The sequence below is a fragment of the Mesorhizobium sp. M2E.F.Ca.ET.219.01.1.1 genome (genome assembly GCF_004016445.2).
In the GTDB taxonomy this organism is placed as follows: Bacteria; Pseudomonadota; Alphaproteobacteria; order Rhizobiales; family Rhizobiaceae; genus Mesorhizobium.
This window is the reverse complement of sequence record NZ_SADT02000003.1, coordinates 139,231-195,124: the sequence shown is the minus strand read 5'-3', so window position 1 is coordinate 195,124 and position 55,894 is coordinate 139,231. Positions and strand designations below refer to the sequence as shown.

General features: G+C 63.6%; 57 protein-coding genes (1 of these 57 cut by a window edge). 32 read left to right on the top strand and 25 right to left on the bottom strand.

Translation table 11 applies throughout. The features are described 5' to 3' along the window. The 4 genes from EN862_RS36230 to EN862_RS18165 all read right to left on the bottom strand — a co-directional run. A protein-coding gene (locus EN862_RS36230; protein WP_189401826.1) for a hypothetical protein crosses the window boundary here: on the bottom strand, positions 1-74 show its start. The gene continues 97 nt to the left of window position 1, outside the view; only the first 74 of its 171 coding nucleotides appear in the window; the start codon lies at positions 72-74; its stop codon lies off the left edge, out of view. A 138-nt stretch (positions 75-212) separates the two neighbouring features. Next, the gene (locus EN862_RS18175; protein ID WP_127865682.1) at positions 213-1,244 is read right to left on the bottom strand and encodes a sensor histidine kinase; all 1,032 of its coding nucleotides are present in this window, start codon (positions 1,242-1,244) and stop codon (positions 213-215) included. 154 nt (positions 1,245-1,398) lie between these two features. After that, positions 1,399-1,563 carry a DUF1328 domain-containing protein gene (locus tag EN862_RS18170; RefSeq protein ID WP_018429836.1) on the bottom strand — a complete coding sequence of 55 codons (165 nt, stop codon included), beginning with the start codon at positions 1,561-1,563 and terminating at the stop codon, positions 1,399-1,401. 169 nt (positions 1,564-1,732) lie between these two features. After that, on the bottom strand, positions 1,733-2,527 hold the full coding sequence (locus EN862_RS18165) for a response regulator (RefSeq protein WP_095816782.1): 795 nt from the start codon (positions 2,525-2,527) through the stop codon (positions 1,733-1,735). Between the two features lie 217 nt (positions 2,528-2,744). On the opposite strand from EN862_RS18165, the gene EN862_RS18160 reads away from it, so the two are divergent. Together EN862_RS18160 and EN862_RS18155 are read left to right on the top strand one after the other, a co-directional pair. Then, positions 2,745-2,948 (top strand): NepR family anti-sigma factor, encoded by a 204-nt coding sequence (locus EN862_RS18160; RefSeq protein ID WP_112129764.1) that lies wholly within the window; start codon positions 2,745-2,747, stop codon positions 2,946-2,948. 3 nt (positions 2,949-2,951) lie between these two features. Then, positions 2,952-3,503 carry an RNA polymerase sigma factor gene (locus tag EN862_RS18155; RefSeq protein ID WP_042641628.1) on the top strand — a complete coding sequence of 184 codons (552 nt, stop codon included), beginning with the start codon at positions 2,952-2,954 and terminating at the stop codon, positions 3,501-3,503. 34 nt (positions 3,504-3,537) lie between these two features. Here the strand turns inward: EN862_RS18155 and EN862_RS18150 are convergent, their stop codons facing one another. Beyond that, positions 3,538-3,918 (bottom strand): response regulator, encoded by a 381-nt coding sequence (locus tag EN862_RS18150; protein ID WP_127865683.1) that lies wholly within the window; start codon positions 3,916-3,918, stop codon positions 3,538-3,540. 147 nt (positions 3,919-4,065) lie between these two features. Here EN862_RS18150 and EN862_RS18145 point away from each other — a divergent pair, with 147 nt between their 5' ends. From EN862_RS18145 to EN862_RS18130, 4 genes are all read left to right on the top strand, one after another. Then, positions 4,066-4,827: a Crp/Fnr family transcriptional regulator gene (locus EN862_RS18145; RefSeq protein ID WP_112129573.1), complete on the top strand. Its 762-nt coding sequence runs from the start codon at positions 4,066-4,068 to the stop codon at positions 4,825-4,827. A 131-nt stretch (positions 4,828-4,958) separates the two neighbouring features. Next, on the top strand, positions 4,959-5,285 hold the full coding sequence (locus EN862_RS18140) for a DUF883 family protein (protein WP_127865684.1): 327 nt from the start codon (positions 4,959-4,961) through the stop codon (positions 5,283-5,285). A 6-nt stretch (positions 5,286-5,291) separates the two neighbouring features. Continuing rightward, positions 5,292-5,756, top strand: a complete 465-nt coding sequence (locus EN862_RS18135) for a phage holin family protein (RefSeq protein WP_127865685.1) — start codon at positions 5,292-5,294, stop codon at positions 5,754-5,756. 189 nt (positions 5,757-5,945) lie between these two features. After that, positions 5,946-6,167, top strand: coding sequence for a hypothetical protein (locus EN862_RS18130; RefSeq protein ID WP_127865686.1), 222 nt, complete (start codon positions 5,946-5,948; stop codon positions 6,165-6,167). A 13-nt stretch (positions 6,168-6,180) separates the two neighbouring features. On the opposite strand, the gene EN862_RS18125 is transcribed toward EN862_RS18130, so the two are convergent. Then, complete coding sequence (locus EN862_RS18125; RefSeq protein WP_127865687.1) at positions 6,181-7,101, bottom strand: diacylglycerol kinase family protein; 921 nt, start codon at positions 7,099-7,101, stop codon at positions 6,181-6,183. Positions 7,102-7,346: 245 nt separating this feature from the next. Between EN862_RS18125 and EN862_RS18120 the strand changes: the two genes are divergently transcribed. Beyond that, positions 7,347-8,711, top strand: a complete 1,365-nt coding sequence (locus EN862_RS18120; protein WP_127865688.1) for a PRC-barrel domain-containing protein — start codon at positions 7,347-7,349, stop codon at positions 8,709-8,711. A 68-nt stretch (positions 8,712-8,779) separates the two neighbouring features. On the opposite strand, the gene EN862_RS18115 is transcribed toward EN862_RS18120, so the two are convergent. Then, the gene (locus tag EN862_RS18115) at positions 8,780-10,342 is read right to left on the bottom strand and encodes an alkaline phosphatase family protein (protein WP_245519638.1); all 1,563 of its coding nucleotides are present in this window, start codon (positions 10,340-10,342) and stop codon (positions 8,780-8,782) included. A gap of 211 nt (positions 10,343-10,553) precedes the next feature. Here EN862_RS18115 and EN862_RS18110 point away from each other — a divergent pair, with 211 nt between their 5' ends. From EN862_RS18110 to EN862_RS18095, 4 genes are all read left to right on the top strand, one after another. Continuing rightward, positions 10,554-11,486 carry a VOC family protein gene (locus tag EN862_RS18110; protein WP_127865689.1) on the top strand — a complete coding sequence of 311 codons (933 nt, stop codon included), beginning with the start codon at positions 10,554-10,556 and terminating at the stop codon, positions 11,484-11,486. Positions 11,487-11,489: 3 nt separating this feature from the next. Next, on the top strand, positions 11,490-12,128 hold the full coding sequence (locus EN862_RS18105) for an alpha/beta hydrolase (protein WP_127865690.1): 639 nt from the start codon (positions 11,490-11,492) through the stop codon (positions 12,126-12,128). Further along, positions 12,121-12,420: a GNAT family N-acetyltransferase gene (locus tag EN862_RS18100; RefSeq protein ID WP_027166574.1), complete on the top strand. Its 300-nt coding sequence runs from the start codon at positions 12,121-12,123 to the stop codon at positions 12,418-12,420. The genes EN862_RS18105 and EN862_RS18100 overlap by 8 nt, the downstream gene beginning before the upstream one ends. A 251-nt stretch (positions 12,421-12,671) precedes the next feature. Then, positions 12,672-13,730: a dipeptidase gene (locus tag EN862_RS18095; RefSeq protein WP_127865691.1), complete on the top strand. Its 1,059-nt coding sequence runs from the start codon at positions 12,672-12,674 to the stop codon at positions 13,728-13,730. A 6-nt stretch (positions 13,731-13,736) separates the two neighbouring features. Here EN862_RS18095 and EN862_RS18090 read toward each other — a convergent pair whose 3' ends face one another. From EN862_RS18090 to EN862_RS18075, 4 genes are read right to left on the bottom strand one after another with little or no spacing between them, the layout of a single operon-like run. After that, the gene (locus EN862_RS18090) at positions 13,737-14,000 is read right to left on the bottom strand and encodes a hypothetical protein (RefSeq protein ID WP_127865692.1); all 264 of its coding nucleotides are present in this window, start codon (positions 13,998-14,000) and stop codon (positions 13,737-13,739) included. Continuing rightward, entirely contained in the window at positions 13,997-15,235 is a 1,239-nt protein-coding gene (locus EN862_RS18085) for an aminomethyltransferase family protein (RefSeq protein WP_127865693.1), read from the bottom strand. The genes EN862_RS18090 and EN862_RS18085 overlap by 4 nt, the downstream gene beginning before the upstream one ends. Positions 15,236-15,281: 46 nt before the next feature. Next, positions 15,282-16,856: an NAD(P)/FAD-dependent oxidoreductase gene (locus EN862_RS18080; RefSeq protein WP_127865694.1), complete on the bottom strand. Its 1,575-nt coding sequence runs from the start codon at positions 16,854-16,856 to the stop codon at positions 15,282-15,284. Next, positions 16,843-18,462, bottom strand: coding sequence for an NAD(P)/FAD-dependent oxidoreductase (locus tag EN862_RS18075; RefSeq protein ID WP_127865695.1), 1,620 nt, complete (start codon positions 18,460-18,462; stop codon positions 16,843-16,845). The genes EN862_RS18080 and EN862_RS18075 overlap by 14 nt, the downstream gene beginning before the upstream one ends. A 202-nt stretch (positions 18,463-18,664) precedes the next feature. Here EN862_RS18075 and EN862_RS18070 point away from each other — a divergent pair, with 202 nt between their 5' ends. From EN862_RS18070 to EN862_RS18050, 5 genes are all read left to right on the top strand, one after another. Further along, positions 18,665-19,459, top strand: coding sequence for a methyltransferase domain-containing protein (locus EN862_RS18070; RefSeq protein WP_127865696.1), 795 nt, complete (start codon positions 18,665-18,667; stop codon positions 19,457-19,459). 6 nt (positions 19,460-19,465) lie between these two features. After that, complete coding sequence (betI, locus tag EN862_RS18065) at positions 19,466-20,149, top strand: transcriptional regulator BetI (protein WP_127865697.1); 684 nt, start codon at positions 19,466-19,468, stop codon at positions 20,147-20,149. Between the two features lie 82 nt (positions 20,150-20,231). Further along, positions 20,232-21,314 (top strand): ABC transporter substrate-binding protein, encoded by a 1,083-nt coding sequence (locus EN862_RS18060; protein WP_127865698.1) that lies wholly within the window; start codon positions 20,232-20,234, stop codon positions 21,312-21,314. A gap of 114 nt (positions 21,315-21,428) precedes the next feature. Next, positions 21,429-22,505, top strand: a complete 1,077-nt coding sequence (locus EN862_RS18055; RefSeq protein WP_127865699.1) for an extracellular solute-binding protein — start codon at positions 21,429-21,431, stop codon at positions 22,503-22,505. Beyond that, the gene (locus EN862_RS18050) at positions 22,502-23,800 is read left to right on the top strand and encodes a flavin monoamine oxidase family protein (RefSeq protein ID WP_127865700.1); all 1,299 of its coding nucleotides are present in this window, start codon (positions 22,502-22,504) and stop codon (positions 23,798-23,800) included. The genes EN862_RS18055 and EN862_RS18050 overlap by 4 nt, the downstream gene beginning before the upstream one ends. On the opposite strand, the gene EN862_RS18045 is transcribed toward EN862_RS18050, so the two are convergent. The 3 genes from EN862_RS18045 to EN862_RS18035 are packed head-to-tail and all read right to left on the bottom strand — an operon-like array spanning position 23,764 to position 26,610. Beyond that, positions 23,764-24,837, bottom strand: coding sequence for an ABC transporter ATP-binding protein (locus tag EN862_RS18045; protein WP_127865847.1), 1,074 nt, complete (start codon positions 24,835-24,837; stop codon positions 23,764-23,766). The genes EN862_RS18050 and EN862_RS18045 overlap by 37 nt on opposite strands. Before the next feature lie 37 nt (positions 24,838-24,874). Further along, on the bottom strand, positions 24,875-25,696 hold the full coding sequence (locus tag EN862_RS18040; RefSeq protein WP_127865701.1) for an ABC transporter permease: 822 nt from the start codon (positions 25,694-25,696) through the stop codon (positions 24,875-24,877). Further along, positions 25,693-26,610: an ABC transporter permease gene (locus tag EN862_RS18035; protein ID WP_127865702.1), complete on the bottom strand. Its 918-nt coding sequence runs from the start codon at positions 26,608-26,610 to the stop codon at positions 25,693-25,695. Before EN862_RS18035 ends, EN862_RS18040 begins: the two co-directional genes overlap by 4 nt. A gap of 291 nt (positions 26,611-26,901) precedes the next feature. On the opposite strand from EN862_RS18035, the gene EN862_RS18030 reads away from it, so the two are divergent. Continuing rightward, complete coding sequence (locus EN862_RS18030; protein ID WP_127865703.1) at positions 26,902-28,320, top strand: aminotransferase; 1,419 nt, start codon at positions 26,902-26,904, stop codon at positions 28,318-28,320. Positions 28,321-28,577: 257 nt separating this feature from the next. On the opposite strand, the gene EN862_RS18025 is transcribed toward EN862_RS18030, so the two are convergent. Then, positions 28,578-29,780 carry an aromatic ring-hydroxylating dioxygenase subunit alpha gene (locus EN862_RS18025; RefSeq protein ID WP_127865704.1) on the bottom strand — a complete coding sequence of 401 codons (1,203 nt, stop codon included), beginning with the start codon at positions 29,778-29,780 and terminating at the stop codon, positions 28,578-28,580. 88 nt (positions 29,781-29,868) lie between these two features. Between EN862_RS18025 and EN862_RS18020 the strand changes: the two genes are divergently transcribed. Both EN862_RS18020 and EN862_RS18015 read left to right on the top strand, forming a co-directional pair. Then, positions 29,869-30,219, top strand: a complete 351-nt coding sequence (locus EN862_RS18020; protein WP_127865705.1) for a hypothetical protein — start codon at positions 29,869-29,871, stop codon at positions 30,217-30,219. 31 nt (positions 30,220-30,250) lie between these two features. Next, positions 30,251-30,661: a hypothetical protein gene (locus tag EN862_RS18015; RefSeq protein ID WP_127865706.1), complete on the top strand. Its 411-nt coding sequence runs from the start codon at positions 30,251-30,253 to the stop codon at positions 30,659-30,661. Positions 30,662-30,938: 277 nt separating this feature from the next. Here the strand turns inward: EN862_RS18015 and EN862_RS18010 are convergent, their stop codons facing one another. Both EN862_RS18010 and EN862_RS18005 read right to left on the bottom strand, forming a co-directional pair. Further along, positions 30,939-33,041: an ATP-binding protein gene (locus tag EN862_RS18010; protein WP_189401820.1), complete on the bottom strand. Its 2,103-nt coding sequence runs from the start codon at positions 33,039-33,041 to the stop codon at positions 30,939-30,941. Between the two features lie 295 nt (positions 33,042-33,336). Next, positions 33,337-34,065, bottom strand: coding sequence for a response regulator transcription factor (locus tag EN862_RS18005; RefSeq protein ID WP_245519637.1), 729 nt, complete (start codon positions 34,063-34,065; stop codon positions 33,337-33,339). A 93-nt stretch (positions 34,066-34,158) separates the two neighbouring features. Between EN862_RS18005 and EN862_RS18000 the strand changes: the two genes are divergently transcribed. After that, positions 34,159-34,860, top strand: coding sequence for a response regulator transcription factor (locus EN862_RS18000; protein WP_127865707.1), 702 nt, complete (start codon positions 34,159-34,161; stop codon positions 34,858-34,860). Positions 34,861-34,932: 72 nt separating this feature from the next. Here EN862_RS18000 and EN862_RS17995 read toward each other — a convergent pair whose 3' ends face one another. Both EN862_RS17995 and EN862_RS17990 read right to left on the bottom strand, forming a co-directional pair. Further along, on the bottom strand, positions 34,933-35,097 hold the full coding sequence (locus tag EN862_RS17995; RefSeq protein WP_127865708.1) for a hypothetical protein: 165 nt from the start codon (positions 35,095-35,097) through the stop codon (positions 34,933-34,935). Positions 35,098-35,131: 34 nt separating this feature from the next. Then, positions 35,132-35,467, bottom strand: coding sequence for a hypothetical protein (locus EN862_RS17990; protein ID WP_127865709.1), 336 nt, complete (start codon positions 35,465-35,467; stop codon positions 35,132-35,134). Between the two features lie 350 nt (positions 35,468-35,817). On the opposite strand from EN862_RS17990, the gene EN862_RS17985 reads away from it, so the two are divergent. Continuing rightward, positions 35,818-36,273: a L,D-transpeptidase gene (locus EN862_RS17985; protein WP_127865710.1), complete on the top strand. Its 456-nt coding sequence runs from the start codon at positions 35,818-35,820 to the stop codon at positions 36,271-36,273. Between the two features lie 111 nt (positions 36,274-36,384). Here EN862_RS17985 and EN862_RS17980 read toward each other — a convergent pair whose 3' ends face one another. Both EN862_RS17980 and EN862_RS17975 read right to left on the bottom strand, forming a co-directional pair. Further along, positions 36,385-39,468 carry an efflux RND transporter permease subunit gene (locus EN862_RS17980; protein WP_127865711.1) on the bottom strand — a complete coding sequence of 1,028 codons (3,084 nt, stop codon included), beginning with the start codon at positions 39,466-39,468 and terminating at the stop codon, positions 36,385-36,387. Beyond that, positions 39,465-40,790: an efflux RND transporter periplasmic adaptor subunit gene (locus EN862_RS17975; protein ID WP_127865850.1), complete on the bottom strand. Its 1,326-nt coding sequence runs from the start codon at positions 40,788-40,790 to the stop codon at positions 39,465-39,467. The genes EN862_RS17980 and EN862_RS17975 overlap by 4 nt, the downstream gene beginning before the upstream one ends. 96 nt (positions 40,791-40,886) lie before the next feature. Between EN862_RS17975 and EN862_RS17970 the strand changes: the two genes are divergently transcribed. Together EN862_RS17970 and EN862_RS17965 are read left to right on the top strand one after the other, a co-directional pair. Continuing rightward, entirely contained in the window at positions 40,887-41,420 is a 534-nt protein-coding gene (locus EN862_RS17970) for a TetR/AcrR family transcriptional regulator (RefSeq protein WP_127865712.1), read from the top strand. 131 nt (positions 41,421-41,551) lie between these two features. Next, positions 41,552-43,162, top strand: a complete 1,611-nt coding sequence (locus EN862_RS17965; RefSeq protein WP_127865713.1) for an inorganic phosphate transporter — start codon at positions 41,552-41,554, stop codon at positions 43,160-43,162. Positions 43,163-43,174: 12 nt separating this feature from the next. On the opposite strand, the gene EN862_RS17960 is transcribed toward EN862_RS17965, so the two are convergent. The 3 genes from EN862_RS17960 to EN862_RS17950 all read right to left on the bottom strand — a co-directional run bounded on the left by EN862_RS17960 (position 43,175) and on the right by EN862_RS17950 (position 46,187). Beyond that, positions 43,175-44,056, bottom strand: a complete 882-nt coding sequence (locus tag EN862_RS17960; RefSeq protein ID WP_127865714.1) for an MFS transporter — start codon at positions 44,054-44,056, stop codon at positions 43,175-43,177. Between the two features lie 189 nt (positions 44,057-44,245). Further along, a complete protein-coding gene (locus EN862_RS17955; RefSeq protein ID WP_127865715.1) occupies positions 44,246-45,406 on the bottom strand; it encodes a patatin-like phospholipase family protein in 1,161 nt (386 codons plus the stop codon). Further along, a complete protein-coding gene (locus EN862_RS17950; protein ID WP_127865716.1) occupies positions 45,399-46,187 on the bottom strand; it encodes an acetoacetate decarboxylase in 789 nt (262 codons plus the stop codon). Before EN862_RS17950 ends, EN862_RS17955 begins: the two co-directional genes overlap by 8 nt. 225 nt (positions 46,188-46,412) lie before the next feature. Here EN862_RS17950 and EN862_RS17945 point away from each other — a divergent pair, with 225 nt between their 5' ends. From EN862_RS17945 to EN862_RS17910, 8 genes are all read left to right on the top strand, one after another. Then, positions 46,413-47,201 (top strand): 3-hydroxybutyrate dehydrogenase, encoded by a 789-nt coding sequence (locus EN862_RS17945; protein WP_127865717.1) that lies wholly within the window; start codon positions 46,413-46,415, stop codon positions 47,199-47,201. A 177-nt stretch (positions 47,202-47,378) separates the two neighbouring features. Beyond that, complete coding sequence (locus EN862_RS17940) at positions 47,379-48,197, top strand: sulfurtransferase/chromate resistance protein (protein WP_127865718.1); 819 nt, start codon at positions 47,379-47,381, stop codon at positions 48,195-48,197. Then, positions 48,194-49,582, top strand: a complete 1,389-nt coding sequence (gene chrA, locus EN862_RS17935; protein ID WP_127865719.1) for a chromate efflux transporter — start codon at positions 48,194-48,196, stop codon at positions 49,580-49,582. Before EN862_RS17940 ends, chrA begins: the two co-directional genes overlap by 4 nt. A gap of 504 nt (positions 49,583-50,086) precedes the next feature. Next, positions 50,087-50,626 (top strand): sigma-70 family RNA polymerase sigma factor, encoded by a 540-nt coding sequence (locus EN862_RS17930; RefSeq protein ID WP_245519647.1) that lies wholly within the window; start codon positions 50,087-50,089, stop codon positions 50,624-50,626. Beyond that, positions 50,613-51,548, top strand: coding sequence for an anti-sigma factor (locus EN862_RS17925; protein WP_127865721.1), 936 nt, complete (start codon positions 50,613-50,615; stop codon positions 51,546-51,548). Before EN862_RS17930 ends, EN862_RS17925 begins: the two co-directional genes overlap by 14 nt. A gap of 197 nt (positions 51,549-51,745) precedes the next feature. After that, the gene (locus tag EN862_RS17920; RefSeq protein WP_127865722.1) at positions 51,746-52,639 is read left to right on the top strand and encodes an adenylate/guanylate cyclase domain-containing protein; all 894 of its coding nucleotides are present in this window, start codon (positions 51,746-51,748) and stop codon (positions 52,637-52,639) included. Positions 52,640-52,932: 293 nt separating this feature from the next. Then, a complete protein-coding gene (locus tag EN862_RS36860) occupies positions 52,933-53,133 on the top strand; it encodes a hypothetical protein (protein WP_245519636.1) in 201 nt (66 codons plus the stop codon). Between the two features lie 437 nt (positions 53,134-53,570). Beyond that, positions 53,571-54,512, top strand: a complete 942-nt coding sequence (locus EN862_RS17910) for an AraC family transcriptional regulator (RefSeq protein WP_127865723.1) — start codon at positions 53,571-53,573, stop codon at positions 54,510-54,512. Positions 54,513-54,572: 60 nt separating this feature from the next. Here EN862_RS17910 and EN862_RS17905 read toward each other — a convergent pair whose 3' ends face one another. Further along, positions 54,573-55,124 (bottom strand): DUF4142 domain-containing protein, encoded by a 552-nt coding sequence (locus tag EN862_RS17905; protein WP_127865724.1) that lies wholly within the window; start codon positions 55,122-55,124, stop codon positions 54,573-54,575. Positions 55,125-55,708: 584 nt separating this feature from the next. Between EN862_RS17905 and EN862_RS36585 the strand changes: the two genes are divergently transcribed. Beyond that, the coding region (locus EN862_RS36585) for a hypothetical protein (protein WP_210235672.1) at positions 55,709-55,894 on the top strand (186 nt) is incomplete at its 3' end.

Genomic DNA, 55,894 nt, shown 5'->3' with positions numbered 1-55,894 from the left:
GGCTCGGCATCCTGGAAGCCGCTCATCGAAACACGGGCGGCCTGCTCCAGTCTGTTCGTATCGGCAACCATCATTTCAGTCTCCCAGATCGCGCGCCGGCAGGCACGGACGGGTTTCCGGCGCATCGCCAGCCGGCAACACAGGACCGGACTTTATGGTGAACAGGGGGTTAAAGGCCTTCGCCTGCAAAGCTTGGCGCCATAGGGGCGCAATCAATCCGTCTCGAAATTTCCATGCGGGACAGTGAGGCGGTATTCCATGCGGTCCTTGCCGATCTCGAGCGTCGCGGAGCCGTTCAGCGACATCGGCACGACGCGCTCCAGCGCCACGCTGCCAAAGCGCTTTTCGTTGCGCGGCGCGTCGCCGACCGACTCCGTCCAGGTGAGCAAAAGGCTGGGCGAAGTTCCGCCGTCGGGTTCTAGCCTTGCACTCACTTCGACATGGCCGTCCGGTTGCGACAGCGCGCCATAGCTCACCGAGTTCACAGCCAATTCGTGCATCGCCAGGCCGATGTGCAGGGCGGCGTTGGGATTGAGATATGGATTGTCGCCCGCGAACCGCAGGCTTCGCGCCAGATCGGCGCTGTAGCGGCCGACCTGGCCGGATACGAGTTCATGCAATGCCGCTCCCCGCCAGTTGGAGGATGTGACCAGGTCCTGCGAGGAAGCGAGCGATTGCAGCCGGCCGCGAAACCGCGCCAGGAACTCGCCGAGCGTCTCCGTGTAGCGTCCTGTCTGTGTGGCGATGCTCTGGATGATGGCCAGCAGGTTTTTCGATCGATGGCTGACTTCGCGCAGCAATGTCTTCAGCGTCTGCTCGCGGCGTTTCTGCTCCGTCGTCTCGACCATGGTGGTGACGACGCCGAGGACTTCGCTGGTGTCGCTGCGGTCGGCGTCGATCCAAAGCTGGAACCAGCGGACGCCTTGGCTTCCTGGAATGCTGAGCTCGAGCTGGTCCGCGTTGCCGGATTCGATCACCTTGAGCTTGACGGCCCTTATGCGTTCGGCCTGCGCCGGCGAAAGCAAATCCTTGCCGTCGGCGGTTTCGGAAGCCCAGGGCGCGCTCATGTTGCGCGCCCAGACCGTTTTCATCTGCCGATCCTGATAAAGAACCGAGATTCCGGCATTGTGCAGGGCATGAAGCAAGGCTCGCCCCACCTGCATCCCGCTTTCGGCGGGATGCATCGCGATTACCTCACCGTCACGCTTTTCAGTTCTGTCCTTCGTGGGATCCTCGGGAGGCATTGGAACATCCCCGCACTCGGTCCTTGAACGGCTCAATCCGCAACTGGTTCCGACGACCATGCTCTCCAAAACGGTCCGCCGGACGGCGCTCTTTCGAGACGCCGCCCGGCGGTGGCTGGAAACCGTTTGAGGGGTGCGGCTTCCAGTGTCGCGGTCAGGCTCTCCTGAAGAGGCCTGCGATGAGCGAAATCACCAGGAAGGCGAGGAAGATGAAGAACAGGATTTGCGCGATGCCAGCCGATGTGCCGGCGATGCCGCCGAACCCAAGCGCGCCGGCGATGATCGCAACCACGAGAAATACGAGCGCCCAGTACAGCATGATGCGTCTCCTTGTTATGTCGGGAAAAGAACGTGGGTCGGTGCCGTTTGTTCCACCATTTGCTGAAAAAGACGATCCCCTTTGAAGGGACTTTTCAGATCGCAGACGGATGAGCGTCATGCGAGGCGCGAAGGCCTCGCATGACGCTCAAAACGGTCCAAAACGCGGATCAGGCGGCGGCTTTGGCCTGCCGGTCGAAGAACAGGGCCTGGCTGATCAGAGCCTTGACCATGTCGGGATTGAAAGGCTTGGTGACCAGGAAGGCCGGCTCGGGGCGTTCGCCGGTCAGCAGGCGTTCCGGGAAGGCGGTGATGAAGATCACCGGTACCGGCGTCGACGACAAGATCTCGTTGACGGCTTCGATGCCAGAGCTGCCGTCGGCGAGCTGGATGTCGGCCAGCACCATTTTCGGCCGCGTCTTGCCGAACATGGCCACTGCCTCGGCATGTGTACGTGCCGTGCCGACGACCCGGTGGCCGAGGCTTTCGACCATCTCTTCGATGTCCATGGCAATCAGCGGCTCATCCTCGATGATCAGCACATCGGTCGCGACCTGTCGCGAAATCTCGTTGCTTGCCTGCGCAAGCAACTCCGAGAACTCGTCCTCGTCGACGTCGAGAACTTCCGCCGCCTCGTCCTCGCTGAAGCCTTCCACGGCGACAAGAAGGAAAGCCTGCCTCGGCAGGGGCGCGATCGCGTTCAGATTGGCCGCAGCCCGCTGCTCCCAGGCCGTCTGGGCCTGCTCCTGCGGCACGCGGATGGCAACGGAGGTGAAGAGCCTGGCGAAGACCTTATATAGCGCAATACGGTCGCTGGAGGCTTCGGGGAAGATATTGGTGTCGGCGATGATGGCTTCCAGCATCGCGGCGACCAGCGCGTCACCGCTCTCTTGCGATCCCGACACCGCGCGCGAGAAGCGCCGCAGGAACGGAAGATGCGGAGCGATGGTTGCGGACAAACTCATTATTTACGTCTCCCTCAGATGACGTTGCGCGTTCAAGGCCATGCCGTTGCAAGCCCCTGAAAACCAACGCCGGCTTCCGGAAAAAGTTCCGCCGGCCGTGGAACAAAATTAGCAGACCGGCGTTTCGGGGTCTCGGGATGGGCAACCAGACGAAGGTTCCGCTTGCGTTGTGGTTTGAAGTCGAAGAGCGGTTCGGGTGCTGGAAATTAGGGCGACTATGAAAGAAATGTCAAAAAAACAGATGGCTGATGCCAAAAGCAGGCATCGGAACGGGGATGGCAACCCGCTTGGGGCGAACTCCGAAATTGCCCGCAAGCTCAAGCAATATTATGACGAGTTGGTCTCGGACCAGGTGCCGGACCGCTTCGCTCAGTTGCTGAGCCAACTGGAACAGACCGAACCTGCCCAGAAAAAGGACTGAGGCATGGTGGCGGTATCCCAGAGCTTCAAGACCGAGCTGCTCGGTGCGATCCCGAGCCTGCGTGCTTTTGCGGTGTCGCTGACGCAGAACGCCGACCGGGCCGACGACCTCGTCCAGGAAACGCTGGTCAAGGCGTGGGACAAGCATGAGAGTTTCCAGCCGGGCACCAATCTCAAGGCCTGGCTGTTCACCATCCTGCGCAACGAATTCTATTCGCAGATGCGCAAGCGCGGCCGCGAGGTGCAGGACAGCGACGGCATCATGACCGCCAGGCTTGCCGTTCATCCGGCCCAGCATGGCCAGCTGGACCTCAAGGATTTCCGCGGCGCGCTCGAGCAACTGCCCGAGGACCAGCGCGAAGCCATCATCCTGATCGGTGCTTCCGGCTTTTCCTACGAGGAAGCCGCCGAAATCTGCGGCTGCGCGGTCGGCACGATCAAGAGCCGTGTCAGCCGGGCGCGCACAAGGCTGCAGGAGATCCTCAAGATTTCCGGCGAGGACGAATTCGGACCTGACGCGATCTCGGCGCAAGTGACAGGCTCGAACGCGGCGTGAGCCGATCGCCAACAATTCCGATAGCATAATGGCCTCAGGCCGAGGCGACCCGGCCGCAGGCCATCGCCACGGCTTCGATCAGATCGTCGCCCGAGTAAGGCTTGGTCACCAGCCTTATGTCTGGGAATGAACCCTTGATTTCATCCGAATCCGAATAGCCGGAGGCGAATACGAACGGCACGCCCTCGCTGCGCAGCCGCGCGGCGAAATCCAGGGTCGAGACGCCGCCAAGCATCAGATCGACGACGGCCGCGTCGAAGCGCTCCGGCAGCGCCTGCCCGTCGATCTCCGCGAGCTCGCGGGCAATCGTCACATCCGCGGCGCCGTGGTCGCGGCAAAGCTGCTCGACATCCATCGCGATCAGGAACTCGTCTTCCAGGATAAGGATACGCAGTCCGTCAAGCAATGCTGGCACCTATGTCTCCTCGGCAGGGCCGCACTCATGCGCGGAATTGGCTGTCATGTCATTTAAAAAAGACATGGGGTCCGCCTCGCGGAACCCCTGCCTGTCTCAAGCGTTTCCCTGCGCCCGCAAGGGCAGGGATTTCGAAGAGGGGTCGAAATGTCCAGCCAAAGCGCACGTCCGGTCGCCAGCCGTCAATATCCTTGCGAAAAGTGCCCGTTGCGGCCCTTGCCTGCATTCCGTGAGTTCGACAAGCAGGAACTGTCATTCATCAGCACCTTCAAGCGCGGTGAACTTGCCGTCGACAAGGGGGCGACGGTCCTGGTCGAAGGCAGCCACAGCGCCCATCTCTACACAGTGCTGTCGGGCTGGGCGTTTCGCTACAAGCTGTTGCCCGACGGGCGGCGGCAGATCCTCAATTTTTCCATGCCCGGCGACCTCATCGGCCTGCAGGGCAGCCTGATGGGCGAGATGCAGCATTCCGTCGAAGCCCTGTCGCCGATGCTGCTTTGCGTCTTCGAACGCGAGCAGTTGCAGGAACTCTATCGCAACCACCCCGGCCTTGCCTATGACATAACCTGGATCGCTTCGCGCGAGGAGCGCATGCTGGACGAGAACCTGCTCAGCATCGGCCGTCGCACCGCGCTCGAGCGCGCCGCCTATCTTATCGCCTTCATCGCCAGCCGGGCTCGCGGCGCCGGCCTCAACGGTAAGACGCCGGTGCAGATCCCGATCACGCAACAGCACATCGCTGACACGCTTGGCCTCTCGCTTGTTCACACCAACAAGACGATCCGCAAGCTGATGGACCGCAAATTGGTCCTGTGGCGGGATGGTGGCTGCGAAGTGATCGACTATGATGGGCTGAAGAAGCTGGCCCGATGGGAAGGGTTGGGCGAGGAACGCAGGCCGCTGATCTAGGGCGTGTCGATATTCAGGTCAGGCCGGCCTGACCTGAATATCGACACGCCCTAGGGTGCTGTGAGCGACCAAGCCCGGAACCATGGTGCTGAACGGGCGTTGAAACCAGCGCAAACGCAAGGAGTTAGAGAATGGCAACCGCCGCAGGCAAATCCGCAACGGACCAAGCAACCACCGCCGATCTCGAGGCCGATATCGAGCAGTTGAAGGCGGATATCCAGAAACTGACGGAGCAACTCGCCAAGACCGGCCAACACGGTTACGGCGCCGCCCGGCGCGCCGCCGCGGATGGTGTTGAACAGTTGCGCGCGCAAGGCGAAGCCGCGTTCGAGAGCGTGCGGGGAAGTGCCGAGGACATAGAGGCGCAACTGATAGCCAAGGTGCGTGAGAAGCCGGTGACGTCGCTGGCGATCGCCGCTGGCGTCGGCTATCTCTTCGCCCTCCTTTCCCGCCGCTAACCGCAGATGGGGACGCTTGTCTCGCTGATCTCGGCCCTCGCCTCGGGCGAGGCCATGGCTGCCGTGCAAAGGGCGCGGATAACGGTCATCCTTTATGGGCTTGCCGCCATTCTTGCCCTCTGCGGCGTCGGCTTCCTTATCGGCGCCGCCTATATCTGGCTGGCGGCGCGCTACGGGCCGTTGGCGACCAGCCTGGGCTTCGGCATCGGGTTCCTGGTGGTTGCCGGGCTGATCATCGTCATCCACAAGCTGACGGCCCGCATGCGCGGCAAACGGCGCGCGCGACGGCGACAGGCCGACATGACGGCGGTGGGTGTTACCGCGGCGCTTGCCCTGCTTCCGGCCCTGGCCAAGAGCAGGGGCGGACTGGCAGTCCTTGCCGCGCCCGCCCTCGCGGTCGTCGCTTACGCCATCTATCGGGAGAACACCAAGCCTCCGCCGCCAAGGCAAGGTCCGGACGACCTGCATTAGGCCGTCGAGGTCTTTCAGCGCTGCGGCCTGCTTAAGCATGGCCCTCACGGCTGACTTGCTGGCGAGCTTCAAACGCCTGCATCGGGCCGTCCAATGATCCTCACCCGCTCGGAACCTTCACGGCAAGGGCCCGTTACCCGATCGTGCCGCGCCCGAGATGCCCGCCGCCACGCAACATGGAGGCCAATCATGACCAAGATCGTTCCTGAAGACAAAGCCCGGCAGGGACACTGGGGCTGGCACGCCTTAAGGATTCTCATAGCCGGCCTGTTGCTGGCCTTCATTGCGTGGGGCGCGGTGGAGATTTACGGGGAATTGATAAAGTCGCCGACTTCCGGCGAGCAGCATGTCCCGCAGCCGCCCGGCACCGAGCAGGGCACTGCTCCAGGCCAGCCGACCGCGAAACCCTGAAGCAGCGCTGTCTTCAAGCTGCCTTTGCGTTGACGCCGCTTGACGGAACCAGCACTTTCAACGCGCCGGGGTGGATTTCGATCGTGGTTTCGCGCTCGAGCCTGATCAGTTCGCCGTCGAGGACGGCGCTGAATTTCCTGGCGGGCGAGAGGACCTTCAGGACAACCATGCGGGCCTGATGAACTTCCACATGCGCGCTCTGCCGCAGCCGGCCGCGCAGCATGTCGAGCAGCAGCTTTGCCAAATGGTGACGTCGGCGCGCGATGCTGACATAGATGCCGAGCACGCCGCCGGCCGGATTGTCCGCATAGGGCAGGTGGCCTTCCCCGAACAGATTGTTGGAGATGCCGATGCCCGTCGTGCGCGTCACGATCTCGGCCTTGCCAATGCTCAGGCTGACTTTCAGCGCCGGTGGATTCTTGATCGCCGCCCAGGCGGCGCGCACGGAGGCCTGCATCTTTCCAAGGCGCGAGCCGAAATCCATTTTCTCGCGCAGCTGGACCATTTTGGCATGCATGCCGACCGAGAACTGATGCACGAAAGGCTGGCCATTGGCGCTCGCCATGTCGACGGCGATCACCTCGCCATCGGCAAAGGACTGCAGCGCTGCCTCCAATGTCTGCGGAATGCCCAGGCCCCGCGCGAAGAGGTTCATTGTCCCTGCAGGTAAGATGGCCAGCGCCTTCTTCTTGTTCATGAGAAGGGACGCCGCGGTCGAGATCGTGCCGTCGCCGCCACCGGCAAGGACTACGTCGATGTTGCGCCTGGCGATGGCCTTCGCCAGCGCGGTAGCGACATCCCGGCCGGCAACGATGTCGATCTCGACCGAATGTCCCGCCGCTTCAAGCGTCTGACGTAACTGTCCGGAAAAAGCTTCCATGTCGACGGTGCGGAGCGTGCCGCCGTCCCGATTAAGCACCGCAGCAAACCGCATACCAACTCCGTATTCCCTTCAGGCGGCTTGAGCCGCCTGGCCCCTCAGCCGCAGGCTGGAACGAGGATGCGGCCGCAAAGGTTCCACGGAGCTTTAGCAACCCAGAGGCTGGTGGACGGGGTCGTGGTTGGAACAACACCTCGGTCACGACGTTGTGAACCTGTAGACACTGCCGCTCCCGGCCCGCCGTTCAGCGGCTGGCCGCGTGACCGCCATGCACAAATCAGGCACGAGGAGAGACCATCATGATCCGCACTCTTTTTGCAACCACCGCGATCGCTACACTGCTCGCAACCGGCGCTTATGCGCAGACGGCGCCCGCGCCGGCGCAACAGACCCCAGCGACCCAAAACACGGCTCCGGTGCCGCGCGCCGACGGCGCGCTGATGTCCAACATCATCGGCGAGTCCGTCTATAATGGCACTGGTGACGATGCCCAGAACATCGGCAAGGTCGATGACGTCGTCTTCGATTCCGGCGGCAAGGCCAAATCCGCCATCATCGGGGTTGGCGGTTTTCTCGGCGTCGGCAAAAAGGACGTCGCCTTCGACTACGCGAAGCTGGAATGGGCCGAAAAGAACGGCGACCGCTGGCTGGTCGCTAAGTCGACCAAGGATGAGCTGAACGCCCTGCCGGCCTTCGACCGCAAGCCTTATGACCCGGCCCCGGCGCAGTCGGCCAATACAACGCAGCCTGCCAACAACACGACGACAGCCCAGGCTCCGGCGGCCGCACCGGCCGAGCCGGTGAAGAAGGCCGAGGGCAACCTTGCCTCCAACATCATGGGCGAGTCGGTCTATAATGGCACCGCGGACGATGCCCAGAAGATCGGCGACGTGAAGGACATCGTGCTTGCCAAGGACGGCAAGGCGGACTCGCTGGTGATCGGTGTCGGCGGCTTCCTCGGCATCGGCACGAAGAACGTCACCTATGACTTCGACAAGGCCAAGTGGGCCGAGAAGAACGGTGATCGCTGGCTGGTGGCCGAGACGACGAAGGAGCAGCTTCAGGCCCAGCCGGACTTCGACCGCAAGGCCTATGATCCGGCACCGGCCACGACGGCGGCCGCGAACAACGCTCCTGCAGCGACCACGCCTGCGGTGGTGTCTTCGGACACGACCTCCGACAAGGGGGCCAAGCCAGCAGAGCCTGCCAAGTCGACCGCGGAGACCAAGCCTGCGACGCCGCCGGCCCAGAGCACGGCTGAAAACAAGCCGGCCGATACCGGCGCTGCTGCTACAGACGCGACCAAGACCGCTTCGATCGACAAGTCGACGCTGACGGAAATGCCCATGGGCAATATCAGGGTCGACGATCTTAAGGGGACGACGGTCTATGGCGCCAACGACGCCAAGATCGGTACCATCGGCGATGTCGTGCTGACGCCCGACAAAAAGCCGGACGCGGTGATCGTCAACGTCGGCGGTTTCCTCGGCATCGGCGCCAAGGAAGTGGCGGTCGGCATGGACAAGCTCAAATTCATGACCGACAAGAACGGCAACAAATACCTCTACACCAACTTCACCAAGGAACAGCTGCAGGCGCAGACGGCCTATGACAAGAGCAGTTATGCCGCCAATCGCGACCAGCAGCGGATGATGTTGAAGTAAGGGAATAGGGCAGTAGGGCAGTAGGGCAGTAGGGCAGTAGGTAGCGGTTCCCATACTGCCCTATTGCCTTACTGCCCTACTGCCTTGGCAACGTATCCAGCCACGCCATCGTCCGTCAGCTCCGCCAGCGCCAGCGACTGATCGAGGTGAGCGGCGCGCCAGGCGAGCATCTTCTCCGCGAACGCCAGCCGTACCGGCAGATAGGCTTGGTCGTTCGCCACGTTGTTCAGTTCTCCCAGGTCTTTCGACAGGTCGAACAGAAGCGGCGGCAGGCCGCCACCGAAATGGACATATTTGAAGTCGGCCGAGCGGATGACGGCGAGGTTGCAGTCGCGCGATTCCATACCGAAATGGCGTTCGGCTTCGCCTTCCGCGACAGTGCGGAAGTCGAACTCCCAATGCGCGGCGTTGCGCCAGTTTCCGGGCCGGTCGCCGTCAAGCCACGGCGTAAGCGAGCAGCCGTCGAGATGGCGCTGCGGCGCGGCGCCGATCAGGTCGAGCAAGGTGGGAAATACGTCGACGGCTTCGGTGAAATGATCCACGGATGAACCGGCCGCGGCGCTCCGGCGCGGGTCGCGGACGATCAACGGAATGTGGTAGCTGCCATCGAAGAAGCCGCCTTTGCCGAGCATGAAATGGTCGCCCATCATCTCGGCGTGGTCGGAGGTCAGCACGATGACGGTGTCGTCCCAGGCGCCCACCGACTTGATCGCCTGCCAGAGGCGGCCGAGCTGCGCGTCGATCTCCGAAATCATGCCGTAATAGATCGCGCGGATGCGGCGAAAATTCTCCTCGCTCCAGTCCGGCACGTTACCCTCCATGCCCGGAATGAATTTCGTTCTTTTCTGGAGGGCGAGATCGTAGGCGAGGTAGGGGTGGCTCGCGGCTTCAGCTTGGGGGTTTGCCGCGCGCTTGAAGGCAGGACCTTGGGCCGGATCATACATGGTGTTGTAGGGCTCCGGCACGATGAAAGGCGGGTGCGGGCTGATGAAGGAGATATGCGCGAACCATGGCGCGCGCTTCTCCTGCTCGCCAAGCCAGCGGATGAATTCGCCGGCCAGGAAGGCGCTCGGCGTCTGGTCCTTCGAATAGACCGGCGGCGCGTTGGTGACGTCGCGTTCCGGCTGCCCTTCGGCCGGACGGTGGATGCCGGGGCTTCCGGCGCTTGTGTCTATGCCTTGCGCGCGCAGCCATGACAGCCACTGCTTCTGATGCTCGGGCAGGGCCTGCCGCACGGTGAAGCCGGGCAGCACGCCTTCATAACTGCGCAGGCGCGGATCCCCCGCCGCAAGCTGGCGGGGGTCGAGGGAGACATCGGTGTAGCCGAACAGGGTTGGATCGTAGCCCGCGGCGCGCGCCGAAAGCGCGATGTTGCCATGGCGCGCGTCGAGCGGCGTGCCGTTGCGGCAGACGCGATTGTTCATCTGGTAGAGGCCGGTATAGAGACAGGCGCGGGCTGGAGAGCAAGGCGCTGCCCCGCCATAATGTCGGCGGAAGAGCACGCCCTCGGCGGCGAGCGCATCCGCATTCGGCGTCCTCACCACCGGATGGCCGGCCGCCGACAGGCAATCGCCACGCCATTGGTCGCAGGTGATGAGGAGAACATTCGGGCGTCGAGGCTGGTGGTCCAAGATCGTCTCCTTGTGGAAGCGCTCAGATGGAACGGAAATCATCGGCGGCGCAAGCCAGCGACAGTGATAGATTGGTGAACATATTTCGAACAGTCGTTCACTTTTATGACACAGTCCATTCTGTGTTTGACCGCTTTGCCGCTGGCCCGCCTATCCTCATATTGGCGTGGACAGCGGCGAGGGCCGCGCAAGAACAAAGGAAGGAGCGATCATGCTCAACCAGATCCAGGGCCTGCATCACGTCACCTCGATGGCGAGCGATGCACGCCGCAACAATGAGTTCTTCACGAAAAAGCTCGGCCTGCGCCGGGTGAAGAAGACCGTCAATTTCGACGCGCCGGATGTCTACCACCTCTACTATGCCGACGAGGTCGGCACGCCGGGTTCGGTGATGACCTATTTCCCGTTCCCCGATATCGGCAAGGGCCGGCACGGCGTGGGCGAGGTCGGCACGACGGTGTTCTCGGTGCCCGAAGGCACGCTCGCCTATTGGGAAAAGCGCTTCGCCGATGAGGGCGTCGGCAATGTCGCCCGCACCGAAAGCTTCGGCGAAAAGCGGCTCACCTTTACCGGTCCGGACGGCGACAGTTTTGCCCTCGTCGAGGACAAGGCCGACAGCAGAGCGCCCTGGGTCAAGGGCGGCGTTCCCTCCGACGAGGCGATCCGCGGCTTTCACTCGGTCTCGCTCCGGCTGAAGGATGGCGGCGCCACCGAGGAGCTCTTGAAGTTCATGGGCTATGAGGAGGTCGACAAGTCCGGCAACGTCCGCCGGCTGGCGATCAAGAACGGCAATGGCGCCGATGTCGTCGACATCGAATCGCTGCCGGGCGCAGGCTTTGCCAATCTCGGCGCCGGCTCGGTGCACCACGTCGCCTTCGCGGTCGAGGATCGCGCCAAGCAGCTCGAGGTGCGCAAGGCGCTGGTCGACACCGGCTACGGCGTGACACCGGTCATCGATCGCGACTATTTCTGGGCGATCTATTTCCGCACGCCGGGCGGCGTGCTGTTCGAGGTGGCCACCAATGAGCCGGGCTTCGACCGCGACGAGGACACCGCGCATCTTGGCGAGGCGCTGAAGCTGCCGTCGCAGCATCAGCATCTGAGGCCCTATCTCGAAGAACACCTGCAGAAGTTGGAAGACTGAGCCATGAGCAAGGACGCTTACATCCACAAAATGCTGCCCGGTTCGCCGGGCAGCCCGCTGCTCTTCGTCTTCCACGGCACCGGCGCGGACGAGAACCAGCTTCTCGGCTTCGGCCGCGAGCTTGTGCCTTCGGCGACGATCATCTCGCCGCGCGGCGACGTATCGGAGCATGGCGCTGCCCGTTTCTTCCGCCGCACCGGCGAGGGCGTCTACGACATGGACGACCTGGCGCGCGCGACAGCGAAGATGGCGGGCTTCGTCAAGGCGCATGTCGAGGCGGCAAAGCCTTCGGCGGTGTTCGGCCTCGGCTACTCCAATGGCGCCAACATCCTGGCTTCGGTGGTGTTCGCCGAGCCCGGCCTGTTCGACGCCGCGGCGCTGATGCATCCGCTGATCCCGTTCGAGCCTCGTGTCCAGGGCAGCCTTGCCGGTCGCCATATCCTGATCACGGCCGGCAGGCGCGATCCGATCTGCCCGCCCAATTTGACGTCGCGGCTGGAGGCCTATTTGCGCGCCGACGGCGCCGATGTCACAGTGGAATGGCACGACGGCGGGCATGAGGTTCGGCCGAATGAAATCGAAGCGGCGCGGCGGCTCTTTGCGCCGGCGCCGGCTGTCGAAGGAGACAAGCGAAATGGCTGACCAATTGCCCGAGATCGAACTGGAAGACCGCGGTTCCAAGGGGCGCTATGTGCTGCGCGGCCCCGGCGGCGCCGAGGCCGAGATGACCTTCACCAAGATCGGCGAGCACCAGCTCATCATCGATCACACCGAGGTGCCTGACGTGTTTCGCGGCCAGGGCGCCGGGCTTCGGCTCGTCACCCGCGCCGTCGAGGACGCGCGCGCCGCCGGCAAGAAGATCATCCCGCTCTGCCCCTTCGCCAACGCCCAGTTCCGCCGCCATCCGGAATGGGCGGATGTGCTGAAACAGTGAGCGCGGCCTCTCCCTTCTCCCCATGCGGGAACTGAGGAATTGAAGAACTGAAGAACTGGGGAATTTTAGAAAAGCTCAGCGTCCGACGTGACGTCGCTTCTTCAATTCCTCAGTTCCCCAGTTCCTCAGTTCCCACAGGGGGAGAAGGAAAAGAGCCAGCCTTCGCATTTGCACCGCCCGGTCATCTTGCCTAAGTTGACGGTTCGCTCGGACGAACGTCCCGCCCGTCACTGATTTGAATGGCTCCCCTGATGACCGATACCGACCTGATCCCCGTTTTCGACGGACATAACGACACGCTGCTTCGGCTCTACCAGTCGAAGGAAGCCGATGTCGAAAAACTGTTCATCGAAGGGACGCCGGGCGGCCATATCGACCTGCCGCGCGCCAGGAAGGGCGGCTTTGCCGGCGGCATGTTCGCGATCTTTCCGCCGCCGGTCGAGAAGTCGAAACGCAGCGCCGTGCCGCCGGCGCCGAGCGACAACGAGCCGTTGCCGCCCGAGCTGCCGCAGGCGGAAGCGATCACCTCCACCATCGGCATGGCTTCGATCCTGTTCCGGTTGGAGCGCGCCGGCGCGCTGACCGTCTGCCGCAGCGCCGGCGATGTTCGCGCCGCCATGGCGAAAGGCTCGGTCGCGGCCGTGTTCCACATCGAAGGCGTCGAGGCGATCGATCCGGGGCTTGCCATGCTCGACGTGCTGCACGCCGCCGGCCTGCGCTCGCTGGGCATCGTCTGGAGCCGGCCGAATGCTTTCGGCAACGGCGTGCCGTTCCGCTTTCCTTCATCGCCCGACACCGGACCCGGCCTCACCGATGCCGGCAAGGCGCTGGTCAAGGCGTGCAACAAGCTCAGGATCATGATCGACCTGTCACATCTCAACGAGAAGGGGTTTCGCGACGTGGCGGGCTTGAGCGACGCGCCGCTGGTTGCCACCCATTCCAACGTGCATGCGATCTGCGGCCATTCGCGCAACCTGACCGACTGGCAGCTCGGCGCGATCCGCGCATCGGGCGGCATGGTGGGCCTGAACTTCGCCACCGGCTTCCTGCGCGAGGACGGAAGGATGAATGCCGACACCAGCATCGACATCATGGTGCGCCATATCGACTCGCTCTTGCAGGCGCTGGGTGAGGACGGCGTCGGCCTCGGCTCCGATTTCGACGGCGCCATGATCCCGGCCCCCATCGGCGACGTCGCCGGCCTGCCCAAGCTCATCGACGCGCTCGCCGCGCGCGGTTTCGGCCGCGCGCTGATCGAGAAGATCGCTTATCGGAACTGGTTGAGCGTGCTGGAAAGGACGATCGGGTAAGCGCGCCTACTGCGCGTAGCCCATCCGCTTCAGCCATTCCTTGCCGACGCCGCGGTCGCGGATGATCGGCAAGGGATCTTCATGATCGAGCCGGGCGCAGATGCGGTAGACTTCCAGCGTCTCGGCGTTCATCTCGCCGCGCTTGAAGAAGAACATGGCCGCCGCGTAGCGGGTGCGGCCGGACCACATCTCGCCGAGCGGCGTGTTGACCAGCTGCCATTGTTCGGCGGCTTCCGCCTCCAGCTCTTCCGCTTCGCTTGCCACGGTCAAAAGTCCGCCGGCAGGTTGGCGGTGCGGCGGTCGAGCTTGATGAAGGGCCGCGGCACCGCCTTCGCCTTCTTCATCAGCTTCTGGTACTGCAGCTCGCGCATGGCGTAAATCTCGACCCAGAGGTCGTCGACGATCGTATCGCCATAAGGCCGCTGCAGCGAGGCGAGCGCGATGTTGCGCTTGGCCATAGGCGACCACATCGCCGCGCTGACCAGCCCGACCTCCTGGCTTTTGCGATAATAGACGATGGCGTGCTCGGCCGGGATGTTGCCTTCGATCTCCAGCCCGACCAGCACGTGGCGCAGCTTCTTCCTGGCGCGTGCTTCGAGGATGGCGCGGCGGCCGTTGAAGTGTCCCTTGTCCGGATCGATCATGAAGCCGAGGCCGATCTCGTCCGGCATGCGCAGGTGGTCGGTGCGAATGGCATGCTCGGACGTGGTGAAGTCGGCATTGGCGACGATCAGCCCGGCTTCCAGCCGTGCGCGGTTCAGCGCGGTATAGCCGATGGCGCGGATGCCGCGCAGCTCGCCCGCCGTCATCAGCCGGTCCCAGAGGCTCAGCGCCTTGTCGGCCGGCACGAACAGCTCGTAGCCGAGATCGCCGGTGAAACCGGTGCGCGAGATGGTGACGGTCGCGCCGTCATGTGCGAACTCGGCAAGGTCGAAAACCTTCAGCCGCTCGACGCCGGCAAAGCCCGCGTCGCGCAGGATGGCGAAGGAAGTCGGGCCTTGCAGCGCCAGGCCGGCGACGGCCTCGGTCTCTTCCTCGACAGTCACATCGTACCGAAAAGCGCTGTCGAGCAGCCAGGGCAGATGCCGCTCCTGCGAGCACAGACGGAAGCGTGTCGGCGACAGCCGGAATAGCGTGCCGTCATCAAGCACGAAACCCTCGTCGTCGCACCAGGCGGTGTAGTGGACGCGGCCCGGTTTCAGTTTGGTCACGTCGCGCAGCGTGACGCGGTCGAGATAGGCCTCGGCGTCCGGGCCCTCGATCCGGTATTTGGTCATCGGCGAGATGTCGAAGAGCGCCGCCTGGCTGCGGATGGCGAAATATTCCAGCTCCTCGTCCCACAGCGAATGCGGCGCGCGGTAGCCGGCCCAGCTGTACCAGTCCTGCTTCAGCCCCAGCGCGTCGATGCGCGGCTGGAAGGGAGTGCCCAACCGCAGCGTGCGGAAGTGGGATTGGGCTGCTGTGCGGGCGTCGGTTGACGGCTTGATCGTGGGATGATGGTTCATGACGGCGTTCCTTCGCCGTGGAGCGCTACTTCGACGAATTTCATCCTCATGCCCTCATCGCGATGATGCGGCGCGCGGCGTTGAGGCCGGGCGCGCCGGAGATGCCGCCGCCGGGATGCGAGCCGGCGCCGGCAAGGAACAGTCCTTCGAGCGGTGTGTCATAGCCCGACCAGCCGGAGACCGGCCGCGACATCAGCATCTGGTCGGCCTGCAACTCGCCATGGTGCCAGTGGCCGCCGGGCATGCGGTAGCGCGCCTCGATATCGGCGGGCGTCAGGAGCTCGGCGTGGCGCACCGTCGCGCCGATGCCGGGCGCATAGGCTTCGAGCTCACCCATGATCGCCTTGAGGAATTTCGGCTTGCCGGCGGTCCAGCCCTCTTTCAACGCATAGGGCGCGTATTGCACCACCGCTGAGAGCACGCAGGCGCCGGGCGGAGCGAGCGATGGATCGACGAGGCTGGGCAGCGTGATCTCCATCACCGGCTCCGGAGAAAACTCACCATATTTCGATGGGTTGAAGGCGCGCTCGACATGGTCGGGCGAGGGGGCGATGACGAGGCGGCCCTTGTGGCCGGCGGCATCGACGCCGGTAAATTGCGGCGGCCGGTCGAGCGCCAGATGGAGCTTGGCTGCGTCGCCCTTCATGCGGATGTTCTTCACCTTGCGCACGAAGCCGGTGTCGACCTCGCGCGGGCCGACCAGATCGAGGATCGTCGTCGCCGGGTTGACGGCGGAAACGACGGTCTTTGCGCGCAGCGTCTCGCCGGTCTGCGTGACCACGCCGACGGCGCGGCCCTTTTCAACGATCACCCTGGCGACCGGCGATGCGTGGCGGATGGAAACGCCGGCCTTTTCCGCCGCGGCGCGGATGGCGGCGACGACGGCGCCCATGCCGCCTTTCGGCTGGACTTGCGCGCCGGCAAGGCCGCCGATCTCGCCGGCAAGCCGGTAATAGAGGCCAAGCAGCGAGGTCGGCGAGCGCGGGCCGAGATGCGAGCCAAGTGTGGCGTCGAAAGCAAGCAGGCCCTTCAGCCGGTCGTCCGAAAGCTGTTCGTCGAGCAGATCGTAGACGTTCATCAGAAGCACGCGCAGGAAGTCGCGCATGTCTTCTTTGCCGAGCCGCTTCAGCGCCAGCGCGGTCTGGCCAAGTCCGGTCATTTCGGCAAGCGACATGTTGCCGAGGTCAGGCGGCCGGCGCGACAGGAACGGCTTCAGCACGCCGGCATAGCGCAGCAGCTGCGCGCGCAGTTCCTTCCAGGCGGATTGTTCCGCAGGGCTCGCGCCGGTCAACACCTCACCATAGGCGTCGTGCAGCGTAAGCGGGCCGTCCTTCGACAGTGCCACCGACGGCACGAAGTCGCCGCGTTCGATCGTCAGCCCGTGGCGTTCCAGCTCCAGCGTCTTCACCACATCGGGATGCAGGCGGTTGAGCAGATGCGCGACGGCCGATACGCGGAAGCCCGGCGCGAATTCCTCGGTGCGCGCGGCGCCGCCGACCTCGTTGCCGGCTTCGAGCAGCAGCACCTTGCGGCCGGACTTGGCCAGTGTGGCGGCGGCGACGAGGCCGTTGTGGCCGCCGCCGATGACGATGGCGTCCCAGTTCAAATCAGATGACGTCATGGGCCGGGCTCATATGCAAGGTTGGCTTGGCAAGATCGCGCAGGATCTCGGCGGCGGCGTTGCGTCCCGGCGCGCCCATGACGCCGCCGCCCGGGTGCGTGGAGGAGCCGCACATATAGAGGCCGCCGACCGGCGAACGGTATTGCGCGTAGCCCGGCACTGGGCGGTTGAAGAGCAGCTGGTCGAAGGTGAGCTCGCCCTGGAAGATGTTGCCTTCGGTGAGGCCGACCTCGGCCTCGATCTCGCGCGGCGTGCGCACTTCCATGTGGACGATGCGGTCGCGGAAGCCGGGCGAATATTGCGCGATCTGGGAAATCACGCTTTCGGCGAAGCCGTCGCGGTCGGCGTCGGTCCAGTCGCGCCCGTCTAACTTGGGCGGCGCGTATTGCACGAAACAACTCATGAAATGCTTGCCGGGCGGCGCCGTGGTCGGGTCGAGCGTGGTCGGGATCATCATGTCGAGGAAGGGATCGGCCGACCAGCGCCCGGCCTTCCAGTCGTCATAGGCGCGCTCCATGCGCTCGATGGAATCGGTGAAATGCATATCGGCGCGGTAGACCGGCGAGTCTTTCGGCAGAGCCGGAAACTCGGGTAGGGAGTCCAGCGCGATGTTGACCTTGCCTGACGAGCCGCGGATTTTGAAATTCCGCACACGGCGCAGGAAGATGTCGGGCAGTTCCTTCTCTTCGACCAGCTTCAGGAAGGTGCGTTTGACGTCGGCGTTGGAGATGACGAGCTTGCCGTAAATCTCCTCGCCGCCGGCCAGCACCACGCCCTTGGCATTGCCGTTCCTGATCAGCACATGATCGACCTCGGCGCCGGTGCGGATGGTGCCGCCTGAAGCCTTGAAGGAGGCGGCCAGCGCCTTGGTGACGGCGCCCATGCCGCCGCGCGCATAGCCCCAGGCGCCGACCGAGCCGTCGACCTCGCCCATATAGTGGTGCAGCAGCACATAGGCGGTGCCGGGCGACATCGGCCCGAGCGCCGTGCCGATGATGCCGGAGAGCGCGAAGTTCGCCTTGATGACGTCGGTCTCGAAATACTCATCGAGGAAGTCGGAGATCGACATCGTCCAGAAGCGCAGGGTGAGCGCCATCTCCTCGGCCGAGAGACCTGCGAACTTTTTCCCCAGATAGAGCAGTTCACCCAGGTCGCGCGGCCTAAAACTGGTCGGGTCGGGGGCGGTGCGCATCAAAAGCGGCTGGATGAAGCGGCACTGCCTGGTGACGTCGCGCGAATAGCGGTCATAGGCCTCGGCGTCTCGCTTCGAGAAGCGGGCGAACTCGCGGCGATGCGCGTCATGGTCGCGGTAGTTGGCGAGATAGTCGCCGTCGCGCGTGAACACGGCGCCGCCTTCATAGGAGATGACCTGCAGGCCGAAGCGCGGCAGCTCCAGGTCGCGCATGATCTCGGGCCGGAACAGCGAGCAGACATAGGAGCAGTTGGAATAGAGGAAGCCCGGTGTCAGCTCGCGGCTGGTGGCGGCGCCGCCGATCCAGTCGTTCTTCTCGAGAACCAGCACGTCGAGCCCAGCGCGCTGCAGGTAGCAGGCGTTGACCAAGCCGTTGTGGCCGCCGCCGATGACGATCGCGTCCCATGCCTTCATGCGCGCTCACCCTCCATCTGGTCGCCCTTCTTTTTCTGGGCTGGTTGTTCCCCGATGCGCCGAATTTGGCACGGCTAACGGCTTTTTGTCCAGCTATATTGAATGAATGTTCAACAAATGATGTTGCGTTTTCCCGTTAATGCGCTAGGCTTTGCCCGTATCTCTGGACTGATCCACATCGGCATTTTGGGTTGAGGATCCGATGATCGAGACGGCTGACGCCGAGCCGGAATATGACGACACCGCCATCCGCTTCTTGGAGGCGTTGTGGGGCGAGGGCTACCTGTCGCCGGGCGGTCCTGAAGAGGTCGACCGCGTGGTCGAAGGCCTATCGCTCAGGGGCAAGACGATCCTCGATATCGGCTGCGGCGCCGGCGGCATCACTCTGCATCTGGTGGCAGCGCACGGCGCGGCTCGAGCCACCGGCTTCGACGTCGAAAAGCCGGTGATCGAGGCGGCGAGGCGAGGGGCGATCAGGCAGGGCCTCGACGACCGCGTCGGCTTCGTCCAGGCGCCGCCGGGGCCGCTGCCCTTCGCCGATGCTTCCTTCGACGTCGTCTTCTCCAAGGACGCGCTTTTGCATGTGCCGGACAAGGACGCGCTGTTCGCCGAGATTTTTCGGGTGATGAAGCCGGGCGGAGTCTTTGCCGCGTCGAACTGGATGATCTCGCATGACGGAGAACCGTCGCCTGAGATGAAGGCCTATGTCGCGGCCGAGGGGCTCTCCTTCGCCATGGCCTCGCCGGCGCGCTACGCCGAGGCGATGCGGCGCGCCGGCTTCACCGACATCACGGTGCGCGACCGCAATCCATGGTACCGCGAGGTCGCCCGCGAAGAGCTTTTGCGGCTCAAGGGGCCGCTCTACGCGCAGGCCGCGGCAGCGGTCGGCGCGGCCTATGTCGACAAGAACATCAGGACCTGGGAGGCGATGCAGAAGGTGCTTGACAGTGGCGAGCACCGCCCCACTCATCTGCGCGGTTGGAAGCCGGTTGGATAGCCGGCCATGCTGGAGACCGTCACACCCATGAACACCGAGGCGAGCGATGCTCTCTCCGAAACGTCGCAAAAAGGCGATGCCGAAAAGCGCGGCCGCAAGGCCTCGAAAGAGGTCCGGCGGTTGCAACTGATCGAGGCCACGATCGATTCACTGGCCAAGCGTGGCTATGCCGAAACGACGATGGCTGACGTGGCCGACGGCGCGGGCCTGTCGCGCGGCATCGTCAACTTCCATTTCGAGAGCAAGGAAAAGCTGCTCATCGCCACGCTGCAGCACATGTATGACGAGTATTCGGCGCATTGGCGCACCGCCTTGCAGAAGGCCGGCGACGATCCGGCCAGGCAGCTGCAGTATCTGGTCTGGGCCGATTTCGACCGCTCGATCTGCAACAAGCGCAAGCTCGCCGCCTGGCTCGCCTTCTGGGGCGAGGCAAAGTCGCGGCCGACCTACCAGGCGCTGAGCAGCTCGCGCGACAATTACTATCAGCAGGTCTTCATCGATCTCTGCGCGACGCTCAAACAGAGCGGCGGTTACGCCTATGACCCCCAGGCCATCGCGCTCGCGCTCAGCGCCATGCTCGAGGGTCTGTGGCTGCGGCTGATGATGGGGACGGAGGACACCACCCGAGAGACCGCGCTGCAGGCGGCGAATGCGTTTTTGGCCGCCGCCTTCCCGAAACACTATGGCTAGCGAGAACTGGGGCTAGCAAATGCCGGGTTAGCAACAGCCGGCCAAACAAGACCGGCAAAACCAAAAAGAGGATGGGAACAGCATGAAGAAACTCAGCCGACGCCTGACTTTGACCCTGGCGCTTGGCGGCGCGCTCGCGGCTTCGGCAGCGGCGTTCGCCGTTGCCGCCGACAAGGACCTGATCGTGTTCGACTGGTCCGGCGACGAGGATCCGAGCTTCCACGGCAAATATGTCGAGAAGAACGGCGACTCGCCGACCTTCGCCTTCTTCGGCGACGAGGACGAGGCGTTCGAAAAGATCCGCTCCGGCTTCAAGTCCGATCTAGGCCATCCCTGCTCGCAAAGCGTGGTGAAGTGGCGCGAGGCCGGGCTCTTACAGCCGCTCGACACTTCGAAGATCGCCGGCTGGAAAGACCTCAATCCCGGCATCATGGCGATGAAGGATCTCGCCACCACGCCCGACGGCAAGGCCTGGTTCATGCCCTGGGACTGGGGCGACACCCAGCTCACCTACAATTCCGACAAGATCGCCGAAAAGGACGTGCAGTCGCTGAAGGTGTTCGCCGATCCCAAATACAAAGGCAGGGTCTCGATCGGCGACAATGTCGACGATGCCTATGCGCTGGCCAGCCTCGCCATCGGGTTGAAGGACTGGACCAAGATGACGGACGAGCAGTTCAAACAGGCGTCCGACTTCCTGCGCCAGGTGCACAAGAATGTGCGCTCCTACTGGACCGACACCACCGACATCGTGCAATTGCTCTCCGGCGGCGAGGTCGACCTCGCCTGGGCCTGGAACGACGCCACCGTGCAGTCGGTCGCCGCGGGCGTGCCCATCAAGTCCAAGAAGGACACCGACGAAGGCATCTCGACGTGGGTGTGCGGCTACGTGCTGTTCAAGGACGCGCCCGGCAATGTCGACAAGGCCTATGACTACCTCAACGCCGTCAACGATCCGGAAGTCGCCAAGACGCTGGTCAAGGACTGGGGTTACGGCCAGGCCAATGCCAAGGGCATGGCCGGCGTCGACCCGGCGATCCTGAAGGAAAAGGGCTACGACAACGTCGAAAAGTGGGTCGACAAGACGCTGTTCCAGCAGCCGCTGCCTTCGGAGCTCAAGCTCAAGATGATCGCCGAATTCGAGAAGATCAAAGCCGGCTATTGAACGAATTCAGCGACCCGCTCGCTTGCCGAGCAGAGCAAAGTGAGCGGGCTCGCCAAAGCTTCTGAATTCTCTTAACTTCCTCGCGTCGTCCGCGATGGGGGAGTTTCTCGCGCCATGAAAACCATGCTTCGCCGCCTTGCCCTGGCTGCCCTCGTCACCGTCGGCGCGGGCACCGCCTATGCGCTTGCGGAAGGCGGCGGCGACCTCGTCGTCTTCGACTGGTCCGGTTACGAGGATCCGCTGCTGCATCCGGCCTACACCGCCAAACACGGCGCCGAGCCGACCTTCTCCTTCTTCGGCGACGAGGACGAGGCCTTCGAGAAGATACGCGCCGGCTTCAAGGCCGATATCGCGCATCCCTGCTCGCAAAGCGTGGTGAAGTGGCGCGAGGCCGGGTTGCTGCAGCCGCTCGACACCTCGAAGATCGCCGGCTGGAAGGATCTCAATCCCGGCATCATGGCGATGAAGGATCTCGCCACCACCGCCGACGGCAAGGCTTGGTTCATGCCTTTCGACTGGGGCAATACCTCGCTGCTCTACCGCACCGACAAGGTGACGGCGGATGAGGCGCAGTCGCTGAAGATCTTCGCCGACCCGAAGTTCAAGGGCCGCGTCACCATCGGCGACAATGTCGATGACGCCTATGCGCTGGCGAGCCTGGTGATCGGTCTGAAGGACTGGACCAAGATGACGGACGAGCAGTTCAGCCAAGCCTCGGCCTTCCTGCGCGACGTGCACAAGAATGTCCGCTTCTACTGGACGGACGATACCGACCTCAACCAGGCCTTCACGGGCAATGAGGTCGATCTGGTCTGGGGCTGGAACGAGACCTATGTGACGCTGAAAGGCCAGGGGATGCCGATCGCCATGAACCGCGACACCAAGGAAGGCATCTCGACCTGGGTGTGCGGCTACGTGCTGCTCAAGGATGCGCCGGGCAAGCTCGACCAGGCCTATGATTTCCTGAGCGCCGTCAACGCGCCGGGTGTTTCGGAGTATATGGTGAAGACCTTTGGCTACGGTCACGGCAACAGCGCGGGCATGGCGGCGATGGACCAGAAACTGCTCACCGAGCGCGGCTTCGACAATCTCGACAAGTTCCTCGACAAGACGCTGTTCCAGCAGCCGGTGGCGCCGGACCTCAAGCAGCGCATGGTCGCCGAGTTCGAGAAGATCAAGGCCGGCTATTGAGCAGCATCATTGAAAGAACCGACGTCGTCATCGTCGGCGCCGGCTTCACCGGCCTCTCCGCCGCGCTCGAATTGAAGCGCGCCGGTATCGATTTCCTAGTGCTCGAAGCGCGTGACCGCGTCGGCGGCAGGGTGGAGGCCGTCCGCAACGGGCTCGGCGAGCTGATCGACAGCGGCGGGCAGTTCCTATGCCAGGACATGCCCGAGCTGATGGCGCTGGCCAAGGCGCGGGGCAAGAGCTTCGTCGAGACCTATATCGAAGGCGAGTTCATCACTCATCCGTCGATGACAGCGGCGCGGGCGGAGCGGACCTATCATGTCTCGATGGCGATCCGCGAGCGCATGAACCGGATCGATCCCGACGATCCGACGATTGCCGGGCTGACCGTCGCCGATTGGCTGGAACGCCAGCATGATGAAGCCGATGCCAAAGCTGCTTTCCGCTCGCTGGTCGAGGGCCTGTGGTGCCTGGCGGCGGATAAGGTGCCGCTCTGGTACCTGATCGACAATGATCGCCGCATCACCAACGAGGTGTTCGAGCTGCAGTATTTTCTGGGCGACACGATGCAATCGCTGGCCGAGGATCTGGCCGCCGAGCTCGGCGACCGGCTGCGCCTGAACCAGGCGGCGACGCGTGTCGAGCGCGCCCCGCAAGGCATTCGCATCAGCACCGGCGCGGCCACGATCGAAGCGCGCGAGGTTCTGATCGCGCTGCCGCCGGCGACGGCCGCGAAGCTCGACTTCGCGCCTGCCCTGCCTGCCGAGCTTACAAGCGCGCTCGGCGTCTGGGAAAGCGGCGCGGTGATCAAGATCCTGGTGCGCTACGCAAAGCCCTTCTGGCGCGAGCGGGGCCTGTGCGGCATGGTGATGTGGCGTGACCAGCCCGGGCTTTTTGCCTGCGACGCCAGCAGGGATGCCGATCACGCCGCGCTTATCGTCTTTGTCGGCGGGCCGCTCGCGCTGCGCTGGCATTCGCTCGGCGAGGCGGCATTGCAGGCGGAAGTCAACGCGAGGCTTGTCCAGGCGCTCGGCCCGCAGGCCGCCGACATCGTCGATTTCAGCGCGCGTGACTGGACGCATGACCGCTGGAGCGGCGGCGCCTATAGCGATCTCGTCGTCGATGTGACTGCGCGCGATGCTGAGCGCACCATTCTTGCCGGCGCGCCGCCGGTCCATTTCGCCGCTTCGGAGCTCTCGCCGTCTTTCCCCGGCTATGTCGAGGGCGCGATCGTCGCGGGACGCATCGCTGCGGCCAAGATTCAATCCGCCATCGCCACCAAGGCCTCGGGGTCGTAGGCGAGGCGGATCGGGGCTCCGACCGGAATATCGTCGGCGCCGAAATCATTGGTCTCGGTCACCGAGAGCGGTTTTTCGAGCCCCGGTATCTCGACGATCAGATGGGTGATCTCGCCGAAATAATGCCGTTCGACGACCTTGCCGGCGACCTCGAATTTTGCCGACGCATTGTCCCACAGAACGCGCAGGCGTTCGGGCCGGATGCCGAGCGTCGCCGCGCCGCCATTGCGCATGAAAGCCTTGGGCTTGTCGGTCCTGACGCGGCCGAAGCCCAGCGTGTCGAGCACCAGCGAAGCGCCGTTCTCCTCGACGATCTCGGCCTTGACGAAGTTCATGCCGCCGAGGAAGTCGGCGACCTGCCGGTTGACCGGGCGCTGGTAGATCTCCTTCGGCGACGCGACCTGCGCGATGCGGCCGCCGAACATCACGGCGATGCGGTCGGACATCGCCAAGGCCTCGTACTGGTCATGCGTGACCAGCACGAAGGTGATGCCGACGGCCTGCTGGAGCCGGCGCAGTTCGACCTGCATCTGCTCGCGCAACTTCTTGTCGAGCGCCGAGAGCGGCTCGTCCAGGAGCAGAACCTTGGGACGCATGACCAGGGCGCGGGCCAAAGCCACGCGCTGGCGCTGGCCGCCGGAAAGCTCGGTGGCCCGGCGCTTGCCGAGGCCGGTGAGCGACACCTGCGCCAGCGCCTCCTCGACGCGGCGCTTCTCCTCGCCGGCATCGAGCTTAAGCCGCTTCAGCCCATAGGCGACGTTCTGCTCGACATTGAGATGCGGGAAGATCGCATAGCTCTGGAAGACCATGTTGGTAGGCCGTCGGTTGGCGGGAATGCCGTCCATCGGCTGGCCGTCGACGGCGATCGAACCGCTGGTCGGCGTGTCGAAACCGGCGATCATGCGCAACAGCGTGGTCTTGCCGCAGCCTGAGGGCCCGAGCAGCGAAAAGAACTCACCTTCGCGGATCGCCAGCGAGGCGTTGTCCAGCGCCTTGAACGATCCGTAGCTGCGGGTGACGTCGCGGATGTCGATCATGGTGCGGTCGGATTGCATGCGCTCGGATTGGACCCGCTCAAGCATGGAGGCCTCCCTCGTTCTGGGTGCGTCTCGCCGCGCGGCGGCGCAGGATTTCGGCAATTGTCATCAGCACGAAGGACGCCAACAGCAACAAGGTGCCGAGCGCCAGCACGCCAGGAAGCTTGGCCGCGAAACGCAGCTGGCCCCAGATGTAGATCGGCAGCGTCGCCTCGGTGCCGGTAAGGAAAAAGGCGATGATGAATTCATCGAGCGAGATGGTGAAGCAGACGAGTAGGCTGGAGATGATCGCCGGCGCCACCATGGGCAGCGTCACCCGCCGGAAAGTGCCAAAGGCGCTCTCGCCGAGATCGGCGGAAGCCTCCTCCAGGCTGCGGTCGAAGCCCTCGAAGCCGGAGGTCAGCACGGTCATCGAATAGGGGATGCAGACCAGCACATGGCCGAGCACGACGGTGAACAGCGACAGGCTGAGGCCCAGCTGCAGCATGACCAGCAGCATGGAGATCGCGACGATCACTTCGGGTAGCACGAGCGGCGCCATGATCAGGCCGTTGATGGCGCGGCGACCCGGGTAACGGTAGCGGGTGATCGAGCGTGCCGCCAGGATGCCGAGCACCGTCGACAGGATCGAAGCCGATATGCCGACCAAAAGGCTGTTCCAGGTGGCGTCGATCAGCGCCGGCGTTTTCGGCAGGTCCTCGTACCAGTGCAGCGTGATGCCGGAGAGTGGGAATTTCGGCGTCGCTGCCGTGTTGATCGAGAAGATCGGCAGGAAGATCACCGGCAGATAAAGGAACAGGATGTAGAGCGTGGCGTAGCTCGACAGCCATCCAGGCAGGAAACGTCTCATCGCCGTCATCGTGCCAGCCTCTGCAGGGCGCGGATGACCAGCACGGTGGCGCCGGCCATCAGCGAGACGATGATCATGGTGGTGACGGAGAGCGCAGCCCCCAGCGGCCAGTTCGACGCCTTGCCGAACTGCGCCTGAATGGCGTTGGCGATCATGACGCCGTCCTTGCCGCCGACCAGCTTCGGCGTGACATAGTCGCCGACGGTCGGGATCATGACGATCAGCGCGGCCGAGATGACGCCGGGCACCGACAGCGGCAGGGTCACGCGCAGGAAGGAGCGCAGCGGCCCGTCGCCGAGATCGGTCGCCGCCTCGACCAGGGTGCGGTCGACCTTCTCCAGCGAAACGAAGATCGGCAGGATGGCGAAGGTCGCCCAGGCATGGGTGAGCGTGATGATGACGGCGGTGGAATTGTAGAGCAGCGCGTCCGACGGCTCGCTGATGATGCCAAGGCCCATCAGACCGGAATTCAAGACGCCATTATAGCCGAGGATCACCTTCCACGACATCACGCGCAGCAGGTAGCTCGTCCAGAACGGGATGGTGATGAGGAACAGCCACAGGCTCTTGTGGCGACCGCCATGGAAGGAAATGAAATAGGCGATCGGGTAGGCGAGCAGCACGGTGAGCAGGCTGACCGTCAGCGAGATGTAAAGCGAGCGCCAGAGCAGGTCGCGGTAGATCGGCTCGGTCAGCGCGATCCGGTAGTTCTCCAGCGTGAAGGTGTGGTCAATGGTGAGGTAGTTCTGCGTCCAGAAAGAATGGGCGATGACGACCAGGATCGGCAGGACGAGAAGAATAAGGGCGTAGACGAAGGTGGGACTGATCAGGGCAAAGCCCTGGACGGCTTCCGATTGCAGAAGGGGATTTCGTCTGGCCCCCGCCATGCGCAACGGGGGCGACCCTTCCGCGGCAACCGTCATTGCAGCGCCCCAGGCGTGATTTCGGTAGCTGGCTCGGACTGTCCCGCCATGCGGCCTTCCCATTCGTAGCGCCGGCCGCCTGTTCCCGATTTATGCTTGGAGCGCGATGGCTCCCTGGCTTGCCGACATTCTTTCATCATGAGCGCATCCGCCCATTGAAATCAAGCGCTATTTCTGAAATATTGATTGAACGAACATTCAAAATGAAGTGCTGAAAAGCCGAATTTCCCTGGTTTTCCACACTGTTTGATGTGCGACAGAATTTCTGCAACCCGATGGTGTGAGGCGAAGATGGCGGCTCAAAGCAAGATCAAGGCAAGCGAACTTATCGGGCCTGAAGACGACGATGCGGTCGAGCTCGCCAAGCGCCATCTCGTCCAGCCCTGGCCCTATGCCGGCTCGGTCGGCGCCGAGGCGCGCACGCTGATCGGCGAGGGCGACGGCATCTATATCACCGATGCCTCGGGCAAGCGGCTGATCGACGGCCCGGCCGGCATGTGGTGCATCAATGTCGGCCATCGCCGCGAGGAGCTGGCCAAGGTCATGTACGACCAGGCGATGGCGCTCTCCTACAACACGCCCTGGTACACGATGAATGCGCCGTCGGCGGAGCTTGCCCGCCGCATCGCCCATGCCGCGCCCGGCGACCTCAGCCACACCTTCTTCACCACCGGCGGATCATCGGCGGTGGAGACGGCGCTGCGCTTCATGCAGTTCTACAACAATGTGCGCGGACGGCCGGAGAAGAAGCTGATCCTCAGCCGCGGCGGCGCCTATCACGGCTCGACCTATCTATCGGCCTCGCTCAACGGCCGTCCGCGCGATCACGACTGGATGGACGGCGCCGGCGATCTGGTGATCAAGCTTTCCTCGCCCGATCCGTTCCGGCGGCCGAAGGGCATGGATGTCGCAGCCTTCACCGATTTCCTGGTCGACCAGTTCCGCGACACGATCGCGCGCGTCGGCGCGGAGCGTATCGGTGCCTTCGTCGGCGAGCCGGTGCAGGCCTCGGGCGGCGTCATCGTGCCGCCGGACGGGTATCTGAAGCGCATCCGCGAGATCTGCCGCGACAACGACATCCACTATGTTTCGGACGAGGTGGTGACCGGCTTCGGACGGCTCGGCCATGTCTTCGCCTCCGGCGACGTGTTCGGGATCGATCCGGACATGATCACCTTCGCCAAAGGCGTCACCTCAGGCTATTTTCCGCTCGGCGGCGTCATCATCTCCGAGCGGCTGCTGGAAGAGCTGCGCCGCTCCAACCATCCGGACGCGATGTTCGGCCATGGCCTCACCTACACCAGCCACCCGATCGGCTGCGCGGTGGCGCTGAAGAATCTCGACCTGCTGGAAGAGGGCGTGCTTCAACACACCCGCGAGATCGCACCCTATTTCCAGGCGCGACTGAAGACGCTGGAAGAGCTGCCGCTGGTCGGCGAGGTGCGCGGCGTCGGCCTGATGGCTTGCGTCGAATGCGTCGCCGATCGCGAAAGCAAGGACCCGCTGCAGCTCGACAAGAGTGTCGGCAAACGCATCGACGCGCATTGTCATGAGCTCGGTCTTCTGGTGCGGCCGCTGATCAACATGTGCGTGATGTCGCCGCCGCTGATCATCACCAAAGAGCAGATCGACGACATGGTGGCGATCCTGCGCGAAGGGATTTCGCGGACGATGGATGATTTGCGGAAGGAGGGGGTGTGGCGGGGGTGATTAGCCTCTTTCCTTCTCCCCGTTTCACGGGGAGAAGGTGCCGGCAGGCGGATGAGGGGCGGCGCCGACATTGGCGATTGGGTGCGCACAAGGGACTTCGTCCGTCCGAGATGATGATCTCACCGGCCGGCCGGCGCCAAAATTCCAGTCGGAGGTAGGTTTCTGAGGTTGAGGGCAAGCCAATCGCGCGACGCTGGCGCTGCCCCTCAACCGCCCTTCGGGCACCGTCTCCCCGTGGAACGGGGAGAAGCAAGAGGCTACCCCCTCGACCTTAGCGCATCGTTCAGGCCCCACATGTCCTTTTCCTCGGGCGCCGTCTCCAGGTTCAGCACCGGCACCTGCCTGCGCAAATGGTCATGGTGGGTGCGCACGCCATACTCCAGATCCGACAAGTAGAAGCCTTCGAAAGCCTCCGACAGCATGGATTCGTTCGACCACACCGAAAGCTGCACGTCCTCGTTCATCGTGTCGCGGTCGATGCGGTAGGCGAGGTAGCGCGCCGCTGCCTGCTCGCGCGTCTCGTCCTTGTAGCGGTAGATGGCGCCGCGCAGCAGCGTTTCGCCGGTGGACAGCGGAAACTCCTGATAGAACTGCACCGATTCCGGCATGATCGACAGCGCGTTGTTGGGGAAGATGCCATAGTAGATCCAGGCCTTGCGCAGATGCTCCGGCAGATGCGTGGCCTCAGGCGCAAGCTTGATGTATTCGCGCACGCTCCAGCGCCGGCCGGCATGCGGATTGTAGGTGGCGAAGGACCGCGACACGCCATTGATGAAGGGTTCGTCGAAATAGGTCGCGCCGTAGAGGTCCTGCAGCGCCGGATGCGCCATGGCGACGTGGTAGCCTTCATTGTCGACGTCGCGCACCGACTTCCAGTTGACTGGCGATTTCTGCGTCCAGATGCCCCAGGACGGCACCATGTCGGCGATGTTGTAATGCGCCATCTCGGCTTCGATGGGCTTCAAGAGCTCTGCCACCGAAGGCTGCGGGCCGCCCTTGCGAAAGCGGATGAAGATGAAGCCCATCCAGATTTCGAGGTCGAGCGGCATCAGACCGAACTCGGTCTTGTCGAGCTCGGGGAAGGAGCGCGGACGGGCGGCGCCGCGCAGCGTGCCGTCGAGATTGTAGACCCAGCCGTGGAACGGGCAGACCAACGCGTTCTTGCAGCTGCCCTGGCTGTCGGCGACGACGCGGCTGCCGCGATGGCGGCACATGTTGTTGAAGGCGCGCACGACGCCGTCCTTGCCGCGCACGATCAGCGCGCGCTCGCCGATGACGTCCATGGTCAGATAGTCACCCGGATTCGGCACGTCGGAGACATGGCCGGCGATCTGCCAGTGATTGCGGAAGACGTATTCCTTCTCGAGCTCGAGAAGGGCGTTGGAGTGATAACTCCACCCCGGCAAACCCCGCCGGTCCCAATCATTGGGGATCGCCACGTCACGGAGGTGCGGGTTCATCGGAATGCTCTTCTTTTTGTTGAATAGTCATTCAATATAGGCATATTTTTCATTGAAATGCAATGGCTTGTGAAAATATGAAAATCCCATGGCGGAAAATTCAAACTCGACTGAACCGGAAAAATCCCGGAAAATCCGGGCCTTAATCAAGGAAGCGCAACGGCGAAATCGTGCGCCGACAGCTGCCCCGGAGAAGCTCCGTTTCGATGGATTGCGAGGCGGACGGCAACGCCGCCGAGGTGGCCGATCCCGGCAAGGCTTGTGTGAGGTCGTTTACAGTCGGCCGGCCGCGACAGGTGGCATTATCTGCGTCGACCAGCTTCGAACCAAGGAATGGTTGCGGCAGGGCGAGAATGCCGAGCGCTGTTTCAATCCTGTTACAGAGTCGGCCGCAGCCAATATCCTGTTGTTACCCGGTGCGATTAAGTTCGTTTCATAGCCAAAAAGAAAGATAGTGAAGGGAACGACCGATGTTTGCGAAAGTTCATGCCGCCGATACGAATCGCCGCCTGCATGGCCCGGAGCGTAATGACCGCCGGCCGAAGCTTGCGCTGCGCCAGCGCGCCAGCGACCATCCGATGGCGATGTTCATGCTGATTGGCGCCTGCGCCTTTGTCGGCATGCTGGCCGCGCCTGCTTCCGGTCCGGCCTTCGCGTCGATCAACCCGCCGGCCAATGTCGTGGAAGGCGCGCAGACCACGCTCAAGACCGCCCGCCTGCCGGAAAGCGCAATCGACTTTGCCTGCAAGGGCCAGAACTGGGGCGCCGAGAGCATCGATTGCCTGCGCGCCATCGCCGAGCAGTCCGGCCAGCACCGCGAGCACGCTGTGCGCATGATCGCCAATGCGGCGCCGCTCACCAACACGCCGAACATTTTTTAAGACCTCCCCAGAGCGCTCCCTCCTGCGCTCAAGTCAGGCTCCCGCCGCAAAGTCGGTCGGGAGCCTCTTTTTTCGGATCTATCGGTATTCAGGTGAAGCCGGCCTGCGAATGGCGGTTCCCTGCGCTTCCGGTGCTCACGTACTACAAGTACGCTCCGCTCCGGTTCTCGCGAACCGCCACTCTCGGCTCGGCTTGACCTGAATCTCGGCAGATCCTGCGGCTGCGCAAGCTCAGGCCCGATCACTTATCCGTTGCAGGCCATACCACCTGCCCCGCTCAGATGTGCGCGCTGTTGTCGGCTGCGGCTTCGTCGGCGACGGCCGACAGGATGCCGCGGACGTCGAGCGTCGAGAAGGGCTTTTCCAGAATGTGCGGGCGCTGCGGCGGCGGCAGCGCTTCAATCTCCGCCTTGGCGCCGATCAGATCGCCGGTCACCAGCACGAAGCGCTTTGCCAGCGCCGGCTTCTCAGCAAGCAGTTGACGGTAGATCGCGATGCCGCTGGTGCCCGGCATGCGCAGGTCGGAAAAGACGATGTCCGGCGGCATATGGCCGGTGAGCACATCGGCGGCAGAGGTCCAGCTTGCCACGACACGCGACTTAAGGCCCATCAGTTCCAGAATGTCCGAAAGCGAGCCCGCGACGTCGGGCTCGTCGTCGATGATCAAGGCATGGCGCAACCCGCTCGACCGCACCGGACCTTCGCCGGGCGCGGCGCCGGCACTCGCGATCGCCGGCAATTGCACGACGAAGCGCGCGCCCTGCGGCACGACCTCCTCGAACCAGATGTTGCCGTTGTGGCGCTCGACGATCGACTTCGAGATCGACAGGCCGATGCCGGTGCCAACCCCGACCGGCTTGGTGGTGAAATAGGATTCGAAGATGCGAGAGCGAATCGCTTCGGGGATGCCCGGGCCGTTGTCCTCGACGGAGAAGCCTGGATTGCCGCGCTCGTTGCGGAATGTCCGCACCTTGATGCGCCGCTCGCCGGTGACGCCGGCCAGCGCATGCTGGCTGTTGATGAGGAAGTTCGCCGCCACCTGCGTGATATGGTCGGCGTCGGCCATGGCAAGCAGCGGCCCGTCGGCGAAATCGGTGTCGATTATGATGCCGCTGGAGCGGGCACCATAGGCAGTGACTTCGAGCGCCGAGCGAATCACCTGGTTGAGATCGGTCTCGGCCTGCTCCGTCGGATGCAGCCGCACCATAGACAGGAAGCTCTTGACGATGCGGCCGCAGCGCTCCGCGGCGGCGCGCACCTTCTCGGCCCGCACCTTGGTCTGCGGGTCGCCGGCGAATTCGTGCAGCAGCGTCGACTGCGCCACCACCACCGCCAGCGGGTTGTTGAGCTCGTGCGAGACCCCGGCGAGCAGCGAGCCCATCGCCGCCATTTTCTCGTTCTGATGCAGCTTCTCGCGCTGGCGGTTGATCTCTTCCTCGGCCTGCAGCTTTTCGCGCAGGTCGCGGATCGAGCCGAAGATCAGGCGGCGGTCGGCAACGCGCATCTCCGTCGCCGTCAGCTCGATCGGGAAAATCTCGCCGGCGGCGTTCTGGGTAACGGTCTCCAGGCGCTGGCCGACCATCGGGGCGCCGCGGCCGGCCATGTATTCGGCACCCGAGGCATAGCCCTTGCGGTAATATATTGGAACGATGGTATCGAGCAGGTCCTTGCCGAGGATGGCGCTGCGCTGGAAGCCGAACATCTTCTCGGCGGCCGGATTGAACTCGATGATCGAACCCGTCTCGTCGATGACGATGATGGCGTCGAGCGAGGCCTGCAGCATGGTGCGGCGGATCACTTCACTGGCATGCGCCTCGGATGGCGAGCGCTCGATGGCATCGCCGATCGCCAGGGCGATGATGTGCAGGGTCGCCTCTTCCTCATCCGTCCATTCGCGCTCGGCGACGCAGTCGTTGACGGCCAGCGTGCCCCAGAGGTGGCCATGCGCGAAAACCGAGACGGACAGGAACGACTTGATGCTCTGCTTCTCGAAATCGGCCCGCAGGAAGCCGTCGAGGTCGCGCGTGTGGCCGGAGAAGATCTTGCCTTGCCGCTCGTCTTCCTGCAGGCGCTCCAGCAAGGAATCCGAGTTGATGATCGACTGCATGATCACCGTGGGCGACGCCAGCTCGCCGCCGAAATCCGGGTCGATCCAATAAGCGGCGACGGACTGGGCGAAGCCTTCGCCCGGCAATTCACGCAGCCGGAAGAGGATGCCGCGCTGGCAATCCATCTTGCGGCACATCGTGCCCAATATGTCGTCCATCTCGCGCTGCCAGTCGCCTGCCTCGCGCAGGCGGCGCACGACATGGACGGCCGCCATCGCGGCGCCGCCCGGGCGCGAGCCATGCGTATCGGTGCGAGCTGCATCAGCAGTCATGGTCATTCCAGGCCTGGACGTAGTCGTTCAGAGCATCCCTCCGTACTGACGGAAACGGCGAACCGCTCTATCGCTTTGTTTTGACGCAATTCCGGACGGAAGGCTACGGCGAAACCGCCGAGCCTACCGCTCGCACTTTCCCGGACCTGCTCTAAGGCGTGTCGATATTCAGGTGATGCTGGCCTGCAAATGCCGGTTTCCTGCACTTCCGGTGCTCACGTACCTTAAGTACGCTCCGCTCCGGTTCTCGGAACCCGCCATTTTCGGCTCGGCCTGACCTGAATATCAACACGCCTTAGTTGGCGTCGCCGCTCGGCAGCGAGAAGATATAGCCTTCGCCGCGCACCGTGCGCAGGAATTTCGGATTGGCGGGGTCGGCTTCGATCTTCTTTCGCAGCCGCATGATGCGGATATCGACCGCGCGCGAGGATTCCGGATCCTCGACGAAGCCGATGGCTTCCGAAATCGCCGCCCGCGTCAGAAGCCGGTTGGCGCGGGTGAGGAAAACCTCGAGCACGTCGAACTCGCTCTTGGCCATCTCGATCACCGCGCCATTGGCGGCAGTGACCAGTCTTCCATCGAAATCGGCCTGGAAGCCGCCGAAATTCATGAAGCGACGATTGCCGGCTTCGGCCTTCGCGGCTTGCGGCTCGGCCGGCTGCGGCACGCGGCGCAAAACGCTGCGCACCCGCGCCAGCACCTCGCGCAATTCGTATGGCTTGACGATGTAATCGTCGGCGCCGAGCTCCAGCCCGACAATGCGGTCGAGCGCGGTGCCGGCGGCGGTGGCATAGATGATGCCGATCTGCGTTTTCGAGCGCAGCCAGCGGCCGAGCGACAGTCCGTCCTCGCCGGGCATGGCGATGTCGAGGATGGCAAGGTGAAAGGGCTGCGTTTCGAACAGCGCGCGCGCCGCCACGGCATTCTCGGCCGTCACGACATCATAGCCGCTGGCGCCGAGATACTCGGCCACGGCCTCTCTCAGATCCGGTTCGTCCTCGACGACGATGATGCGTGCCTTCACGACGCGCTCGCTCCCGCTTTCAGCGGAAAGTAGATTGGGTATAAACATGATGTCCAGCACTCATCTCGAGTTGTCTGTGGCGGGTGGAGAAAAATGGCCGCACGATCCGTCATTGCGCTTGTATCCGTCGCCGAGGTGGTGGCGGGCGATCTGGCCGCCCATCTCGATCGGCGCGGGCACGATGTGCGTCAGGCGCGCCAGCCCTGGGAGGCGGAGACGCTGCTTTCGGCCGGCGGTATCGATGTCGTGGTGGTCGGCGACGAGGTCACCCAGGCCGAGAGCCGCGAACTGCTCAAGCGGTACAGCAGCCAGGGCGGGGGCGGCGAAGGCGGTCCCGACTTCATCCTGATCTGCCGGCCGCGCGACCTCGTCGACAAGGTGCTGGCGCTCGAGCTGGGTGCTGCCGACGTGATCGAAAGCCCGCTCAATGTGCGCGAGCTTGCCGCGCGCATCGGCGGCCTGCTGATGAGGCGCGGCAGGGCCCCCGGAGAACTGATCGTGCTGGAGAACGCCACCGTCGACCTGCGATCGGCCATGGTCATGCATCGCTCGGGGGCGGAGGATCAGCTTTCCCCGGGACAGGTGGCGTTGCTGAAGCTGTTCCTGGCCAGCCCGCGCAAGGTGCTGACGCGCGACGACATCATTGCCGCGGCCCCGGCTGAGAATGCGGACGCCTTCGACCGTTCGATCGATTCGCGCATCGTGCGGCTGCGCCGCAAGCTCGACACCGATACCATCACCACCATCAGGGGCGCCGGCTATCGTTTCGATCCGCCGGCGTCGCGCAATGAATGAATTCAAGTGAGCGAGGCTTCCGCGCATCGGATTCCCCAAAGCGGTGGTCATTTTGGGACCGGCGCCTGGCGGTCAGCGCACCACGATGATCGAAGGGCCGGATAAAATGTCGGCGCCGGCGGTTGTCTCGGCGTGGGCGCGCTCCTTGAGCAGCACCGTCGCCAGCGCGGCAAAGCCGAGCAAGCCTTGAGCGTAGAGCAGTGCCGAAAGCACCGAGGCAGCAAATGTCGTCTTCATCTCTTTAAATCCCAATCGCGAAATCGTCGGTGCTTCAGGAAACTCCCGAAGCGCCCGCGCCGCTGACGGAGCCCCCCGCTGCGGCGCGGGCCTTCGGTCCTCTCGGCAGCAAGTAGCCGGAGGGGCCGCGCGTCCTCATCAGCCGGAGGCCGACCCGCCAGAGGGCCTTCAGCCGGTGGACGCGCAGGCTGGAGACAATCCAGACCGTGGCGATGAACAGAGCCATGTGCAGTGTCGAAACCTCGCCGGACGTCATCGCCGCCAGCGCCGTCACCGGGCTGCCGGGGGCCACCGAGCCGGCGCCGCCGAGCGCGATTGCCGCGATGCTGATCCTGAGAAGCCAGGAGCGGAGTTTCGATTTCCTGCCCATTTTCGTTTGCAGTTGCTGTTCCCGTTGCGTCAAATCTGCCGCCGGCCTGTATCCAGATCATGCCGCCGTGGCTGCACTTTGTTGCAGTTTGGTTTCGAAGGTGGGCGTAAATGTTTCATATACAGATGAAATGAACTTTCGTTTCCGAACCAAGCCCATTGTGTAGCGCCGAACCACCGCGTCTCAGAAGAGGTCCGATGTAACGGCCGGGCGGAGCTTTTGTTAACTTATGGAAACGAATTCGAAACAGAAACGAGCATCAAGCGAAATAGCTCGGAAACGGACGAGCACGATAAGGGCCCATCGAATTGAAGCCGGCGCGACCGGCAAAAAACAGAGAGGGATCCGTCATGCACACCGCCATTTCCGCCAAGCTCATCAATATCGCCGCCGCCGAGCTCACCGGCGCCGCGCTGCTCTTCAGCGCCGGCAATGCCGCTCACGCCAACCAGATCGTCGCCAAGGTCTCGCTGTCGCAGCAGATCATGGAAGTCACGGTCGACGGCCGCCCGACCTACACGTGGAAGGTGTCGACCGGCGACAGAAGGCACATCACGCCGACCGGTTCGTTCAAGCCGACGCGCATGCATGAGATGTGGTATTCGAAGAAATACGACAATGCGCCGATGCCGCATTCGGTGTTCTTCAGCGGCGGCTATGCCGTCCATGCCACCTATGCCATCAGCCGTCTCGGCAGCCCGGCCTCGCATGGCTGCGTGCGGCTGCATCCGGATGCCGCGGCCGATTTCTATCAGCTCGTCGAGGCCTTCGGCCCCGGCAACACCAGCATCGTGATCGTCAAGTAGCAAAAGAGGCCGGGAACCCCGGCCTCTTTTGAGCGAATAGCGAATAGAGTCTTCCGGCGTGAACGCCTTTTCTTTCCCTATTCGCTACTCCCTATTCGCTATTGCCTCCGCTCAGCTCGGCAGCGCCGGCATCAGCTTCGGATCGGGCTTCTCGGCGAGATGCGGCAGGTCCCTGCTGGCGATGAAGGTGTAGAACATCGGCACGACGAAGAGCGTGAACATGGTGCCGACCAGGATGCCGGTGAAGATGACCAGACCCATCGAATAGCGTGCGGCCGCGCCCGCGCCGCTGGAGATGATCAGCGGCACGACGCCCAGCGCCATCGCCGCCGTCGTCATCAGGATCGGCCGCAGGCGCACCTTGGCCGAAGCGATGATGGCGTCGCGGCGGCGCATGCCGTGGATCTCGCGCTGCTGGTTGGCGAACTCCACCAGCAGAATGCCATGCTTGGTGATCAGGCCGATCAGCGTGATCAGGCCGACCTGGGTATAGATGTTGAGCGTCCCCAGCCCGATGTTTAGCGGCACGATGGCGCCGAAGATCGACAGCGGCACCGCCATCATGATGATCAGCGGGTCGCGGAAGCTCTCGAACTGGGCCGCCAGCACCAGATAGATCACGACCACCGCCGCGGCGAAGGCGATCAATATGGTGTTGCCCTGTTCCTTCTCTTGCCGCGACTGACCGGAATAGTCGACGAAGAAGGTGTCCGGCAGGGTCTCCTTGGCGAGATCCTCCAGCACCTTCAAGCCGTCGCCGGTGGTCACGCCGGGCAGTGGCAAGGCCGAGATCGTCGAGGAGTTCAGCTGGTTGAACTGCTCGATGGCGGCCGGCGAGGCATTGGTCGAGATCTTCACCACCGCCGACAGCGGCACCATCTTGCCGTCGACGCTGCGAACGAAATATTCGCCGAGCTTCTCGGGATTGTCGCGGAATTCCTGCGGCACCTGCGGGATGATGTCGTAGCTGTTGGAATCGCGGTCGAACTGGGCCACCTCGGCGCCGCCGACAAGCAGCGTCAACGTATTGCCGATATCGGCGATCGGCAGGTTCAACGCCGCCGCGCGCTCGCGGTCGATGGTGACGGTCACCTGCGGCGCGTCGTAGGCCATGGAGTTCTGCACGACGATGAAGCGGCCGGAAGCCTGCGCCTTGTTCTTGATCTTCTCCGCCTGGTCGAAGACCTCGGAAGGATCGCCGATCGAGCGAACCACCATGGAGATGGGCAGACCGCCGCCGGAGCCGGGCAACGTCGGCGGCGCGAAGACGAAGGCCTGAACGCCGGCGACCTTGGCGAGCCGTGCGGTGATGTCGGCCTGCAGTTCCTTCGAACTGCGCTTGCGGTCGGCCCAATCCTTGAAGGCGAAGCCGACGAAAGCACCGTTGGTCGCGCCGCCGAAGGCGACGGCCGAGAATTGAGCCCTGGTCTCCGGGATATCCCTCACCAGGCCGAGCATCTGGTTGACGTAAGTCTCCGTGTAGTCCGACGTTGCGTAGCGCGGCGCAGTCACGATCGAGAGCAGGAAGCCCTGATCTTCCTCCGGCGCAAGCTCGGTCGAGGTCTTGGTGAACATGAAGCCGGTAAGCGCAACAAGCGCCACGACGATGATCAACGTCACCGGCCGGTTTCTCAAGGAGGCGGTGACCGCGCGCTCGTAGATATGCTCGACGCGGCCGAAGATACCATCGACGATGCGCTGGAAGCGGCCATGCGCGCCGGCCTTCAGCAGGCGCGCCGACATCATCGGCGTGATGGTCACCGCGATCAGGCCGGACAGCACCACGGAGCCGGCTAGCGTGACCGCGAATTCGCGGAACAGCGCGCCGGTCAGACCGCCGGTGAAGGCAAGCGGCGCGAACACCGCGGCCAGCGTGATGGTCATGGCGACGATGGCCGAGAAGATCTCGCGCATGCCGTTGAAGGCCGCCTGCATCGGCGACATGTGGTCCTCTTCCATGTGGCGGTGGATGTTTTCCACCACCACGATGGCATCGTCGACGACGAGGCCGATCGCCAGCACCATGGCAAGCAGCGACAGAAGGTTGATCGAGTAGCCGACTGCAAACAGGATGAAGCAGACGCCGATCAGCGACAGCGGGATCGTCACGATCGGCATCATCACCGAGCGGAACGAACCCAGGAACAGAAGGATCACCACGATGACGATGGCAACCGCCTCGCCGATGGTCTTGAACACTTCCTCGATCGAGGCGCTGATCTGGCCGGTGGCGTCGTAGACGACCTCGATCGTCATGCCTTTCGGCAGCGTTTCCTGAATCACCGGCACGAGCTTGGTGACCGCGGCCGCGGTCGTCAGCGGGTTGGCGGCAGGCGTCGGGAAGATGGCAAGGAAAGTGCCGGGCTTGCCGTTGAAGCTCACCCTGGTGTCGGTGTTTTCTGCGCCGAGCTCGACACGCGCGACATCGCGCAGGCGCACGACCTCGCCGTTCGTCGAGCGGATCGGGAGCTGGGCGAACGCCTCCGGCGTCTGCAGGGTCGAATGCACGGTGATCGAGGAGACCACATACTCGTTCTGGGTGTTGCCGGGCGCCGACAGGAAGTTCGAGTTGTTGATCGCGGTCAGCACGTCCACGGCCGTGGCGCCACGCGCGGCGAGGCGGATCGGATCGATCCAGATGCGCATGGAATATTCCTGGGCGCCGAAGATCTGGACATTGGCGACACCTTCCACGGTCGAGATGCGCGGACGAATGACGCGCTCGATATACTCGGTGAGCTGCTCCTTCGTCATGTTCGGGTTCTGCATCGAGATGTACATCATCGCGAACTGCTGCCCGGTGCCCTTGACGATGACCGGATCCTTGGAGGCATCCGGCAAGGTGCCGCGCACGCCCTGAACCTTGGACAGCACCTCGGTGAGCGCGACGTCCGGATTGGAGCCAAGTTTCATCTGCACCGTCACCGTGCTTGAAGACGGACGGCTGGACGAGGTGACGTAGTCGATGTTTTCGGTGGAGGCGACGGCGCGCGCTATCGGCGCCGATATGAAGCCCTGGATCAGATCGGCGCTGGCGCCCGGATAGGCCGTGGTGATCGTGATCGCGGTCTCGTCGACCTTGGGATACTGGCGGATCGACAGGCTGAAGATGCCCTGGAATCCCAGAAGCAGGATCATGCAGGCAAGTACCGTCGAAAGAACGGGCCGGCGAATGAAGAGGTCGGAAAAGTTCATTGCTGAACCTCTTTGTTCGCCGATTTGCTGGGATCGATGGTGTTGTCGACGGCAACCGACATGCCGTTGAAGAGCCGGTTCTGCCCGGCCGTTACGACCTGGTCGCCATCCTTGAGGCCCTCGGTGATCTCGACCATACCGTTGTTGCGGCGGCCGAGCTTCACGAACACCTGCGAGATGGCGAGCGCAGGCTGCTGCGCGGCATCGGCGGGCTTGACGTCAGCCGGCTTCGCCGCGTTGTCGGCGGGCTTGGACGTGTCCGATTGCGGCTTGGCGGCATCGGCGGCCGGCTTGTCGGTGGCGGCCTTCTGCTCGTCCGGCTTTGCCGGCGTGGCAGCGGCACCCGCCGCCGGTTTTGCCGGCACGACCACGAAAACATAATCGCCGTAGAGGCTCGTTGTCACCGCTGTCTGGGGAACGGAGATGACATTGTTTTCCAGCGGCAGCTCGACACGGATCTGGACGAACTGGCCAGGCGTCAGCTTGCCTTCCGGATTGGCGACCTCGCCGCGGATCGAGACCAGCCGGCTTGCCGGGTCGATCTTGGGGTCGATGCCGCGGATGGAGCCGGCAAAGGACATGTCGGCGAGGCTGCTGCCGAGCTTGACGGTCTGGCCGATCTTGAGCAGCGGCAACTGCTGTTCCGGAACCGTGAAGTCGACCCGCATCGTGTCCAGATCCTGGATCGTCACCACCGAGTTGCCGGGGGCTAGATATTGGCCGATATCGATCTTCGGGATGCCGACCGTGCCGCCGAAGGGCGCGGACAATTGCTTCTGATCGAGCACGGCCTGCAGCTTGTTCACCTGCGCGGCCGAGGCATCCGCGGCAGCACGCGCGGCGTCGAGCGTCGCGTCGGTACCCACGCCGCGCCGCTGCAATTCGATCGCGCGGGTCAGCGCCGCCTGGTCCGAGGCGGCCTGCGCCTTCTGCGCCACCAGATCGGCCTTCTCGACCGCGTCGTCCAACTGCAGGAGCACGGCGTCGGTGGCGACCTTCTGGTTGGCATGGAAGAGGATGTTCTTGACGATGCCGCTCGTTTCGACGGTAAGGTCGACGCCGCGCACGGCATTGACGGTGCCGATCGCCTCAACGCCCGGCGTCCATTCCGAAGGCTTGACGATCACTGTCGAGACCGTGGCGGCCGGCGGCTTCATGGTGGCAAAATACTGCTTGATGCCGGCATCGCGCATGAAGTTGAAGCCGACGATACCGACGCACACCAAAGCGAGCAGGATCAGGAACACGGTGATGATGATAAAGCGCTTCACGAACAGTCCCCTCGAGCCGGCAACCGGCAAACGATCGATGCCGGGACACATACCGACGATGAATCCCGATTTCAAATGGCGGGCGCTTTACTGTACCGTCTGGACGGTCTTGTCAATTCCGCATATGCTAATGTAAGGGGATGCGTGATGAAGGCTCGCAGGGCAAATTCGCGCAACAAAATATTGGCCGCCGCCGCAGACGTGGCGCGCGAGGCGGGTCCGGGAAGCCTGTCGCTCGACGCCGTCGCCAACCGCGCCGGCGTCTCCAAGGGCGGCCTGCTCTACAATTTCCCGACCAAGGCCAAGCTGATGCAGGGCTTGGTCGAGAATTATCTCAAGGAGTTCGAGCAGGCGCTGGAAGCACGCATGGCCGAGGCCGACGGTGAAAGCGCGCTCGCGGCTTACATCCAGCTTTCGGCCGATGACTGCGAGAAGCCGAAACCTTCGGCTTCCTGGATGTTCTCCGCGATTGCGGAGGATCCCGATTTCCTGGCGCCGATAAAGGCGTTCAAGCGGCAGCTCTTAGAAAGGCTGAAGGGGGAAACGGACGACCTCGGCTCGCTGCTGATCTGCTTCCTCGCCATCGAAGGCCTGCGCAGCATGAATCTCTTCGATTCGGACGTGCTCTCGGCGGAAGAACACAAGCTTCTGGTTTCCTCGCTTCTAAAGATAGCCGGATAGAGAGGAGCGCAAGCTCCTCGTCTCTCTGCCTCTGAGAATAACCGGATAGGTTGTAGAGCGTCACACCAGCTTCATCCTGGGGACATAGCGTCCTTCCCGGTTCTTTGCTGCAATGCAAATGGAGTGGGACAATGGTGGACGTGGTATCAAGTGAGGCGGGGATCCCGAGACCGGATCATCCCCTGGCGCAATCGGGCGGCGCCAAGTGGTTCCTGCCGGCTTTCGGCGTGCTGGTGCTCGTCGGCATCATCTATGTCGGCTACGCGCTGAGCCAGGATCTAGCGATTGCCAAGACGGTTCCCTGGATCCTGCTCGGCATAGCCCTTCTGATTGCGCTGGGCTTCGAGTTCGTCAACGGCTTCCACGATACCGCCAACGCGGTCGCCACCGTCATCTATACGCGGTCGCTGCCGGCCGAATTCGCCGTCATGTGGTCCGGCGTCTTCAACTTCCTCGGCGTCCTGACCTCGAGCGGCGCGGTGGCGTTCGGCATCCTGTCGCTGCTGCCGGTCGAGCTCATCCTGCAGGTCGGCTCGTCATCCGGCTTCGCCATGGTGTTCGCGCTTCTGGTTGCCGCCATCCTGTGGAACCTGGGTACGTGGTTCCTCGGCCTGCCGGCTTCGAGCTCGCACACCATGGTCGGTTCGATCATCGGCGTCGGCCTCGCCAACCAGTTCATGGCTCCGGCCGGCAGCGCCACCAGCGGCGTCGATTGGGGCCAGGCGACCAATGTCGGCACCACCTTGCTGGTCTCGCCGATCATCGGCTTCTTCGCCGCCGCCGTACTGCTCTATGCGATGAAGCTCCTGGTGCGTAATCCTGCCCTCTACGAAGCGCCGAAGGGCAAAACGCCGCCGCCGTGGTGGATCCGCGCGCTGCTGATCTTCACCTGCACGGGCGTCAGCTTCGCGCATGGCTCCAATGACGGCCAGAAGGGCATGGGCCTGATCATGCTGATCCTGATCGGCGTGGTGCCGACCGCCTATGCGCTCAACCGCACACCCGACATCAACTATCTCGACGCCTATAAGTCGGCGTCCGTCGCCGTCGAGCAGGCGCTGGGCAATTACGTCAAGCCGGGCGTCGCGATCGCGGATGCCAATGCCGCAAAGGCTGCCGTGCAGGAAGCCGTGCGCAGCAAGTCGTGGAGCGATCAGACGACGCTCGCGCTGAAGAGCTACATCCACAACACGACCGCCGGGTTGCAGCCTTACGCCTCGGTCGACAATGTTCCGACCGACCTGGTCAGCAATGCGCGCAACGACATCTATCTGATCGGCGAGGCGCTGAAGCTGATCGACAAGAAGAAGCTGCTGCCGATGCAGGACGCCGACCTGAAGGCGGTCACCGACTACCACAAGGCGGTCGACAACGCGACGAAGTTCATCCCGCTGTGGGTGAAGATCGCCGTGGCGCTGGCGCTCGGGCTCGGCACCATGGTCGGCTGGAAGCGTATCGTCGTCACCGTCGGCGAGAAGATCGGCAAGAGCCACCTGACCTATGGCCAGGGCGCCGCCGCCGAGCTGGTTGCGATGATCACCATCGGCATGGCCGACCGCCTCGGCCTGCCGGTGTCGACCACTCATGTGCTGTCGTCCGGCGTCGCCGGCACGATGGCGGCCAACGGCTCCGGCCTGCAGTGGTCGACGGTGCGCAACCTTCTGCTGGCCTGGGTGCTCACGCTGCCCTGCTCGATCGCGCTTGCCTTCGTGCTCTTCGTGATCTTCCGCCACGTTTTCTGAGCGGCAAGACACTCAAGGAAACGGCGCGGCTCGCGGCGCCGTTTCCGTCCACGTCGGCGCAGCCTCAGCCCAGTTGCGGCGGCGCAACTGGCGCAGCGACAACATGTGCAACAGGATCGAGCTTGGCACCACGAAAGCAGGGGTCAGCACACCCGGATAGGCGCCGGCGCCGATGCTCTGCACATCCGGAACGATCAGTTGCAGCGGGCCGGGCGAGGTGATCACGCCCATGGTAACCGCGACCGCGAAATCGGCGAGGCCGAGGATGTTCCAGAGAGTTGCTGCTCTTCGGCCTCCGACTGTGCCGGTCGCCACCGCCAACGCCGCGGGCAAGGCGAGCAGCCCAGTCAGCACATCGCCGATGCCTGCGGGCACCGCGAAGGCGCCGGGCAGTGCGCCATGCAGCCAGGCCGCGAGAGCCCAGCCGCCGAATATGCGGTAGAGCTGAAGCGCGACGAGCCAGCCTGCTGGCATCGCATCGAGAACCTGGCCGATCCGCTTCGAGAACAGCAGCGGCGGCGCGCCTATGATCAGCGGCAGGAAGATCGCCGCTGGCAACGCTGGTAAAGACGAGGCGTCCGTGTGGAAGACACCATTGATCGCGGCGCTCCAGGCGATGGCGAGCCACAGCGTATCCGGGATCATGATCACCAGCCAGGTCAGGCGGCGTTGGCCTGGCGTCAGACTCGTCTGTTCGAGACCGAGCCAGAATCCCAGCGCGATAAGCCCGTGGGCCGCGAGCTGATGGGCCGTGGTCGGAACGCCGCTGGCCTGGATCGCCGGGAAGGTGAAGATCAGCAGTAGCCAAAGCGCCGTGAGCGGCGCAAGCCAAAACAGGCCGCGCCACGCGTCACCGGATGGAACGACAGTCGAAGGAACAGTGTCGGTGGTCACCGGCGGTACTCCGTTGAGCCCAGCGCTTTTGCGCTGCAGTCAGGATGTACGCCTGCTTTAAGCGAACGGCTATTCGCGACAATGTTGATAGGCTATGAAGAACAGCTTCATAGTCAGGCGAGCGTTTCCAAGCGCGCCGCACCGCAATTCTCGCGGCCTTTCTTACCCCGCCTGTGCTGGACGCAAGGCTCAGGTCGGGTCTTCGCGGTGCAGGTCGTGGATGGTGACGCCTTCGGCATTGTCGGGCAGCATCAGCCATTTCTTGTGGCGTAGCGTGCGCTCGGTGTCTTCCAGCCCCATCTCCCAGTGCTCGCGCATCGAGGTGCCGGAGAACTCATAGTCCTTGGCGTGGCCTTCATAGCCTTTGTGCTGGTAGATCAGGTGGACGATGTTGACCACGCCGGCGTCGGAGTAGTCGGCGATCAGCTCCTTCTCGCCGTCCTTCAGCTGGTCCGACGGCACACGCTTCAGCGCATCGAGCAGCTTCATCTTGAGCGCATGGATGCGCTGGAAATTGTCGGTGTTCTGGCGTGTGCGGCTGGAATACATGATGTCCTTGTGGCGCGACAGGACGTCGGCCATGCCGCGCGGCAGCACGCCGCGCGCGCTGAACAGGTCGACCTGGAACACCAGCGAGGAGCGGTCCTCCTCCTGGTCGAGCAGATATTGCAGCGGCGTGTTGGAGACGATGCCGCCGTCCCAGTAATACTCGCCCTCGATGCGGATCGACGGAAAGGCCGGCGGCAGGGCGCCGCTCGCCATGATGTGCTCCGGCCCGATGCGCACCTTGTCGGTGTCGAAATAGACGAAATTGCCGGTCCGGACATTGACCGCGCCGACGCTCAGCCGCTTCTTGCCGTCGTTCAGCACGTCGAAATCGATCAGGCTTTCCAGCGTGTCCTTGAGCTCGGCGGTGTCGTAGAAGCTGGTGGCGCCTTCCGCGCCCGAGAGCTGGAACCAGGGGTTGGGGCTGCGCGGCTTGAAGAAGCCGGGCTGGCCCATGGCCATGGTCATGAATGACGAGGTCTGGTTGCGGATGTCGCGATAGATGTCGCCTTCCGGCGTATAGGCCCAGATCTTGCGGCCCGAGACCGTCTGCCAGAACTGTTCCAGCCGCTGCAGGCGGCGGCTCGGCTCGTTGCCGGCGATGATCGAGGCGTTGATGGCGCCGATCGAGACGCCGGAGAGCCAGGTCGGCTCGCAGCCGGCGTCGGCAAGCGCCTGATAGACGCCGGCCTGATAGGCGCCGAGCGCGCCGCCGCCTTGGAAGACCAAGGCGATGCGGTCATATTGCGCGGTGATTTCAGCGATGGTGGCGGCGGCCGCCTTGTTGCGGGTACGCTCAAGCACCAGCTTTCTCCAGCTTGTTCGCGACGGCAGCCGATCGGCCGCGGTCCGCGAGATAATCATGCACGACTTCGCCGAGGCCGAGCGTCAGATCGGCCTTGAAGTGCACGGCCGAAACGATGTCGAGCACCGGCAGCTTGGCCACATCGGCCATGACGTGCGGGCGCAGGTCGAGCGCGGCGGGCGCCGTCCAGGCTTCCTTCAGCGTGATGTCGGTGAGGTAATAGCGGACGAGCTCGCAAATGCGCGGGCTGCCGTCGACATGCGGGATGATCTTGATCAGGAAATTTGGCGCGGCGAGCGAAGCGAGCACCTGATCATGATCGGTCTCGCGGTGTTTGTAGCCCATCGTGCCGGTGGCGCACAGCACGCTGCCATAATGCAGCGTGCCGACCACCACCTCGCCCTCATGCACGATCTTGGGGCTGGCGAGCTTCTTGGGGAAACCCCAGAGCTCGCGGCCGCCGGCGATCGGCGCGTCGTCGTCGAGATACATGGAATGCACATAGCCGCCGTGCTGGCCCTTGTAGCGCACCGGGATGACCTGGCCGGTCTCGGTGTAATCGCCGAAGCCGGTCGAGTCCGGCATGCGGATGAACTCGTACTTGACCAGCGGCTCGTCGATCTCGAGCGGCGCCGGCACGACGGCTTCCAGCGCCTCACGCGTGGTGCGGTAGGTGATGATGATGTATTCGCGGTCGAAGAAGCGATAAGGGCCGGGCGGGAAGGACGGGTTGGTGAGCGGCATCGCATAGGCGCGCTCCACGACATCGGCGATTTCCATACTGTTCACCCGTCGGTTCAGGAAATGATACGCGCGAAAGGCGCGGGAGGTTTATGTTGCACGGCACCATGACAGTGCCATGTCATCGTCTTCGGGCGCCAGCTTCACGGCTCTCACACCGCATCACAACATTGTAATCGCAACGACATATGACCATGGCATTGTCATGCTGCGGCGCACAAACTATGTGCCTTAGATTCCTTCTCTCCTGTCGCGAGATCTCCCATGGGTTCCCTGTCTTCGAAGAACGCGCTCGTCACCGGCTCGACCAGCGGCATCGGCCTTGCAATCGCCCGCGCCTTCGCCGCGGAGGGCGCCAACGTCACCATCAACGGCCTGGGCGATGCCGCGGCGATCGAGCAGGAGCGGGCCGGCATCGAGAAGGATTTCGGCGTCAAGTGCCGTTACTCGGACGCCAACATGATGGATGGTTCCGCCGTCACCGCCATGATCCACGAGGCCGAGGAGGCGTTCGGCAGCCTCGACATCCTGGTCAACAATGCCGGTATCCAGCACGTCGCGCCGATCGAGCAATTTCCCGACGACAAGTGGGAGGCCATCATCCGCATCAACCTCCTGGCCGCCTTCTACGCCATCAAGGCGGCGGTGCCGGGCATGAAGCAGCGTAAGTGGGGCCGCATCATCAACACGGCTTCGGCGCATGCGCTGGTCGCCTCGCCGTTCAAGTCGGCCTATGTCTCGGCCAAGCACGGCATTGCCGGCTTGACCAAGACGGTGGCGCTGGAGGTCGCGCAGGACGGCATCACGGTGAATGCGATCGCGCCCGGTTATGTGTGGACGCCGCTGGTCGAGAAGCAGATACCGGACACGATGAAGGCGCGCGGCATGACCGAGGAGCAGGTCAAGCACGATGTGCTGCTAGCCGCTCAGCCGACCAAAGAATTCGTCACCGTCGAGGAGCTTGCCGCGCTTGCGCTGTTCCTGTGCACCGACGCGGCCAGGCAGATCACCGGCACCACTCTGCCGATGGATGGCGGCTGGACGGCGCAGTAGGGGCAAAGGCCGTTTCAAGGAAGGGCGGAGCGGAGCTAGCGTCCTCCTTGGCAATTGATTTCTTGACAATCGCAGGGGACCGTTCCAGCATTCCCACAAGGGGTTCCCCGCGACGACCCCGTGAGGCGTCAGCCCAACGATCGCGTCCAAACTCTCTCTGTTCAGGAGGTGGACGCCATGCCGTCAACAACCGCAATCACCGTTCCGCAGCTTTCCCGTCTCGTCGGCCTGCCCGATGCGCCGGTTCTCATCGACGTGCGCGTCGATGACGACTACCAGGCCGACCCACGCCTTTTGCCGGCTTCGTATCGGCGCGACTTCAGAACCGTCTCGACCTGGGCGGCCGAGTTCTCCGGAGCAAAAGTCGTCGTGATCTGCCAGAGGGGGCAGAAGCTGTCGCAAGGCGTGGCCGCATGGCTGCGCCATGAGGGCATACCGGCGGAGTCGCTGGAAGGCGGCTTCGAGGCCTGGGTCGCCGCCAAGGCGCCATTGGTCAGCGCCGGCGCGATCCCGCCGCGCGACGAGAAGGGACGCACCGTGTGGGTCACCCGTTCCCGGCCTAAGGTCGACCGCATCGCCTGCCCCTGGCTGATCCGCCGCTTCGTCGATCCCGATGCGGTGTTCCTGTTCGTCGATCCGGCCGAGGTGCCTCTGGTGGCGGACCGCTTCGCCGCGGTTCCCTTCGATATCGAAGGCGTCTTCTGGAGCCACCGGGGCGATCGCTGCAGCTTCGACACGATGATCGAGGAATTCGGCCTGCGCGTCGAAGCGCTCGATCGCCTGGCGCTGATCGTGCGCGGGGCGGACACGGCGCGGCTCGACCTCGTGCCGCAGGCGGCCGGGTTCCTTGCTGCCTCGCTCGGCCTGTCGCGCATGTTCCGCGACGATCTCGAGCAGCTGGAAGCCGGCATGCTGCTCTATGACGCCTTCTTCCGCTGGTGCCGCGACGCGGCGGACGAGACGCATAACTGGCCGGCCGGAGGCAAGGCGCCATGACTGTCCTTGCCAAGGATGGAGCCGCGCGTCCGGCCGAAGCTCCGGCCATGCCGAATTTCCGTGAGGCGACGCGGCTCTGGGCCAAGATCGGCCTGCTGTCCTTCGGCGGGCCGGCCGGGCAGATCGCGCTGATGCACAAGGAGCTGGTCGAGGAGCGCCGCTGGATTGGCGAGGAGCGTTTCCTGCACGCGCTCAACTATTGCATGCTTCTGCCTGGGCCGGAGGCGCAGCAGCTTGCCGTCTATATCGGCTGGCTGCTGCACCGCACGGCGGGCGGGCTGGTCGCCGGCACGCTGTTCGTGCTGCCCGGCGCGCTGGTGATGCTTTGCCTGAGCAGCTTCTACATGCTCTACAACGACGCGCCGGTCGTCGAGGCGCTGTTCTTCGGCGTCAAGGCGGCGGTGCTGGCCGTCGTCGTCGAGGCGGTGATCCGCATCGGCAAGCGGGCGCTGAAGAACCGTGCCATGGTGGCGATCGCGGTGGCGGCGTTCCTCGCCATCTACATCGCCAAGCTGCCGTTCCCGCTGATCGTGCTTGCGGCAGGCCTCATCGGCTGGGTCGGCAGCCGCTTCGCGCCAGGCCTGTTTTCCGGCTCGGCGCATGGCAAGGGCGGGGCCACCGTCGACAGAATCGGCGTGGTCGACCTGATGTTCGAGCGCGGCGAGCTGGCCCACACCGTGCCCACCAGATGGCACGCGGCCCGCACCATTGCCATCTGGCTGCCGCTCTGGCTCGGACCGGTGGCGCTGATCGCCTTGCTGGCGGGGCCAGGCAGCGTGTGGGCGCAGATCGGCGGCTTCTTCAGCCTGATGGCCGTCGTCACTTTCGGCGGCGCCTATGCGGTTCTGGCCTATGTCGCGCAGGCGGCGGTCACCTCCTTCGGATGGCTGTCGCCCGGCGAGATGGTCGACGGGCTCGGCCTTGCCGAGACGACGCCCGGGCCGCTGATCCTGGTGCTACAATTCGTCGGCTTCGCCGCCGCCTATCGCCATGCCGGCTTTGTCAGCCCGTTGCTGGCCGGATCGCTCGGATCGCTGCTGACGCTCTGGGTCACCTTCGTTCCCTGCTTCTTCTGGATATTCTTGGGCGCGCCCTACATCGAGCAGCTGAGGCAGAACAAGGCGCTGACGGCGGCGCTCGGCGCGATCACGGCGGCGGTGGTCGGCGTGATCATGAACCTTGCGCTGTGGTTCGCGCTGCATGTCGTCTTCGGCAAGGTCGCAAGCGTCGGCTGGGGCGTCGAGGTGCCGGTCCTGTCCTCGCTCGACTGGCGCGCCGCGCTGCTGTCGGCGGCGGCGATGGTCGCCATGTTCAGGTTGAAGGCCGGCATGCTGCCGACGCTGGCCGGATCGGCGCTGGTGGGGCTCGTTCTGCAGGCGCTGTGAGACGGCTCAACAAACCGATCATTCCAGGCTTGAACAAAAAAGCCGGCCGCCGGGAATAAACGGCTGGGTCCGCCGGTCTTCTGGGTATGCGCCACGTGCGCAACAGCAGGAGACGACCCATGAAGCGGCATGAAAATACGAGCGTGAGCGCCGAAGAGGGCGAAGGCATCAGCCGCCGCCACCCTTTGGAGCGTTGGCGCTGGGCGCATCTGTTCAGGGCGATACAGCCCCGCCGCCGGCCCTGATCCGTGCCTATCGCAACCATCGAGAACCACGATCATGACGGCGGTCACCTCATTGCAGCCAGCGGTGCGCCGTCCCCTTCCGAGGCGCGCCGCTCCTCCGAGATACTTGACTCCGGTGACACCAATGCCTTCTCCTCCCCCGAAGCAGGCGCCGGCGCCTGCAGTCGCGATCTTCACCCGCACGAGCAGGGACAGGTCAGCGCCACCCGCCGAAGGTGGCCGCAAGCCCCTGACGGAAGCGGCTGACGGTGGAACGGTGTTGAGCGAAAAGATACTGGCCGCGCGTTTTGCCGAAGTGGTGCTGCCGCATCTCGGCGACGCGCTGTCGCTTGCCCGCTGGCTCACCGGCAATCACGCCGACGCCGAGGATGTGGTGCAGGAGGCCTGCCTCAAGGCGCATGCGGGCATTGCCGGCTTCGCTGGGGGAAACCCCCGCGCGTGGCTGCTCACCATCGTGCGCAACGCCTCCTATACATGGATGGCGAAGAACCGCCCGCGTAGCGTGGTGGCTGTCGGCGACCTTGCCGATCTCGACGAGGTGTCGCCACCGCCCGACAATGATGCTGACAGCCCGGAGGCGGCGCTGATCGCCAAGGCGAATTCGGCGGCGGTGGAAGCGGCGATCGCAAGGCTGCCGCAAGCCTTCCGCGAAACGCTGGTGCTGCGCGACGTAAACGGTCTCAGCTACCGCGAGATCGCCGCCATGCTCGGCGTGCCGCAAGGCACGGTGATGTCGCGGCTGGCACGGGCACGCGGCCTGTTGATGACGGAACTTGGAGGGCGCCATGAGCCCGCGTGAAAATGGCCCGCATGAAAATCGCACGCGTGAGGACGGATTGCCGGAAGACCCGCAGGATATGAAGCTGATGATCCACGCCCTTGTCGATGGCGAGCTCGATGCCGCGGCCGCACTGGCCGTCGAGCGGCGCATGGCGGCCGACCCGGAATTGGCCGCCGAGCATGCACGCCTTGTGGCGCTGCGCGGCGCTGTCGCCAGCGTGCCGCGCCCGACCGTCAGCGACGATTTCCTGGCGCGCATCGCCGCCATTGCCCAGGTGAAAAGCCCGGAAGAACCGGAGGCGCCGAAAGCAGCTTCCGCAAAGGCGGAGCAGCAGCCGCAACTGCAACAGGGCAAAGTCATAGAGATGCGGCCACGCGCGTCGCGCTGGTTCAACTCCTTCGACTGGCGCCAGATGGCGGCCTCGATCGTGCTCACGGCGTTTCTCGCCAGCGGCGCGACGCAGTGGCTGGCGACGGCGGACAATGGGTCCGACAGCTTCGCCGTGGCCGTTGCCAACGGCCATCGCCGCAGCCTGCTCGCGGCGACGCCGGTCGACATCGTGTCGTCCGACCGCCATACGGTGAAACCATGGCTCGACGGCCGCATCGGCGTGTCGCCGGCAGCGCCCGACATGGCCAAGGACGGCTACGCGCTGCTCGGCGGACGCGTCGAGGTGATTGGCGACAGGCCGATGCCGGCGCTGGTCTACCGCCATCACGAGCATCTGATCACCCTGGTGGCCGCGCCGCGGCAGAACGAGGCCAAGTCGGTGCCGGTGGCGGACGATCTGTCGGCAGGCGGCTTCCTCCTGGTCCACTGGACAGACGACGCTTTCTCCTACTGGGCGATCTCGGATGCCGAACGCCCCGCGCTCGACGATTTCGTCGCCCGCTTCCGGGCGGCGGTCGTCGCCAACCCGGCGGCGGGAAGCCCGGGTTAGGGAAAAGAGACTTCTTTATCGCCGCTATTTTTGCGCCGATAACCCGTTTGGTGGGATGAAGGCAGGGGCCTGTCCGTCCGAGACAATCGCGCCAAAGCACTTGCCCCGTTGCGCCGGCCCCAAGGCGCGCAAGTAGATAGGTCAAGGTCGACTTTGGTATGTTATAAACGCTGCGTTCTCGTGGCGGATGCGGGGCAATGGATCAGGAAAGACTTCTAGCCGCAGTCCTGTTAGCTGATGTCGTGGGCAGCACGCCGCTCTATGAGCGCATCGGCGACGATGCCGCCCTGCGGCAGGTCTCGGATTGCCTCGACGCGATACGCGGGATCGTCGCCCAGCATGGCGGTGACTTCATCTACTCGAAGGGCGATGACGTGCTCAGCCTGTTCGAGAGCTCGGAGGCGGCGCTGAGGGCTGTCTGCCAAATCAACAGCCAACTAACGAGAGGGCCGTTGAGCGCCAGGATCGGATTGCATTTCGGGGCGGTCATTCGCGCGCGCGGCGCGGTGTTCGGCGACGTTGTCAATGTCACCGCAAGGCTGTCCACCACGGCCAATCCGGGGGAGGTGCTGATCAGCCAGAGCTTCTTCGAAGCGCTTTCGGCGGGCAGCCGCAGTGCCTTGCGGCTCCTCGACAAAATGGCGTTCAAGGGCAAGCAGGAACTCTTTGATGTCTATACGCTGAGGAGCGACGATGGGGTCCCCAGCACGAACGTCGCCAGCCGGGGCACCATTATCGAAAGGCGCTCCACGCCGCCGCGGCAGATCAATCTGGTCATCCGCTATGGAGATCAGTTGGGATCCTGCGGAAACAACGAATTGGTGACGATCGGCCGATCTCCGGAATGCGACATCGTCGTCCAGCGGCCCTGGGTCTCAAGGCACCACGCGACCTTCACCATTTCGAATGGCAAGGCACGGCTTGTCGAGCGGAGCTCGTCGGGCACATTCGTGTCGATGGGACCCGGCCAGGAAGAAGTCTTCGTACGCCGCGAAGATATCCTCCTCTTCGGCTCCGGCGTCATCTCGCCTGGACGCAGATCGTCCCTCGGCGACGCCCAGATCCTGCACTACGAAATTATCTCAGGCTGATCTGGCCGGTTGCGGGAGGAGCGCGGCACCGCCGGCCCGCATTTTTCGCTGGCCTATTGCGGTGGCGGTTTGCTGTCCGATCAAAATCTGGCGAATTTCACTTCAGTGGATGACGTGGCCAAGGCGCTTAAGCCCAAGAAATAACCTTTCAAACATGCATTTTTTCTAAATACTCGGGACTGACCGAGGCGTCGCGCGCCTCGGCGGGCTACGCAAGGGCCATCACGCGCGGGCCGCATGACCTCTATTTGTCGCGTTCGACCTTCTCCACCTAAACGGGCATGACCTTCGAAATGCCGCTGATCGACCGGCGCGAGATGATCCCGGCCGGCAAGCGCACCCAATTCAGCCAGGCACTCCCCGGCGACGCTTGGTCGATCTTCCACCTGGTTGACAAGGCAGGCCTTGAGGGCGTGGTTTTCGAAGCGAAAGAACAGCGTCTATCGGAGCGGACCTTCGACCAACTGGCTGAAGGCCAAGTGCCACAGCATTGACGAGTGTGAGCTGGTTGGTGTGGAGCGCGAGCTGGGCAAGCCGGCCTTTGCCTTGATGGCTGAGCGCGGCACAGGGCGCTATGTGGGATCACCTTTCATCACCTTGAACAGGGAGAAGCGCGACCGGCTCTGGAAGCACGTCCAGGAGCACGCTGGGCCGGCGCCAAAGGGCGACACAATGGGTAAAGCCGGGACTGATTGGCCGCGTGAAGCACTTGCGCGGGGAAGAGGACTTGCGCCATGCTGCACCGCAGGACTTCCGAGAGGACGACGCTCAATAGCGGTGCGGACCGTCTGGCAATATCTCGCGTGCGATGCTGGGAACACGTATTGCTTGGACGGCACAGTGGTGTTCATAATGCGACGGAACCTAGTGCAGTGCATTTTTGGAGCATCGATCCTTCAGGGCATCCTCAAATTGCAGGCTCGCAACCCCCATGAAAGGGTCTACCAACCTAGAATCACGGCTGCCTGCTGCCGGCGCCTATGGCGATCGATTTGCGAGCTACTTCAAGCTTGGAAAGGCCACCATTTTTAAAACAGGTGCGCTGCGTACTGGAGAAATTGCATACACTGAAACGTCCGGGTACTGCCATAAGCCCGAGCCTAGCGTACCTGTTCCCCCGGAAGATGCGTTTCTCGTCCAAACGCAGCTACAGGACTATCCCAACCATATATCGTGGGAGGACGGACGGCCCGGCATAGTAGGAACGCTTCGGGCGGGACAAACCATCCTCCGCGACCTCCAGCGAAAGCCCAACGCTATCATAATGGGCCCGCATCACACGGTTCATTTCTACATCCCTCGCGCTACTTTCACCACGGTGGCCGAAGACCTTGAAGCGCGATCAATCAGCGAGCTTTCCTATGTCCCCGCGCAGCCCATCGATGATGACGTCATTCGCGGGCTGATTGGTACCGTGCGTGCGGCAATCAAAGCGCCAGAGGAAACGAACCGACTTTTTCTTGACCATCTGATGATGGCGGCCGCAGTTCATTTGGCGCAAACTTATGGCGGGCTAAAGCCGCGGTCCCTGCAGCATCGTGGCGGGTTGGCGCCGTGGCAGGCACGATTGGCAATCGAGCTGCTCGAGAGTGACCTTACAGGCCAGTTGCCACTGAAAGACGTGGCAGCGGCGTGCAAATTGTCAGTGAGCTATTTTTCGAAGGCTTTTTGCAAGACCACCGGCCTGGCGCCGCATCAATGGCTTCTGTACCGCCGCGTTGAACGTGCTAAGTCGGCGATGATCAACGAAAAAACCACTCTCGCGGAAGTGGCTCTGAGTTGTGGTTTTTCGGACCAAAGCCATTTCACCCGCGTCTTTGTGCGTCTCGTAGGGACCAGCCCGGCCACATGGCGGCGAGCGCGAAATCTATAGGTCGCCGAGCGCGTTTGAGTACGCGCTCGGCAATGATGAGAAGCCAGCTGAAGCTGTGTCCTAGGCCGCCAATTCGCGGGCGATTCGCTGAGTGACAGCAGTGTGTTCCCAGAAAGCCCAATGTGCGACGGTCGCCAGCTGGCGCCCATGCTGTTCAGATGGGTCCGACGGGTCAGAATTCTTCAGATAGGCTTCCGCTAAGTCGCGCAAGAAGGCATGGTTTTCGTACTCTGCCCCAATATAGGCTGTGTCAAACGCAGTGCCTGCCGCCGAACCGGCGATGTGTTCGAGCGCGCTTTTCGCAGCGTCGCCCATCGGAGGCAACGGGGTTCCAAGTTCCTTCAACACAGCGATGACTGTCTCGGCCTCCTTTAGCTCGAAGCCGGCGAACTCCTTGGCATCGGCCCGCGTCGCCTTTTTCAGCGCGACCTCACAAGCCGCTCGCGATAGGTCAGCGCGGCCTATGACTTCGGCGCCAAATTGCTTGACAGTCTTGATGCTGGAGAAGTCGAAGGCCGCTGCGGATGCGGCAGAGGTTGTGATAGACGACGCGACCGAAATGATCAGAAGTGCGGCCGCGACTTCGAGAACGCGGCGACGATTAATAAGCATGGCTATTCCTCCTTCGTTTTGAAGTGCCGCTGCATTGGACACGACGAAATGCTATCGACTGGAGGCAAAGTCGGGATTGCACGGTTTAGTCGCGTTTTGGACGTTTCGGCTCTTGTGTCGAGGAAGCCTTGACTAGAGGACACCTCTTTCCTCCACAAACGGATGGCGGAGCATTTCCCAAACGCCTTCACCGCCGGTCGAGCGCGCAGCTTCGCCACCGCAAGGCCGTGCTCGACATCGCCGAGATGGTGAAGCGGCTCGGGGCGGATCATTCGTGCATGCACTGGGGTCTGATCAAGGTCGTGTTCTGCCAGGAATGCCGCGCCGCCGGCCGCGACGATCGGAACCTCCAGTTTACAAACCACGCGCTGTCACCGGAAAAGCGGCGAGGTTGGACACCATGCCCCTAGCATTAGAACCTGTTCAGGTTGTCCTGTCTGACGCAGCTCTCGACATCGTCCATGCTGGAGACCCGGCTGAGGCATTGACGCAAATCCTCATACCCTCGGGCCATGCGCTTAGCCTTGTCCGCCAATTCGTCCATCCCTGCCTTGCAAACGAAGCCTTCTGGAAAACAGGTGTAGTTGTCGAAGCATTGCGAATTGCGGGGCAAGGCGCGGCTTGTCGAGCGGAGCTCGTCGGGCACATTCGTGTCGATGGGACCCGGCCAGGAAGAAGTCTTCGTACGCCGCGAAGATATCCTCCTCTTCGGCTCCGGCGTCATCTCGCCTGGACGCAGATCGTCCCTCGGCGACGCCCAGATCCTGCAT

Coding starts and splice junctions, on each gene's coding strand:
- EN862_RS18175 (WP_127865682.1), bottom strand. CDS start 1,244: ATGCCTCCCGAGGATCCCACGAAGGACAGAACTGAAAAGCGTGACGGT.
- EN862_RS18170 (WP_018429836.1), bottom strand. CDS start 1,563: ATGCTGTACTGGGCGCTCGTATTTCTCGTGGTTGCGATCATCGCCGGC.
- EN862_RS18165 (WP_095816782.1), bottom strand. CDS start 2,527: ATGAGTTTGTCCGCAACCATCGCTCCGCATCTTCCGTTCCTGCGGCGC.
- EN862_RS18160 (WP_112129764.1), top strand. CDS start 2,745: ATGAAAGAAATGTCAAAAAAACAGATGGCTGATGCCAAAAGCAGGCAT.
- EN862_RS18155 (WP_042641628.1), top strand. CDS start 2,952: ATGGTGGCGGTATCCCAGAGCTTCAAGACCGAGCTGCTCGGTGCGATC.
- EN862_RS18145 (WP_112129573.1), top strand. CDS start 4,066: ATGTCCAGCCAAAGCGCACGTCCGGTCGCCAGCCGTCAATATCCTTGC.
- EN862_RS18140 (WP_127865684.1), top strand. CDS start 4,959: ATGGCAACCGCCGCAGGCAAATCCGCAACGGACCAAGCAACCACCGCC.
- EN862_RS18135 (WP_127865685.1), top strand. CDS start 5,292: ATGGGGACGCTTGTCTCGCTGATCTCGGCCCTCGCCTCGGGCGAGGCC.
- EN862_RS18130 (WP_127865686.1), top strand. CDS start 5,946: ATGACCAAGATCGTTCCTGAAGACAAAGCCCGGCAGGGACACTGGGGC.
- EN862_RS18125 (WP_127865687.1), bottom strand. CDS start 7,101: ATGCGGTTTGCTGCGGTGCTTAATCGGGACGGCGGCACGCTCCGCACC.
- EN862_RS18120 (WP_127865688.1), top strand. CDS start 7,347: ATGATCCGCACTCTTTTTGCAACCACCGCGATCGCTACACTGCTCGCA.
- EN862_RS18110 (WP_127865689.1), top strand. CDS start 10,554: ATGCTCAACCAGATCCAGGGCCTGCATCACGTCACCTCGATGGCGAGC.
- EN862_RS18105 (WP_127865690.1), top strand. CDS start 11,490: ATGAGCAAGGACGCTTACATCCACAAAATGCTGCCCGGTTCGCCGGGC.
- EN862_RS18100 (WP_027166574.1), top strand. CDS start 12,121: ATGGCTGACCAATTGCCCGAGATCGAACTGGAAGACCGCGGTTCCAAG.
- EN862_RS18095 (WP_127865691.1), top strand. CDS start 12,672: ATGACCGATACCGACCTGATCCCCGTTTTCGACGGACATAACGACACG.
- EN862_RS18085 (WP_127865693.1), bottom strand. CDS start 15,235: ATGAACCATCATCCCACGATCAAGCCGTCAACCGACGCCCGCACAGCA.
- EN862_RS18080 (WP_127865694.1), bottom strand. CDS start 16,856: ATGACGTCATCTGATTTGAACTGGGACGCCATCGTCATCGGCGGCGGC.
- EN862_RS18075 (WP_127865695.1), bottom strand. CDS start 18,462: ATGAAGGCATGGGACGCGATCGTCATCGGCGGCGGCCACAACGGCTTG.
- EN862_RS18070 (WP_127865696.1), top strand. CDS start 18,665: ATGATCGAGACGGCTGACGCCGAGCCGGAATATGACGACACCGCCATC.
- betI (WP_127865697.1), top strand. CDS start 19,466: ATGCTGGAGACCGTCACACCCATGAACACCGAGGCGAGCGATGCTCTC.
- EN862_RS18060 (WP_127865698.1), top strand. CDS start 20,232: ATGAAGAAACTCAGCCGACGCCTGACTTTGACCCTGGCGCTTGGCGGC.
- EN862_RS18055 (WP_127865699.1), top strand. CDS start 21,429: ATGAAAACCATGCTTCGCCGCCTTGCCCTGGCTGCCCTCGTCACCGTC.
- EN862_RS18045 (WP_127865847.1), bottom strand. CDS start 24,837: ATGATCGACATCCGCGACGTCACCCGCAGCTACGGATCGTTCAAGGCG.
- EN862_RS18040 (WP_127865701.1), bottom strand. CDS start 25,696: ATGACGGCGATGAGACGTTTCCTGCCTGGATGGCTGTCGAGCTACGCC.
- EN862_RS18035 (WP_127865702.1), bottom strand. CDS start 26,610: ATGACGGTTGCCGCGGAAGGGTCGCCCCCGTTGCGCATGGCGGGGGCC.
- EN862_RS18030 (WP_127865703.1), top strand. CDS start 26,902: ATGGCGGCTCAAAGCAAGATCAAGGCAAGCGAACTTATCGGGCCTGAA.
- EN862_RS18025 (WP_127865704.1), bottom strand. CDS start 29,780: ATGAACCCGCACCTCCGTGACGTGGCGATCCCCAATGATTGGGACCGG.
- EN862_RS18020 (WP_127865705.1), top strand. CDS start 29,869: ATGGCGGAAAATTCAAACTCGACTGAACCGGAAAAATCCCGGAAAATC.
- EN862_RS18015 (WP_127865706.1), top strand. CDS start 30,251: ATGTTTGCGAAAGTTCATGCCGCCGATACGAATCGCCGCCTGCATGGC.
- EN862_RS18010 (WP_189401820.1), bottom strand. CDS start 33,041: ATGACTGCTGATGCAGCTCGCACCGATACGCATGGCTCGCGCCCGGGC.
- EN862_RS18000 (WP_127865707.1), top strand. CDS start 34,159: ATGGCCGCACGATCCGTCATTGCGCTTGTATCCGTCGCCGAGGTGGTG.
- EN862_RS17995 (WP_127865708.1), bottom strand. CDS start 35,097: ATGAAGACGACATTTGCTGCCTCGGTGCTTTCGGCACTGCTCTACGCT.
- EN862_RS17990 (WP_127865709.1), bottom strand. CDS start 35,467: ATGGGCAGGAAATCGAAACTCCGCTCCTGGCTTCTCAGGATCAGCATC.
- EN862_RS17985 (WP_127865710.1), top strand. CDS start 35,818: ATGCACACCGCCATTTCCGCCAAGCTCATCAATATCGCCGCCGCCGAG.
- EN862_RS17980 (WP_127865711.1), bottom strand. CDS start 39,468: ATGAACTTTTCCGACCTCTTCATTCGCCGGCCCGTTCTTTCGACGGTA.
- EN862_RS17975 (WP_127865850.1), bottom strand. CDS start 40,790: ATGTGTCCCGGCATCGATCGTTTGCCGGTTGCCGGCTCGAGGGGACTG.
- EN862_RS17970 (WP_127865712.1), top strand. CDS start 40,887: ATGAAGGCTCGCAGGGCAAATTCGCGCAACAAAATATTGGCCGCCGCC.
- EN862_RS17965 (WP_127865713.1), top strand. CDS start 41,552: ATGGTGGACGTGGTATCAAGTGAGGCGGGGATCCCGAGACCGGATCAT.
- EN862_RS17950 (WP_127865716.1), bottom strand. CDS start 46,187: ATGGAAATCGCCGATGTCGTGGAGCGCGCCTATGCGATGCCGCTCACC.
- EN862_RS17945 (WP_127865717.1), top strand. CDS start 46,413: ATGGGTTCCCTGTCTTCGAAGAACGCGCTCGTCACCGGCTCGACCAGC.
- EN862_RS17940 (WP_127865718.1), top strand. CDS start 47,379: ATGCCGTCAACAACCGCAATCACCGTTCCGCAGCTTTCCCGTCTCGTC.
- chrA (WP_127865719.1), top strand. CDS start 48,194: ATGACTGTCCTTGCCAAGGATGGAGCCGCGCGTCCGGCCGAAGCTCCG.
- EN862_RS17925 (WP_127865721.1), top strand. CDS start 50,613: ATGAGCCCGCGTGAAAATGGCCCGCATGAAAATCGCACGCGTGAGGAC.
- EN862_RS17920 (WP_127865722.1), top strand. CDS start 51,746: ATGGATCAGGAAAGACTTCTAGCCGCAGTCCTGTTAGCTGATGTCGTG.
- EN862_RS36860 (WP_245519636.1), top strand. CDS start 52,933: ATGCCGCTGATCGACCGGCGCGAGATGATCCCGGCCGGCAAGCGCACC.
- EN862_RS17910 (WP_127865723.1), top strand. CDS start 53,571: ATGAAAGGGTCTACCAACCTAGAATCACGGCTGCCTGCTGCCGGCGCC.
- EN862_RS17905 (WP_127865724.1), bottom strand. CDS start 55,124: ATGCTTATTAATCGTCGCCGCGTTCTCGAAGTCGCGGCCGCACTTCTG.